Genomic DNA, 50,034 nt, shown 5'->3' with positions numbered 1-50,034 from the left:
GTGCGCAGTGGATAGCCCGGCTATCCACAAGCGCCGCAACGCCGCAGACCGCCCGCCAAGGCCGCTGCCCAAAGGGTTGGAGCGAAATCGGGCGAGTGAACGCTCCGGCTGCTTGCATGGGCATGAGCCCATGCGGCGCATCCGAAGCATCCACTCATCCCGATTGCACTCCAATGCGATCTCCAAAAAGACTTTGAACAGGCTCTAAAGCCAAACCCCCTGGCAACCGAGGCTGGCAGGGGGCGGCAACGGGTTTTCGTCAGCGGGCAGGCGGGACACTAGTGGGCGTCGGCCTGGCGTGCGGCATTCACAGCGGCGGAGGTGTCGCGGCTGGCGCCATTGAAGAAAACGTTCAGGGCCACGGCCGTGATCGAGGCCAGCAGGATACCGGATTCGATGAGTGGGTGGATGGCATGCGGCATCCATTGGCGGAAGTTGGGTGCGACCCGTGCACGCAGGCTGCATGGACGCTTGGCGCGTGCCTACTTGTCGTAACAAGAAACTGTGTTGGCGAACTGAAAGAGGCGCAAACCCTTTCGATAATCCGGAGCCATTCAGATCACAGGGGGAGTGCTTTGGGACAAGTCATCACCGTGCCGCAAGAGGCATTGCGCGAGCAGTTGCAACGAAGACTGGCGCCCAAACATCAAACAAGGCTATTCCAACTACGTGACATTCCGTCGGTCATGAAAACGCGGCAAGGCTGGCACGTGGCGGCTGCATTGATGGAGCGGTGGTTCAACGGGGCACCTTAAGAGATGCCGCTGGAGATGAAAAAAAGCCAGGATCGCTACCGTATGAGCAACCTGGATTCCGCCTATCTCGATGAATCCATTGTCACCATGAAATGGGCCATGGGGTTCTCACAAGTTCAGGTGGCAGTCAACACGCTCCGGGCGAAATGGGCCAGTCCCGCTGGAATTGAACTGCTCAAGCGTCGTGTCATAAGCCAAGGCGCCCATCGAAGCCAGCAGTGCTGGCGATTTGGAAATCTAGCGCAGCCGGCCAAGGTGCTGCATCACACCTGCCAGGTGAACTACTTGGCATTTGGCCAGATGAGTGACACCGTGAACGACTTTTACGGCGCGATGGGAGAGGCGCAACTCAACGTGGCCGCCTCCGGCATGGTTGTTCCACAGGGCCAGGGGAAGGCATTGCTGGAAATCGATGAACTGGGTTTTATCTTCGCGATTCCTACGACTTCAACGATGGAGGAGCCTTTTTCTCCCAGCCTTTGGGGTGCTGGGGCTTCCAAGGCATGGCGTGTGGAATCAGCACGCGACGGGAGGTAAAAATCAAAGACGAGGTGGTGGACGAGGCCCCCGCCACGGTACAGGGCCACAAATACTTCGTCCAGAATCAGGATTTCCGCCGTTGGAGAAAAGAGCACCATAGAGGAGGCGACTTCATGGTGCTCTCGGATGTCCTGCGAGTGCGGCTGCCGGTCCCTTTGCAACTTGCATGGTGACGAACATGCAGCCATGGCGTCGGTATTTGCGCTTGATAGGCGGGCTGGTGGTGGTCTTGTGTGTTGTGGCGGGGATATGGCGCGCGCTCGCCCCGGAGCCCGCGGGGGTGTCCATCAGTCCCCGCAATGTCTATCGGCTGGAGTACTACGATGTTTCTCCGCTGCTGCGACTTCTGCGGTATCGCGACATGAAATTCCCTTCTTTTGTCCGTCTCTACCGTATAAATCCGGAAACCCTGTTAGGTGAAAGCAGAGTGGTGGACTTGTGGCTCAACGGCGACCTGTATTGGTATTTGGATCCGCCCATCAATGCGATTCAGGTGGGGAACGACATTGTTTTCGAAAATGTTCCCCCCGAATGCACCGATTGCCCGCGATTGACCGATGCGCAAGTGATGCCCTGAAACAGGGGCGGCTGTGGCCATTGTGACCAGCGTACCTCCATCGCGGAAGTATTTGCGTTCGACAGGCGGGCTGGCGCTTGCCTTGTCTGTCGTTGTTGGGCTGTGGGCTGGGCTCACACCAAAGCTCACGGGGGTGGACATCAGCCCCCGCAAGGTCTATCGGCTGGAGTACTACGACGTATCTCCGTTGTTGCGCCTTCTGCTCTATCGCGACATGGAATCCCCTTCCTTTGTCCGCCTGTATCGCAGAGACTCTGAAGCCCTGATGGGCGAGAGCAGTGTGGTGGACTTGTGGATCAACGGCCAGTTGTACTGGTATCTGGATCCGCCCATCAGTTCGGTTCGCGTGGGGCGCGACATTGTTTTCAGGAACGTTCCTCCCGAATGCACCGACTGCCCGCGAATGACCGACGCCCAGGTGATGCCCTGACGCGGTATCGGCCTTGACTGGAGACTGAAGGTGCAAACGCGTCGGAGGTTTGTGTAGAAAGCCTCCGCGCACCAGTTTGGTCGCGTCAGCCCAGCAAATCGCTCAACGCCCGCGCGATCACCTTGGTGGCGCGGCGCAGGTCTTCCAGCTCCAGGCGCTCGTCGGCGCGCTTGGCGTGCGATTCGAGCACGGTGCGCGGCCCTGCGCCGTAAATCACGCCGGGGATGCCGCGCTCCACATACAGGCGCACATCGGTGTACAGCGGTGTGCCCACGGCGGGCAGCGCCTCGCCCATCACGGCGTGGGCGTGCTTCTGGATCGCTTCGACCAAAGGAGCGTTGCCCGCCAGCGGCGTCATGGCGTTGGCCAGCAGCAGGCGCTTGATCTCCACGCGGATGCCGTCGCGCTCGCCTGCCGCCTGCTCGATCACGCGGCGGATGGCGGCTTCCACTTCCACCGGGTTCTCCTCGGGGATCATGCGGCGGTCGAGCTTGAACACCACCTTGCCGGGCACCACATTGGTGTTGGTGCCGCCTTCGATGCGGCCCACGTTCAGGTAGGGGTGCTTGATGCCCGCGACCTGGGACGTAACCTTCTTGTATTCACCGTTCTGCGCATACAGCGCGTTCAGGATGTGCACCGCGCCCTGCAGCGCGTCCACACCCGTGTGGGGCACGGCCGCGTGGGCCATCTTGCCGTGCACGGTCACTTCCATCTGCAGGCAGCCGTTGTGGGCCGTCACCACTTCATAGCTGAAGCCGGCGGCAATCATCAGGTCGGGCTTAGTCAGGCCCTTCTGCAGCAGCCAGCCGGGGCCCAGCTCGCCGCCAAATTCTTCGTCGTAGGTGAAGTGCAGCTCCACCGCGCCCTTGGCGGGCTTCGCCACGGCTTCGAGGGCGCGCACGGCGAAGGTGAAGCTGGCGAAGTCGCTCTTGCTCACGGCGGTGGCGCGGCCGTACATCTTGCCGTCCACCACTTCGGCGCCGTAGGGGTCGTGCGTCCAGCCTTCGCCCGGCGGCACCACGTCGCCATGCGCGTTCAGCGCGATGGTCTTGCCACCGCTGCCATAGGGGCGGCGCACGATGAGGTTGGTGATGGATTCCATGCCGTAGGCCTGCACGTCGGCGGCAGGCACGGCGTGCTTTTCGGCCTCGTAGCCAAAGTCCTTCAGCAGCTCGGCCGTGCGCTCGGCATGGGGGGCGTTGTTGCCGGGCGGCGTGTCGGTGGGCACGCGCACCAGGGCCTGCAGAAAGCGCACTTCCTCGTCGAAGTGCTGGTCGATCCAGGCGTCCAGGGCGCTGTAGTCGGGGGTCGTCATGGCTGGTGCTCCTCGGCAAGCTGCTCCAGCACCAGGGCGAAGGCCTCGATGGTCAGCTGGATGTCGTGGTTGGTGCTGGATTCCAGCGGGTTGTGGCTGATTCCGGAATTCAGGCCGCGCGTGAACAGCATGGCCTGGGGCATGATTTCGTGCAGCTTCATCGCGTCGTGGCCCGCGCCGCTGGGCATGCGGAACACGGGTACGCCCAGCGCATCCACCGCGCGCTCCCAGTGGTGCTGCAGGGCCGGGGCGCTGGGGGCGGCGGCGGCGCGCATCGACTCTTCCAGCGTGTAGCGCAGGCCACGGCGCAGCGCGATGCGGGCCAGCTCGTCCAGCACGTCGCGCACCAGCGCATCGCGCTGGGCGTCGGTGGGGGCGCGCAGGTCCAGGCTGAACTGGCAGCGGCCGGGCACCACATTGATGGAGCCGCCGGGCACGTTGAGCAGGCCGATGGTGCCCACCGAGTCGCCATCCTGCGCGGCGCGCTGCTCGATGTAGAGCGCCAGCTCCGCCACGGCCACGGCGGCGTCGCGGCGGCGGTCCATGGGGGTGGTGCCGGCGTGGCTGGCGGTGCCGATCATCTCGGCGATGTAGCGCACGCCGCCGTTGATGGACGTGACCACGCCCAGTGGCAGGTCCAGCTCGTTGAGCACCGGGCCCTGCTCGATGTGCACCTCGACAAAGCCCAGGTACTGCGCCGGGTCGCGCTGCAGCTTGGCAATGTCGTCAATGCACAGGCCCGCGTGCTGCATGGCCTCGCGCATGGTCACGCCGCCCGCGTCCTTCTGGTCCAGCCAGGCGGGGTTGAAGTGGCCGATGAGCGCGCCCGAGCCCAGGAAGGTGGCCTTGTAGCGCTGGCCTTCTTCTTCGGCAAACGCCACCACTTCCACGCCAAAGGGCAGGCGGCGGCCCGCGCGGTGCAGCTCGCGCACGCAGGCCATGGGCACGAAGATGCCCAGCCGCCCGTCGTACTTGCCGCCGTTGCGCACGGTGTCGTAGTGCGAGCCGGTCATGAGATAGCGCCCATCGGGCGTAGCGGGGTGGTAGCGGCCCACCACGTTGCCCACGGCGTCGATCTCCACGCTGTCAAAGCCGCAGTCGCGCATCCAGTGGCTGATGCGCTGCGCGCAGGCGCGGTGCGCGTCGGTGAGGTAGGTGACGGTGAGCTGGCCTTTTTCGGCAAAGCCGGGGTCGGAGTGTTCGGCCAGCTTTTCGTGCCAGTCCCACACGTCGTTGCCCAGCACCGGCTCGGCGGCAAACTTGTCGGCCAGGCGGATCTCGGCAATGCGGTGAATGTTGCGCAGGGCCTCGGCCAGCTCGAACTCGGGGTGGTTGTCGAGGCGCCGGGCAAAGGTGTCGATGATGTCGCGTTTGCTCAGGCCCGTGCCGCGCGGCCCGCGCACGGCCAGGATGAACGGGAAGCCAAAGCGCTCGTTGTAGGCGGTGTTGAGCTGCTGGATGCGCTCGAACTCCTCGGGCGTGCAGTGGGTCAGGCCGGCCTTGCTCTGCTCGTTGGTGGATTCGGCCGTGAGGTTTTGCGCCACCATGGCCTTGCCCGCCAACTCGGGGTGGGCGCGGATGAGGGCCAGCTTGGCGTCCAGGTCGGCCGTGCGCACCACCTGAGCCAGCGCGTGCTTGAGCTGGGCCAGCGACCGAAAAGGCCGCTGCGCCAGCGCCTGCTCGGCAATCCAGGGCGAGTGCTCGTACAGCCCGTCGAGCAGCGCCAGCGCATCGGCGGGGCTGGCGGCGTTGAGTTGTTCCAGGGTCAGGGGCATGGTGATCAATGCTTCAAAAAAGTGAGCTGCCGGCGCTTGTTGGATAAGCGCTGGGGGGCAATTGGGTTCATAAAACGGGTGCCGGATGGTGCCGCGCCCAGTGGCGCGCGATGTCGATGCGCCGCGCCACCCACACGTGGCGGTGCTGCGCAATGTGGTCCAGAAAACGCTGCAGCGCCGTGATGCGCCCGGGGCGGCCCAGCAGGCGGCAGTGCATGCCAATGCTCATCATCTTGGGCGCGTTGCCGCCGGCCGGGTCGCCCTCGGCATACAGCGCGTCGAAGGTGTCTTTCAGGTACTGAAAGAACGGGTCGGCGTGCGAGTAGCCCTGGGGCAGGGCAAAGCGCATGTCGTTGCAGTCCAGCGTGTAGGGCACGATGAGCTGGGGCACCACGCTGCCATCGGTCTTTTGCACCTTCATCCAGAAGGGAAGGTCGTCGCCGTAGTAGTCGCTGTCGTATTCAAAACCGCCAAAGTCGGCCACCAGGCGGTGCGTGTTGGGGCTGTCGCGGCCGGTGTACCAGCCCAGGGGCCGTTCGCCGATCATGCGCTGGATGATGTCCATGGCCTCCTGCATGTGGGCGCGTTCCACGTCCTCGGGCACGTTCTGGTAGTGGATCCACTTCAGGCCGTGGCAGGCGATCTCGTGGCCCAGTTCCACAAAGGCGGCGGTCAAATCGGGGTGGCGCTGCAGCGCGGTGGACACGCCAAACACCGTGAGCGGCAGCCCGCGCTTTTCAAACTCGCGCAGGATGCGCCACACCCCCGCGCGCGAGCCGTACTCGTAGATGCCTTCCATGCTCATGTGCCGCTCGGGGTAGCTGGCGGGGTTGAACATTTCCGACAGGAACTGCTCGCTGCCCGCATCGCCGTGCAGCACGGCGTTCTCGCCGCCTTCTTCGTAGTTCAGCACGAACTGCACCGCAATGCGGGCGCCGCCGGGCCATTGCGCGTGCGGCGGGTTCCGGCCGTAGCCAATCAGGTCGCGGGGGTAGGGGGCGGTGGCGTCGTAGATCATGTCAGGTAGTTTCCTTGGTTCTCCATAGCGTTGCGCGTTAACCGCAGCCGATGAAACCGGCAGGGCCCAGGCGAGGGCAGCCGCGCAAGGGCCGCCCCGCCGCGCATGCGGCGCTTTGCTTGCGTGCGGTGGCTGCGCCCCCCTTCCGTAGCGCGCAGCGCGTAGAGAGAGGCGGAAGGCGCGAAGCGACTCAGGGGGTGTTTCATGTTGCTAGCGCGGCGGCCAGGTCGCTGGCCGGGCGCTTGCGGTCAAAGGCCAGGCTGGCCTCCACATGTTCGAGATGGCTTTGCATCAGCGCCACGGCGCGCTCTTCGTCGCGGGCGGCCAGGGCGGCCACGATGTCGGCGTGCTCTTCGTGCGAGTGCTCGGCCGCGCTGGCCGACTGGTACATCAGCGTGATGAGGGCGCAGCGCGAAATCAGGTCGCCCAGCAACTGGGCCAGCACCTCGTTGCCCATCAGCTCGGCCATGCGCACATGGAAGTCGCCCAGCAACTCGGTGCGGCTGCTGGCGTCGTCGCTGCCCACGGCGGCTTTTTCGGCGGCCACGTGGGCGCGCAGGGCCTTGATCTTGGCGGGCGTCACCTGGCGCACAAAGGCGCGGGTCATCTCGCTCTCCAGCATGCGGCGCACGGCAAACACCTGCCGGGCCTCTTCGGCCGAGGGCGTGGCCACAAACGCGCCACGTGCGGGCTCCAGCGCCACCAGCCGGTTTTGCGCCAGCTGAAACAGCGCCTGCCGCACCAGGGTGCGCGACACGCCGAAGTGGTCGGCCAGCTTCTGCTCGGCCAGTTTGGTGCCGGGCTGCAGGCGGTGCTCTACGATGGCGCGGGTCAGGGCCTCGACGATGGCGCTGGTGGATGAAGATTCCATGGCAGCATGATACGGTGGAAGGCAAAAAGTGTATACACTTTTGGTCTACACATTGCGGCGCGGGCGTTGTTGCCGGTGCAGCGAACACCCTTCAGGAGATTGCCATGGGCCTCAGTACCCACGTTCTCGACACCATGCACGGCTGCCCCGCCGCAGGCATGGAGGTCAGCCTGTATGCCACCGACGGCGACAACGCCACCCTCGTCAAGCGCCTGGTGCTCAACCACGACGGCCGCACCGACGCCCCCCTGTTCGACAACGCCAGCCTGCGCACCGGCACCTACCGCCTGCGCTTTGACGTGGCCGGCTACTTCAAGGCCCGGGGCGTGCAACTGCCCGAGCCGAACTTTTTGAACCAGGTGAGCCTGGACTTTGGCATTGCCCATGCCGACCAGCACTACCACGTGCCGCTGCTGGTCAGCCCGTGGAGCTATTCGACCTACCGTGGCTCCTGAGGAGCGCGGCCGATGAAGATGGCGCGGCCCAGGCCAGGGATGCCGAGCAAGGGCCGCCCCGCAGCGAGGGCATCGTCCCCCTTCCCGAATGGCGCAGCCATTCGAGAGAAGGGGGAAGGCGCGAAGCGCCTCAGGGGGATGTACCTACAGCTGCCCCTCGGTGAGCGTATCCAGTTGAAAGTGCCCGCTTCGATCCCACAGCCAGGTGTCGGTGTACGTCACCTTACCCATGCGCGCGGGCACCGGGAAGGGCGCTGCGGCGCGCACGGTGCGCTCGATCTCGGCCACCACCTCGGGCGCGTGCTTGGGGGCGCGCATCCAGTTCAGCCGGGTGACCTTGCCAGTGCGGTCGATGTCCACTTCCAGCACGCCAATCGCATACAGCATGGGCGGCAGCTTGCCTTTGAAGATGCGGTCCCGGTTCAGGCCATACAGATGGGTGGCGGCGTCTTCGCGGTAGGCGCGCGGGGTGCTGGCGGCGGAGGTGCGTGCCGAGCCCGCCTTGGCGGGCACCGGCCCCGTGATGCCCGTGGCGGGGTCCGCGCTGGGCGTGCGGCTGTCCTGCACGGCGGGGGGCGGCTCGGGGGCCGACTTGCACGCCGCCACCAGGGCCGCCACCGTGGCCATGAGCCCGGCAAGCAGCCAGTGGCGGCTGCGGGTATTGGAAGGGCGCTCGGTGGCAGAAGTCGGCATGATGAATTGGCGGGGCTGGTGCTGCGCTCCCAGAAGCTGGGGTCGCTAATAAACAACGGGGATGGAAAAGGCTTGTGACTGAATTGCGTTTGCTGTGGGACGCCCTGGAGCGCTCGCCCGCCTGTCTCGTGAGCGTGGAGTCTACCCAAGGCTCTGCCCCGCGTGAAGCGGGCGCGTGGATGGCCGTGTTTGCCGGGCACATCGTGGGCACCATCGGCGGCGGCCAGCTGGAGCTGCAGGCCATTGCCGAGGCCCGGCGCCGCCTGGCAGCCCCCGCACACCCGGCGCAGCCCCCGGCCACGCAGCGCTATGCCCTGGGCCCCACGCTGGGTCAGTGCTGCGGCGGCGTGGTGCACCTGCGCTTTGAGAACATCACTGCCGCCGACCGCGCCCCCGCATCGGGCCTGGCCGCCCGCCTGGCGCCGCGCCAGCACCCGGTGGCGTTGTTTGGCGGCGGGCATGTCGGCCATGCGCTGGCCCGGGTGCTGGCGCCGCTGCCGTTTGCGCTCACCTGGGTGGACAGCCGCGACGGCGTGTTTCCCGACCCCGCGCCCGAGGGCGTGGCCTGCGAGCATTCCGACCCCGTGCAGCAGGCCGTGCCCGGCCTCGCCCCGGGCAGCCGCGTGCTCATCATGAGCTTCAGCCACGCCGAAGACCTGGACGTGGTGGCCGCCTGCCTGCGCCGCCAGCGCGAGCGGGGCGACCTGCCGTTCATCGGCCTCATCGGCAGCCGCACCAAATGGGCCAGCTTCCAGCACCGCCTGCGCGACCGGGGCTTTGCGCCCGCCGAGCTTGGCCACGTCACCTGCCCCATCGGCGTGCCCGGCATCACGGGCAAGGAGCCCGAAGTGATCGCCGTGGCCGTGGCCGCGCAGCTGCTGATGACGTTGAGGGGAGGGCCAGACCCCGGGTAATTCCGGCCCCTCAGTCTCGGGCCGGGGCTGGAGCCAGGAACAAATCCTGCATACACTTTTCACTGACATTTTTCGGTTTCACGGGTCGCAGCGGTGCCCCGGCGGATCATTTTCCGCCAAGGTGCGCGACCAAAATCTCTGCTCAGAGCGCCCGCAGTGGTGAGCAGGTTTGCCACTTTTTTGCAGCGCCCCGCGCTGCCAAGGTTGAGATATGGAAAGCTACGTACTCGACTGGGCCAACCTGCTGCTGCGCTGGGTCCACGTCATCACCGCCATCGCCTGGATCGGCTCGTCGTTCTACTTCGTCTTTCTGGACAGCAGCCTCACGCCGCCTGAAGACGAAGACCTGAAAAAGCAGGGCGTGAGCGGCGAACTCTGGGCCGTGCACGGCGGCGGCTTCTATCACCCGGTCAAGTTCGCCGTCTCTCCACCGCAGCTTCCCAAGCACCTGCACTGGTTCTTCTGGGAAAGCTACAGCACCTGGATCAGCGGCTTTGCGCTGTTCACCGTGTCGTACCTCTACAGCGCCAGCACTTACCTCATCGACAAGTCGAAGATGGACTGGGCGCCCGCCACAGCCATCATCGTGGCGCTCGCCTTCTTCGTCGTGTTCTGGCTGCTGTACGACGCCATCTGCCGCATCTTCGGCCAGAAGAAGAACGGCGACGCCATTGTGGGCGCGCTGGTGTTTGTGCTGGTGTGCGTGGCCTCTTGGCTGGCCTGCCACTGGTTTGCCGGGCGCGCCGCCTTCCTGCTGGTGGGCGCCATGATCGCCACCGCCATGAGCGCCAACGTGTTCTTCTGGATCATCCCCGGCCAGCGCACCGTCATCCGCCAGATCCGCACCGGCCAGAACGTCGACCCCATCCACGGCAAACGCGGCAAGCAGCGCAGCGTGCACAACACGTATTTCACGCTGCCCGTGCTGTTTGCCATGCTCAGCAACCACTACAGCTTTACCTGGAGCCACCCGCAAAACTGGCTGGTGCTCATCCTCATGATGTTTGCGGGCGCCGCCATCCGCCAGTTCTTCGTCATGCGCCACGGCTATAAGCTGGGCCGCAACGGCAACCCGCTGCCGTATGCGCTGGTGGGCGTGGCCGTCATCGTGGGCGCCATCGTGTGGATGCGCCCTGCGCCACAGGCGGCTGCAGCGGTTGCTCCTGAAACAGGAGCTGTCAGCGCTTTACCAGCAAGCGCTGGGGGGCAAAATGACTACAAATCACTTCAGGTGGTGCTGGAGCAGCGCTGCTATCTGTGCCACGGCGCCCAGGTGCAAATGAAGAACCTGCGCGTGGACTCGCCCGAGCAGGTCAAGCAACACGCGCAAGCCATCTACCAGCAGGTGGTGGTGCAAAAGCTCATGCCCATGAACAACGCCACGGGCATGACGGACGCGGAGCGGGCGCTGGTGAAGCGGTGGTTTGAGGCGGGGGCGGGGAATTGAGGGCTGGCGAGCCGTAACCGGCTTCGGAAGCAAGTTCTCGCTGAAAATTCAGTCCAGTTTTGGCGTCCCTATGCGCGACAGATTTACAAGTGCCGATTGGAGAACTTCATGGCGAGAAAACACGATCTTGACAATCGATCTAACCAACTCAATCCCAACAATGACGCATATCACAGTTCTCGCAGCCATTCGCGGTGCGAGGATGATCTGGATGTGGAGGATTGGAAGGGGTTCGCTCCTACAGTCTCCACTCCGCGGGCGCAAAAGGTCTCGCGCTCAGCGACCTACGGTTTTGGTGCAGTGTCAGTATCCAAAAAGGCGGCCTTTGTCACTGCGACCTTCAATGCGACTGCCAGTCCGTTTTCCCTGGATGCGGTCCGTGATTGCAACTTTTTGCACGACAAATTTTCAGAAGAATTCACGCCTATCGCTCGAAACCACTTAAAGAATGTTCTTGGAAACGACGCATTAGCTCTATTTGCCGTTTTCGATCCTTCGACTGATAGATTGCCTTGGCATGTGCCTCTTCATTTGGAAGATTTAGGGAAAACAGCCAGCGCATTACGCCCAGAGACCTGTGCATATCTTGCATCTGCATTGAGGCCTTCGGCGCGAGCGTCAGATCATGAGGAGGCGATGTACCGTGCTTTCTCGAGTCGGGTCAAAACTGGCGATTTCACCAAAATGTCGATAAGGGATAAGTTGGATCCCGAGCCGTACATCAGCGCGTTGCGTGAAGCTGTCAGTGCAGAGGCCCCATCCTTGGGTGAATTTCAAGTTCCACATGACGGGCTCATTTCGCTTGCCGATAGCAATGTCATTCTTCGAAAGCTCGCAGAACTTCGGGGAGCTCGAACCTGCTGAATCCAACTGGGGCTAGATCCTCCTCCAGTTCGCGAATGGTGGGACCATTCGTTTTCGATTGTGGCAAGCGAAGCGGCGGTGGTATGACGGCTTTGGCATCAGTTGTCCTGTTAAAGCCACGTCACCCTCGGCCACCCTACGCCGCCAACACATCCTGCAGCGCCCGCGCCGCCGCCAACGCCCCCAGGCTCGATTCCGTGAACCCCCCATGCAGCACCACCCCGGTCGCTGCCTGTTTGGCTTCATGCTTGGCCACGGCGGCCAGGTTGGCGACTTCTTCGGCGTGGCGGAAGCGGCCGGGGGTGATGCGCACGGCGCCGATGGCGAGGGTGGTGCAGGGGAAGAACCGGCGCACGCCGTGCCGGTCTTCGGCCTCGATGCCGCCGGCCTGCCGTGCGGGTTCGTCGAACAGCGTGATGGCCTCGCGCGCAAACTCATCCACGATGTTCTTGCAGCGCTGCAGCCAGTTGCTGCTCTGAAAGATCAGCATGAAGTCGTCCCCGCCCACATGGCCCACAAAGTCGCGGCGCGCGTCGCAGTGCGCGGTGGCCAGGCGGGCCACCAGGCGGATCATCTGGTCGCCGCGCCAGTAGCCGTAGTGGTCGTTGAAGGGCTTGAAGTTGTTCAGGTCGGCGTAGCAGGCGACAAACTCGGTGCCGTTGTCCAGCAGGCGCTGCATGTGCAGGCTGATGGGGATGTTGCCGGGCAGAAAGGTGAGCGGGTTGGCGTGGCGCGCGGCCTCGATGCGGGTCTCCGTCACGGCGCGCACCAGCTGGTCGCCCGTGCCCAGGCCCAGGTAGCGGCCGTTGTCGGTGACGATGTAGCCGTCGTTCAGGTAGCGCTGGTCTTGCGATGTGAGGATGCCCATGAGCTGGTCCACGTCGCAGTCCAGCTCGACCACGCGCGGGGCGGGGTTGGCAAACGCCAGGCAGGGTTTGCGGCCATGCACTTCGCGGAAGTACAGCGTGGCGTAGTGGTTCATGAACTGCTGGCGGTTGATGAGCGCCACGGGCCGCGTGCCGTCCACCACGGCCAGGGCGTGCAGGTCGGTGTGCTGCTGAAACACGGCGGCCACGGCGTCGTTGCTGCTGCTGGGGGCCACGGTGGGGGCCTGCAGCACCAGCAGGCTGCGCAAGATGCCCGGCCGCGCGGCCTGGCCAAGGTGGGGCAGCACGGCCACGCGGCGGTCGTGCATCACCTCCAGTGCGGGCATGTCTACCGTGTCGCGCGGCGCGGCGGCGGGGCGGCCCAGCAACCAGCCCTGGCCAAAGGGGATGTCCAGGTCGCGCAGGGCGCGCAGGTCGTCGCGGGTTTCGATGCCTTCGGCGATCAGCGTGGTGCCAAACACGTCGGCAATGCCCTTGATGGCCTGCAGCATCTGCAGGTTCTCGGGGTGCTCGCTGATGTCGTGGATGAAGTATTTGTCGATCTTCACGAAGTCGGGCTTCACCTCGGACCACAGCCGCAGGCTGGATCTTCCGTCGCCAAAATCATCCAGCGCCAGGCGCGCGCCGCAGGCGTGCACGGCCTTGATGGCCTCGCGCAGCTGGGGCATGTCGGTCACCCGTTCGTGTTCGGTGATCTCCAGCACCAGCAGGCGCGCGCTCAGGCCCAGGCTGCGCACGGTTTCGCCCAGCGCCTTTGTGCCCAGCAGGGTCACACCGTGTACCAGGGCATCGGCGCTGATGTTGACGAACAGGCGGCCCGGGGCGTCGCTCTGGCCCCACTGCTCCAGCGCGGTGAACACGCACAGCAGCTCGAAGTCGAGCAGCAGGCGCTCGCGCCGGGCCAGTTCCAGCAGCACGTCGGGGGTGTGAAAAGGGCTGCCCTGCGGGCCGCGGATCAGGGCCTCGTGGGCGTAGATGCTGCCTTCGCGCAGGTCGGCCAGCGGCTGGAACACGCAGTGCAGGCCGCCCTCCTGCATCAGCCGGGCCAAGGGCCCCGTGCCATGGCGGGCGTCGGGCGACAGCATCGCCAGCATGGCCTCCCGTCGGCTCCCTTGGATGTAGTGCATGGCGTGTTCTCGGTCCCTGAGCAAGGCGCCAAAGATAGCCGCCGGGTGTGACATTCCGGTTACAACTTGTCATGCTTTGGGAGGGTGTGGAAAAGGGCGCTGCACAATGGGCGCCATGCCTGAACTCCACCCCAGCACCCCCACCGCGTCCCCCTCCGCCCCGCTGCCCGATGCGCGCACCGCGCCGCGCGAGTTTCTGCGGGCCTTGTTCGACACCGCCGTGCGCAGCGCGCAGCCGCTGCACGGCATGCGGCAATGGCTGCCCGCACCGCCCGAGGGCCGTACGCTGGTGCTGGGCGCGGGCAAGGCCGGGGGCGCCATGGCGCACGCGCTGGAGGCGCTGTGGCCGGTGGACGCACCCCTGTCGGGTCTGGTGGTCACGCGCTACGGGCACATCCCACCCCGGCCCGCCGGGCTGCCCCAGCGCATTGAAGTGGTGGAGGCCGCGCACCCCGTGCCCGATGCGGCGGGGCTGGCCGCCGCGCAGCGCATTCTGGATCTGACGCAGGGCCTCACGGCCGACGACCTCGTGCTGTGCCTGATCTCGGGCGGGGGCTCGTCGCTGCTCACGCTGCCGGGCGAGGGCCTCACGCTCGAAGACAAGCAGCAGATCAACCGCGCGCTGCTGGACAGCGGCGCCCACATCGGCGAGATGAACTGCGTGCGCAAGCACCTCTCGCGCATCAAGGGCGGGCGGCTGGCGGCGGCCTGTGCACCGGCACGCGTGGTCACGCTCACCATCAGCGATGTGCCGGGCGACGACCCTTCGGTGATCGCCAGCGGCCCCACGGTGCCCGATGCGACCACCTGCGCCGACGCGCTGGCCATTCTGGACCGCTATGGCATTGCCGTGCCCGATGCCGTGCGCGCCGCGCTGGAAGCCGGCACGCCCGAGACGCCCAAGCCCGGCGACGCGCGGTTTGCCGACCACGCCGTGCACCTGATCGCCACGCCCTGGCAGGCGCTGCAGGCCGCGGCCGATGCGGCGCGCAGCGCGGGGCTGGCGGTGCATGTGCTGTCCGACGAGATCGAGGGTGAATCGCGCGAGGTGGGCAAGGTGCATGCCGCGCTGGCCCGGGCGGTGGCGCGGCATGGCGAGCCCTTTGCGCGCCCCTGCGTGGTGCTGTCGGGCGGCGAGACCACCGTGACGGTGCGCCCGCGCGCACCCGGTGCGGCCCGGGGCCGCGGCGGCCGCGCGGGCGAGTTCTGCCTGGGCCTGGCCCAGGCGCTGCAGGGCCAGGCCCAGGTGTGGGCGCTGGCGGCCGACACCGATGGCATCGACGGCGTGGAAGACAACGCCGGCGCCTTCGTCACGCCCGACACGCTGGCCCGCGCCGAAGGGGCCGGCCTGCGCATCGACGACCACCTGGCGCGCAACGATGCCTGGGGTTACTTCGCGGGGCTGGGTGATCTGCTGGTGACCGGCCCCACGCACACCAATGTGAATGATTTCCGTGCGCTACTGATTTTGTAGCTATTAGCCTTTATCCAATAAGCGCTGAAGGGCATTTTCATTCAAATTTTTCGGGGGATTGTCCCGTGTGTGGGGTGCGCACGGGCGGCAGCGTGAGTGCGGCTGCGGGCGCGCCTTGCCATGCTGCTGGACGGTGCGCGGATGGTGCGCCGTCGTTGCGCGGCAGCCCTGGGCGGCAGCGCCGGTGGATCAGGGTTTTCACCCGCTTTGACCGAGGGTTCCACCCAAGCCCGGGGCGTGGGGCGCTGCGTATATTTGTTGGCAACTGTCTGGCCTGACCCGACGCCATGCCAACCGCCTGCCCTGTGTTCACGCCCTTGCGCCCCGTCCGCGCCCGCTTCCCGGAGTGTCCATGACGCCCCCCGCCACCCCTGCGCCGCACCCCGATGCGCCGGGCTGGAAGATGCCCGGTGCGCTGGTGCTGCGCCTGGTGCTGGTGGCGGTGCTGGCGGTGATGGTGTCGGGGGCGGTGTCGGCGTGGCTGGTCACGCGGGCGTCGGGGCAAGAGGCCATGCGCCGCATGGTGAGCCAGCAGACCGACGAGGTCGAGGTGGTGGCCCGCTTGCTGGCCAGCAAGATCGAGCAGAGCCAGAAGGTGCTGCGCACCGTGGCGGCGGGCATCACGCCGGGCATGCTCGACTCGCCTTCCACGCTGGAATGGCTGCTGCAGCAGGGCCTGCCGGCCGTGCAGTTCTTCGATTCGATGCAGGTGGCGCGCGACAACGGCGAGCTGCGCATGAACCTGCGCGCCGGGCGGCTGCAGAAGGCCTCGGAGCTGGACCCGGCCGAGCGCGATGCGCTGCGCCGCACGCTGGTGCATGGCAAGCCGCTGGTGTCAGAGCTGATCGGCGGGCGCACCAGCGATGCCCGCGTGATGTTCACCATGCCGCTGCACCGCGACGACGGCACCGTGCTGGGCGTGGTGGCCGGTGCGCTGCGCCTGCAGTCGCAGGGGCTGCTGCCGCCCTCCATGGCGCTGCCCGCGCGCGACGATTCGCGGCTCATCGTGTTCACGCGCGACGGCACCATTCTTTCGCACTCCGACCCCACCCGCGTCATGGGCCAGGTGCGCGACGAGCCGGGGCTGGCCCCCGTCTATGCCCAGTGGCAGACGCAGGCCCAGCCCGTGGTGGGCCGGGGCATCACCCATGCGCAGCCCGACCACGTCGTGAGCCTGGCGGGCATGCCGCTTCCGCAGTGGTTCGTGGCGCGGGTCAGCCACTCGCAGGCCCTGCTGGAGCCGCTGCAGGGCGCCCAGCGCGATGCCTGGTGGCTGGCAGCGGCCAGCATGGCACTGTGCGCGCTGCTCGTGGCGCTGCTGATGGGGTGGATGGCCCAGCCGCTGGCGCAGCTCACGCACGGCGCACGCCGCCTGCTGCAGCCCGCAGCCAGCGCGGGTGCACCGCCCCCCGCGCCCGAAGACGCTGCCTGGCCGCGCGCAGGCGGCGAAGTGGGCGCGCTGGTGCGGGCCTTTGAGGGGCTGGTGCGGCAGGCGCACCGCCAGCAGCGCCAGATGGCCACGCTGAACGGGCAGTTCGAGGCCATTCTGGACAACGCCTCGGTGGGCATCGTCATATCGCGCCAGGGCCTGCTCGATGTGGTCGGCCGGCAGGCCGGGCTGATGCTGGGCTACGGCCCCGGCGAGCTGAGGGGCCGCCCGGCCCGCATGCTCTATGCCACCGATGCCGACTACCAGCGCCTGGGCGAGCGCGTGCAGGCCGAGTTTGCCGCGCACGGCGCGTTTGACGGCGATGTGTGCTTTACCCGCAAGGACGGTACGCCCGTGTGGGCGCGCGTGCAGGGCCGGGGCGTGCAACCCGGTGAGCTGGACGGCGAGCTGGACGGCGGCACGTTGTGGATCCTGGAGGACATCACGGCCGCGCGCGAAGCCCAGGCGCAACACGCCTGGGAGCGCAGCCACGACGCGCTGACCCAGCTCTACAACCGCGCCGCGTTCGACGAGCGCCTGGGCCTGCTGATGGCCGAGCGCGCAACGCGCCCGCGCCACCCGCCCGCCGAGGGGCAGGAGCCCGATGGCGATGGCGTGGTGCTGTTCATGGACCTGGACCACTTCACCGTGGTGAACGATGTGGCAGGGCACGACGCGGGCGACGACGTGCTGCGCCATGTGGCGCGCCTGCTGGAGTCGCAGGTGCGCCAGATCGGCTGGGCCGCGCGCCTGGGCGGCGACGAGTTTGCCGTGGTGCTGCCCGGCTGCGCACTGGCGCGCGGCCAGGCGGTGGCCGAACAGCTGCGCGTGTCGGTCGCGGCATGGGAGCCGTCGTACCAGGGGCGCAGCTTCACGCTGGGCGTGAGCATCGGGCTGGTGGTGCTGGACGCCAGCCTGCAGGACGTGCCCTCGGTGCTGTATGCGGCCGACATGGCCTGCTACGACGCCAAGCGCGCGGGGCGCAACCGGGTGGAGACGCGGCACGCGAGGCAGGCGACGGCCTCGGGGCGGATGGCGCTCGGGCCGGTGTAGCGGGCTGGCGGGGGTTTGCTCCCTCTCCCCTCGCGGGAGAGGGTGGGGGAGAGGGGGAGACGTGGCAGAGCGCCGGGGGGTATCCCCCCTCTCCCCCGGCCCCTCTCCCGCGAGGGGAGAGGGGAGCGAGGAAACCGGGAATTTTGGGGTTTTTTGGGCCCCAGCGCTTACTGGTCAAGCGCTGACAGCTATCAAATCAGGAGTTTTCTTGTGGGCGAGCAGCGAGGCGCGTGCTGGTGCACGCACCGCCGCCCCTCACCCCGCCACCCGCCCCAGCGCCCGCAGCACGTTCTCCGCCGTGGCCGGCGCCGTCAGCACCACGGGCTTGCCAGCAGCGTCCGCGCTGCGGCCCGCAGCCACCGCGTTGCGCAGGGCTTCGTACACGCTGATCGCCAGCATGAACGGCGGCTCGCCCACGGCCTTGCTGCCGCCCACGTTGTCCTCGCGGTTGGCCTCGGGCCACAGCGCTATCTTGAAGTGCGCGGGGATGTCGCCCGTGGCCGGGATCTTGTAGGTGCTGGGCGCGTGGGTAGACAGGTAACCCTTGTCGTTCCACACCAGCTGCTCGGTGGTGAGCCAGCCCATGCCCTGCACGAAGCCGCCTTCGATCTGGCCGATGTCGATCGCCGGGTTGATGCTGTGGCCCACGTCGTGCAGGATGTCCACGCGCAGCACGCGGCTCTCGCCGGTGAGGGTGTCGATCACCACCTCGGAGCACGCCGCACCATAGGCGAAGTAGTAGAACGGGCGGCCCGTGAGCGTGGCCTTGTCGTAGTGGATCTTGGGCGTGCGATAGAAGCCGTCGCTCCACAGCTGGATGCGGTTGGCGTACGCCTCCTTCACCACGTCGCCCCAGGCGCGCACCTTCTTGGGCGAGATGACCTGGCCGCCCTCGAACCGGACGGCGCCCGCGCCGCAGGTGTCGAGCCCGGCCACGAACGAGGCGATGTTGTCGCGCACATTGCGCGCCGCAAACTGCGCGGCGCGGCCGTTCAGGTCGGTGCCGCTGCTGGCGGCCGTGGCGCTGGCGTTGGGCACCTTGCTGGTGTCGCTGGCCGTGACCAGCACGCGCGAGAGCGGCACGCCCAGCTCGTCGGCCACGATCTGCGCCACCTTGGTGTGCAGGCCCTGGCCCATCTCGGTGCCGCCGTGGTTCACCTGCACGCTGCCGTCGGTGTACACATGCACCAGCGCGCCCGCCTGGTTGAACAGCGTGGCCGTGAAGCTGATGCCGAACTTGACCGGCGTGATGGCCAGACCGCGCCGCAGCACGGGCTGCAGCGCGTTCCACGCCGCGATGTCGGCCTGGCGGCGGCGGTAGTCGGCGTCGCGCTCCAGCTGGGGCATCAGCGCGTGCAGGATGTTGTCCTCCACGGTCATCTGGTAGTGCGTCACGTTGCGGCCGTCGCTGTCGTCCTTGCCATACAGGTTGGCCATGCGCACGTCCTGCGCGTCGCGGCCCAGCGCGCGGGCGATGTCGCCCAGAATGGCCTCGATCACGATCACGCCCTGCGGGCCGCCAAAGCCGCGAAAGGCCGTGTGGCTCTGGGTGTTGGTCTTGCAGCGGTACGAGGCGATCTCCACGTCGCTGAGGTAGTAGGCGTTGTCGCTGTGGAACACGGCGCGGTCGGCCACGGGGCCTGACAGGTCGGCGCTGAAGCCGCAGTTGGCGGCCATCTGCAGCTTGAGGCCCGTGATGCGGCCCGTGCCGTCAAAGCCCACGTCGTATTCGTAGGCAAAGGGGTGGCGCTTGCCGGTGACCATGAAGTCTTCGTCGCGGTCCAGCCGCAGCTTGACGGGGCGGCCCAGCTTGTTGGCCGCCACGGCGGCCCACACGGCCAGGTGGCCGGCCTGGGTCTCCTTGCCGCCAAAGCCACCGCCCATGCGGCGGCACTCGACCTTGACGGCATGGTTGTCGATGCCTAAAGCATGCGCCACCCAGTGCTGCACCTCGCCCGGGTGCTGGGTGCTGGAGTAGATCCACCACTGTTTTTGCTCCAGCGGCAGGGCGTAGGCGATCTGGCCTTCCAGGTAGAAGTGCTCCTGCCCGCCCACCTCGAACGCGCCCTGGAGGCGGTGGGCCGACTGTGCGAGGCCCGCTGCCGCATCGCCCCGGCGCACGAACACCGGGGGCAGCACATAGCTTTGCGCCTTCAGCGCGTCGTGCACGCTGAGCACGGCGGGCAGGGGCGTGATGTCGGCCTTCACGGCCCGCACGGCGCGGCGCGCCTGCATCACCGAGTCGGCCACCACCAGGCCGATCACCTGGCCGATGTGCTGCACGGTGTCGACGGCGAACACGGGCTCGTCGTGTGCGAAGGCGGCCAGAAGCTTGTCGCCGGGCACGTCCTGCGCCAGCACCACGCCGCGCACGCCGGGCAGGGCCAGCGCGGCGCTGGCGTCCACGCCGTTCAGTTTGCCGTGGGCCACGGTCGACAAAATCGGCGACGCATACAGCGTGCCCTTCACCTCGGGCAGGTCGTCGATGTAGTGGGCCGCGCCCGCCACCTGGGCGCGCGCGCTTTCGTGGATGTGCGACTGGCCCATGGCGCGGTGGCTGGCGGGGGCGCTGGTCTGCAGCGGTGCCGCGGGCTCGGCCGCATGCGCGTCGGCTTGGGCCGCGACGGGAGCGTCCACCGCGTCGCGGCTGATCGGGTCGGCGGTGGGGGGCAGGGTTTCTCGCTGGTTCATGCCAGTGCCTCCAGGCGGAAGTTCTCCACGCTCACGGCCTCTTCGCCCTGGCTTTCGAGCCAGAAGCGCTGCAGCAGGCTGGCGAGCACGGTGCGGCGGTAGGCGCCGCTCGCGCGCATGTCGGAGATGGGGCTGAATTCGGCCTGCAGCGCCTGCGCGGCGCGGGCCACGGTGTCGGCCGTCCACGGCTGGCCGGTGAGGGCGGTCTCGGTCTGGCGCGCGCGCGCCGGGGTGGCGGCCACGCCCCCGGCGCCCACGCTGGCGCGGCGCACGGTGCCGGCCTCGATGTCCAGGTTGACGGCCAGGCAGACGGCCGAGATGTCGTCGTCAAAGCGCTTCGAAATCTTGTACGCGCGCAGCGCTTCGGTAACGCCGGGGCGCGGCACCACGATGCGCACCAGCAGCTCGTCGGGCGCCATCACGTTCTGGCGGTAGCCTGTGTAGAGGTCTTCCAGCGCCAGGCTGCGTTCGCCGCGCACGCTGGCCAGCACCACCTGGGCGCGCAGCGCGATCAGCAGCGGCATCGAGTCGCCGATGGGTGAGCCGTTGGCCACGTTGCCGCCCAGCGTGCCCGAGTTGCGCACCGGCAGGCCCGCAAAGCGGCTGGCAAAGCCGTGCAGCTGCGGCCACTGCGCGGTGAGCGCGGCAAAGGCGTCCGTCAGGCTGACGGCCGCGCCGATGGTGATGGCGTGCGCATCCTGCTGCACCGCCCGCAGCTCGGCCACGCGCGTCAGGTCCAGGATGCGCTCGTACTGCTTGTGCTGCTTGGTGATCCACAGGCCCACGTCGGTGCAGCCGGCCACCACCTGCGCTGTGGGGTGTGCGGCGCGCGCGGCCAGCAGGTCGTCCAGGGTGGCCGGCAGGATATAAGAAGAATTGGCCTCCAGCGCTTGCTGGTCAAGCGCCAATAGCTCTAATTTTTGTAGCACGGTGGCCTCGTCCACCGCCACGGGGGGCAGAGCGGCCATCTGCTGCGCGGCGTCCAGGATGGGGCGGTAGCCGGTGCAGCGGCACAGGTTGCCCGAGAGTTCTTCTTGCGCCAGCTCGCGCGTGATGGGCGCCAGCACCCCCTCGGTAGGCAGCGGGCCGTCGGCCGTGGGCAGCGCCGGGACCACATGGTTCTGGTACATGCCGAACAGGCTCATCACGAAGCCCGGGGTGCAGAAGCCGCATTGGGAACCGTGGCACTGCACCATCGCCTCTTGCGCGGGGTGCAAACCTGCTGCGCGAACGGGGGGCGTCGTTGCCCGGTGCTCGGAATCCTCATGGACCTGCATGTCCATTCCGGTTCCTGCGCTCCGTGCGCCTCGCCCGCCGTCCGCTCGCGACGGTTTGCATGCGCCGCCGACCGGCTGGATCATCGGGTCTTCGGCCAGGTCTTCCACCGTCCACAGGGCCATGCCGTCGATGGAGTGGGCCAGCCGGATGCAGCTGTTGACGGCGCTGTAGTGCAACTTGCCGTCGCGCGCCTCGCCCAGCACCACCGTGCAGGCGCCGCAGTCGCCTTCGCCGCAACCTTCCTTGGTGCCGGTGCAGCCCAGGTCTTCGCGCAGCACCTCCAGCAGCGTGCGGTCGGGTGGTACATTGCCCAGCGCCACGGGCTGGCCACGGCGCAGGAATTGCAAGGGGCGGATAGTCATCACAAAAGCCACTTCGATGTTCTTGGGTTCTTAGGAGGGTAGAGCGCGCAGGCGCCGCCGGCATAACCGCAAGCTTATGGCACCCATGCCCCCACCGCTATGAGAGACCACGCGCTTTTCGACAAGATAGACCTCCATCTCATCAGGGTCTTGCACACCGTGCTTACAGAACGCAGCGTATCGAGGGCCGCCGTCCGCCTGGGCATGCACCAGCCGGCGGTGTCGGCTGCGCTCAAGAGGCTGCGCGATCTGGCGGGCGACCCGCTGCTGGTGCGCTCGGGCGCCAGCATGATGCCCACCGATGCCGCGCTGCGCATGGTGGAGCCCGCCGGTGCCATCCTGCGCTCGGCCGAGGCGCTGTTCTCCGATGCGCGCGGCTTCGATCCGCGCACCTCCACCCGCACCTTCCGCGTGGCCGCCAGCGACTACCTGGACCCGCTCTTCCTGCCGCAGCTCGTGGCCCGCATCAAGGTGGAAGCGCCCCTGTGCCCCATCGAGATCCTGCCCCTGTCGGCCGACGCGCACTACCACGCGCACCTGGCGCAGGGCGACGTGGACGTGGTCATCGGCAACTGGCCCCAGCCGCCGGATGATCTGCACATGGGCCGCCTGTTCGGCGACGAAGTGGTGTGCCTGGTCAGCCGCGACCACCCCGCCGTGCGGCGCGGCTGGGACGTGGACGACTGGCTGGCGGCCGAGCACATCGCGCCCACGCCCACCCACCCCGGCGCGCGCGGCGTGATCGACGCGCACCTGGACGGCCTGGGCCTGCAGCGCAACATCACCGCGCGCTGCGCGCATTTCAGCCTGATCCCGGACATCGTGGCATCCAGCTTGCTGGTGCTGACCACCGGCCGCCAGTATTGCGAGCGCTATGTGGCCCAACTGCCCCTGGCCATCCTGCCGTGCCCCGTGCCGTTTCCGCGGCTCATGTACTACCAGCTCTGGCATGCGCGCACCCACCATTCCGCTGCCGCCGCGTGGCTGCGCGAATGCGTGAAGACCGTGGCCACGTCGCTACGAAAAGAATAGCTGCCTGTGCTTTACCAGTAAGCGCAGGAGGGTGTTTTGATTCATAAAAAAAGCCATCAAACTGAGAGACAATCACCGCATGAGTTCACCCCCCACCCCTCCCGCTCCGGGCGCCGCGCCGCCGCGGCTGCAGCTTGCGGGCATCACCAAGCGCTATCCGGCCGTGGTGGCCAACAGCGGCGTGTCGCTCACGGTGCAGCCTGGTGAAATCCATGCCGTGCTGGGCGAAAACGGCGCCGGCAAGTCCACCTTGATGAAGATCATCTACGGCTCGGTCAAGCCCGACGAAGGCAGCGTGCACTTCAACGGCCGGCCTGTGCAGGTGCGCAACCCGCAGGAGGCGCGGGCCCTGGGCATCGCCATGGTGTTCCAGCACTTCAGCCTGTTCGACACCCTCACCGTGGCCGAGAACGTGTGGCTGGGCCTGGACAAGAGCCTCACGCTGGCCGAAGTCACCCAGCGCATCAGCGCCAAAGCGGCCGAATACGGCCTCGACATCGATCCCCTGCGCCCCGTGCACACCCTGAGCGTGGGCGAGATGCAGCGCGTGGAAATCATCCGCGCGCTGCTCACCAACCCCAAGGTGCTGATCCTGGACGAGCCCACCTCGGTGCTCACGCCCCAGGCGGTCGAAAAGCTCTTCGTGGTGCTGCGCCAGCTGGCCAGCGAGGGCTGCAGCATCCTCTACATCAGCCACAAGCTGCACGAGATCCGCGCGCTGTGCACCGCCTGCACCGTGCTGCGCGGCGGCAAGGTCACGGGCGTATGCAACCCGGCCGAAGAATCCAACGCATCGCTGTCGCGCCTGATGATCGGCGCCGAACCGCCGGCGCTGGAGCACCGTGAGGTGCAGACGGGCGCCACGCTGCTGCGCGTGCATGGCCTGTCGCTGCCGCGCGCGGACCAGTTTGGCGTGGACCTGGTCGACCTGCAGTTCGAGGTGAAGGCCGGCGAGGTGGTGGGCATTGCGGGGGTGTCCGGCAATGGCCAGAAGGAACTGCTGTATGCCCTGTCGGGCGAAGATGCGCGCGCCGAGCCCGCCAGCATCCAGGTGGCGGGCCAGAACGCAGGCCGCTTGGGCCCGCGCCAGCGCCGCGCCCTGGGCCTGCACTTCGTGCCCGAAGAACGCCTGGGCCGGGGCGCCGTGCCCACCATGGGCCTGGCGCACAACCTGCTGCTCACGCGCACCGATGCCGTGGCGGGCGGCGGCTGGATCAAGGTGGGCGCGCTGCACAAGCAGGCCGCGTCCATCATCGAGCGCTTCAACGTCAAGGCCGGGGGGCCGAACTCGGCCGCCAAGTCGCTGTCGGGCGGCAATTTGCAGAAGTTCATCGTGGGGCGCGAGATCGACGCCGCGCCGAAGCTGCTCATCGTCTCGCAGCCCACCTGGGGCGTGGACGTGGGCGCGGCGGCGCAGATACGCGGGGCCATCCTGCAACTGCGCGACGCGGGCTGCGCCGTGCTGGTGGTCAGCGAAGAGCTGGACGAATTGTTTGAAATTTGCGACCGCCTGCACGTGGTGGCCAAGGGGCGGCTGTCGCCTTCGGTGCCGCGCGCGGACGCCACGGTGGAGCGCATCGGCGAATGGATGAGCGGCCTGTGGGAACAGCCGCGCACACCTGCCCACGTGGCAAAGGAGTTGGCCCATGCTTAAGCTCGAACCGCGTCCCCAGGCGTCGCGCCTGTGGACCTACGGCTCGCCGCTGCTGGCGCTGGCCGTCACGGTGCTGATCGGCGTGGCCCTGTTCGTGGCGCTGGGCAAGGACCCGGTGCGCGGCTTGCAGGTGTTCTTCTGGGAGCCCATCAAGTCGCCCTATGCCATCGGCGAACTCATGGTCAAGGCCACGCCGCTCTTGCTGATCGCGCTGGGGCTGGCCGTGTGCTTTCGCTCCAACGTCTGGAACATCGGCGCCGAGGGGCAGTTCGTCATCGGTGCCGTGGCCGCTGGCGGCATCGCCCTCATGGCCGACAAGACCACCGGCCCCTGGATCGTGCCGGCCATTCTGGTGGCCGGCGTGCTGGGCGGCATGGTGTGGGCCGGGATCACGGCCCTGCTGCGCGACAAGTTCAACGCCAACGAAATCCTGGTGAGCCTGATGCTGGTGTACGTGGGCACGCTGGTGCTGGGCTACCTGGTGTATGGGCCGTGGAAGGACCCGATGGGCTACAACTTCCCGCAGACCAAGACCTTCGAGAAGGTCACGCAGATCCCGCGCCTGATGCAGGGCTCGCGCGTGTCCATCGGCCTGCTGCTGGCGCTGGCCGGGGCGGCGGCGCTGTGGGTGTTTTTGTTCCGCACGCGGGCGGGGTTTGCCCAGCAGGTGGGCGGGCTGGCCCCGGCGGCAGCGCGGTATGCGGGCTTTTCGTCGCGCAAGGCCTTGTGGACGGCGCTCTTGATCTCGGGCGGCGCGGCAGGCCTGGCGGGTGCGCTGGAGGTGGCCGGGCCCATCGGCCAGCTCACGCCCTATGTGCCGGCGGGCTACGGCTTTGCGGCCATCATCGTCGCGTTTGTGGGGCGTCTGCACCCGGTGGGCATGATCCTCTCGGCCATCCTCATGAGCATGTTCTACATCGGCGGTGAACTCGCGCAGTCGCGCCTGGGCCTGCCCAAATCGCTGACCGGCGTGTTTCAGGGCCTGCTGCTCTTCACGCTGCTGGCCTGCGACACCTTGATTGCCTACCGCATCCGCTGGGTGGGCGCACGCAAAGGAGTGGCGTGATGGAATCGTATGCACTCCTCATCGGCGCCACGCTGAGCGCGGGCACCGTGCTGGCGATTGCCGCCCTGGGCCTGCTCATCAATGAAAAGGCCGGCATCGTCAACCTGGGGGCCGAGGGCATGATGCTCTGCGCCGCCATTGCGGGCTTTGCCACCGTGGTGCACACGGGCAACACCTGGCTGGGGTTTGTGGCGGGCATGGCGGCAGGCGCGCTGCTGGCCGCCATCTTCGGCGTGCTGGTGATCTGGCTCAACACCAACCAGTACGCCACGGGACTGGCGCTGAGCCTGTTCGGCGTGGGCTTCTCGGCCTTTGCCGGCATCAGCTACGTGCAGGCCAAGCTGCCCGAGCTGCCCAAATACGCCATTCCGGTGCTGGGCGATGTGCCGCTGCTGGGGCCTGCGCTGTTTCGCCAGCACCCGCTGGTGTACCTCACCATGCTGCTGGTGGCGGGGTTGATCTGGTTCCTGTACCGCTCGCGCGCCGGGCTGGTGCTGCGCTCGGTGGGCGAATCGCCCGAATCGGCCCACGCGCTGGGCTACCCGGTGCGCCGCATCCGCCTGGCTGCGGTGGTGGCCGGGGGCTCGCTGTGCGGGCTGGCGGGGGCCTATATCTCCACCGTGTACACCCCGCTGTGGGTGGAAGGCATGGTGGCCGGGCGCGGCTGGATCGCGCTGGCCCTCACCACCTTTGCCACCTGGCGCCCGGCACGGGTGTTGCTTGGGGCTTACCTGTTTGGCGGCGTGACCATGCTGCAGTTCCACCTGCAGGCCACGGGCGTGCAGGTGGCCAGCCAGCTGCTGTCCATGCTGCCCTACCTGGCCACCATCGTGGTGCTGGCACTGATCTCGCGCAACCCGACCTGGATCCGCGTGAACATGCCGGCATCGCTGGGCAAGCCGTTCTACCCGGGGGCCTGATCCCTGCGGCCGGGCTGGCTTGACCGGCTTTACCAGGTGGTGAAACGGCCCATAATCGCGTGTTTTCGTCCCGCAAGCCTCTCGTCTTTTTTTCTTCATCGATAAGGAACCGACATGACTGATCTGCGCAAACGCTCTCTCCTCAAGGTGGCAGCCCTCTCCGCCGTGGCCGCTGCGGCCGTGGTGGGCTGCGGCAAGAAGGAAGAGCCCGCACCGGCCCCCGCTCCTGCGCCCGCACCTGTGGCGTCGGCGCCCGCACCCAAGCCCGAGCCGCTGAAGATCGCATTTGCCTATGTGGGCCCCGTGGGCGATGGCGGCTGGACCTTTGCGCATGACAACGGCCGCAAGGCCATCGAGAAGGAGTTCGGCGACAAGGTGGTGACCAGCTTCGTCGAGAGCGTGCCCGAGTCCGCCGATGCCGAGCGCGTGCTGCGCGACATGGCCAGCCAGGGCAACAAGCTGATCTTCGGCACGACCTTCGGCTACATGGAATCCATCCAGAAGATCGCGCCCGACTTCAAGGACGTGAAGTTCGAGCACGCCACCGGCTACAAGACCGCCGACAACGTGCGCACCTACGACAGCCGCACCTATGAAGGCGCCTACATGGCCGGCGTGATCGCGGGCGCCATGACCAAGTCCAACACGCTGGGCGTGGTGGGCTCGGTGCCAATCCCTGAAGTGATCCGCAACATCAACAGCTTCACGATGGGTGCCCAGTCGGTCAACCCCAAGATCAAGACCAAGGTGGTGTGGGTGAACGAATGGTTCAGCCCACCCAAGGAAACCGAAGCCGCCACCAGCCTCATCAATGGCGGTGCTGACGTGTTGTTCCAGAACACCGATTCGCCGGCCGTGCTGAAGACGGCACAAGAGAAGGGCAAGCGCGCCTTCGGCTGGGATTCGGACATGACCGCCTACGGCCCCAAGGCCCACCTGGCCTCGGCCATCATCAACTGGGGCCCCTACTACATCAAGGCCACCAAGGACGCGCTGGATGGCACCTGGAGCACCGGCCAGAGCTGGTGGGGTGTGAAGGAAGGCGCGATCGACATCGTCTCGATCGCCGAAGACGTGCCGGCCGAGATCAAGACCAAGGTCGAAGAGATCAAGAAGGGCCTGGCCGATGGCACCTACAACATCTGGAAGGGTCCGATCGTGGGCCAGGACGGCAAGGAAGTGCTGGCCAAGGATGTGGTGGCCGATGACAAGTTCCTGGGCGGCGTGAACTTCTACGTCAAGGGCGTGGAAGGCAAGATCCCGGGCGGCGAGAAGAAGTAATTCGCCAAGCGGCTGCAGGCCCGGCTTGCGGCCTGCGTGTGGGAGGGCTGCCTGCGGGCAGCCCTTTGTTTTTGGTGTGACAGGAGAATCCGATGGTGGAGCGCAGTCTGTGGCACCCGGTGGCGCTGGCGGGCGAGGTGGCGCAGGCCCCGGTGGCCGTGCAGGTGCTGGAGCAGCCCGTGGTGCTGTGGCGCGATGCCGAGGGCGCCGTGCGCGCCTTTGCCGACCAGTGCCCGCACCGCGGCGCGCGGCTGTCGCTGGGCCGCGTCACGGCGGCGGGGCGGCTGGAATGCCCGTACCACGGCTGGCAGTTTGCAGCCAGTGGCCAGTGCACCCACGTGCCTGCCTTGCCAGCATTTGTGCCGCCGAGCGGCCATTGCGCGCGGGCGTTCGAGGCCTGCGAGGCCAACGGCCTGCTGTGGGTGCGGCTGGCCCCCGGCGACACACCGCCGCCTGCGTTTGCGGCCGAAGACGATGCGCGCCTGCGCAAGCTCCACTGCGGCCCCTACGACGTGGCCGCCAGCGCGCCGCGCATCATCGAGAATTTTCTCGACATGTCGCACTTCGGATTCGTGCACGAAGGCTGGCTGGGCAGCCGCGATGCCACTGCCATCGACGACTACCGCGTGGAGCCCACGCCCACCGGGCTGCGGGCCACGGGCTGCAAGGCCTGGCAGCCACAGTCCAGCCTGCACGCCACCGCACCCGCGCAGGTCGAATACACCTACGAGGTCACCGCGCCCTATGCCGCCGTGCTGACCAAGGTGCCCGAGACCGGCACCACGGCGGTGGACGGCTGGCGCGAATCGATTGCGCTGTTCATCTGCCCCATGACGCCCGTGCACAGCCGGGTGTGGTTCCGCCTGGCCGTGGCCGATTTCGAATCGCCCGACGAGAAACTGCAGGCCTTTCAGCACACCATCTTCACGCAGGACCAGCCGGTGCTGGAGTCGCAAATGCCGCAGCGCCTGCCGCTCGACCTGCGCGCAGAGTTGCATACCGCTGCCGACAAGGCATCATCCGCCTACCGCCGCTTTCTGCGCCAGCGCGGCATCACCTTCGGAGTCTGCTGATGTTCAAAGTCCCGCCCATTTCTGCCGAGCGCCTGCCCGGCCTGCTGCGCGCCATGCCCAAGGCCGAGCTGCACATCCACATCGAAGGCTCGCTGGAGCCCGAGCTGATCTTCGCGCTGGCACAGCGCAATGGCCTGAGCCTGCCGTATGCCGATGTGGAGGCGCTGCGCAGCGCCTACGCATTCACCAACCTGCAGAGCTTTCTGGACATCTACTATGCCGGTGCCAGCGTGCTGCTGCACGAGCAGGACTTCTACGACATGGCCCAGGCCTACCTGCGCCGCGCGGCAGAGGACAACGTGCTGCATGCCGAGATCTTCTTCGACCCGCAGACCCACACCGAGCGCGGCGTGGCCATCGAGACCGTGATCAACGGCCTGCACCGCGCCTGCGCGGATGCGCGCCACGAGCTGGGCATCAGCGCCACGCTGATCCTGTGCTTTCTGCGGCACCTGAGCGAGGAGTCGGCCTTCGAGACGCTGGAGCAGGCCATGCCCCTGCTCGACAAGATCGTGGGCGTAGGCCTGGACAGCAGCGAGGTCGGCCACCCGCCCGAGAAGTTCGCCCGCGTGTTCGCACGCTGCCGCGAGTTGGGCCTGCACCTCGTGGCGCACGCGGGCGAGGAGGGGCCGCCGGCCTATATCTGGAGCGCGCTCGACGTGCTCAAGGTCGAGCGCATCGACCACGGCGTGCAGGCGGTGCACGACGCGGCGCTGATGCAGCGGCTGGCCCAGGACCGCATTGCGCTCACCGTGTGCCCGCTGTCCAACCAGAAGCTGTGCGTGTTCCCCAACCTGGCGGACCACAACCTGGGCCAGCTGCTCGATGCCGGGCTGGCGGCCACCGTCAATTCGGACGACCCGGCGTACTTCGGCGGCTACATCAACGAGAACTTCACGCAGGTGTTTGCCGCAACCGGCCTCACGCCCAAGCATGCCTACCAGCTGGCCTTCAACAGCTTCGAGGCCAGCTTCGCGGGCAATGCCGACAAGCGGGTGTGGGAGCACAAACTGAAGGACTTTTTTGAGCGGTGCGTGGAGCACGACTACTGATCCCGCCAAATCGCGCCAGACCCTGATCCCCCCATACTGACTATGGGCCGCGCTGTATGCGCAGGGCGCTGGCTCCCGCTAAGCTCGCCCCCATGCCTGTATACCGATCAGCCCTGCTGCGCTTTGCCGACGACGGCCGCGCCCTGTACGACGAAGACGGCCTGCTGGCCATAGGCCCTGATGCCCTGGGCCGCCAGCGCGTGCTGGCCGCGGGCGCCTGGCAAGCGCTTGCGCCCCAGTTTGCGGGGGAGCCCGTGGTGCACCTGCCCGGTCGCATCATCGCGCCGGGTTTTGTGGACATGCACATCCACTTTCCGCAGACCGACGTGATCGGCTCGCCCGCCGACGGCCTGCTGCCCTGGCTCGAAAACTACACCTTCCCGCACGAGTCGCGTTTTGCGGACCCGGCCTACGGCGCTCAGGTTGCCAGCTTCTTTATCGACGAGCTGCTGCGCAACGGCGTGACCACGGCGCTGATCTTCGCCACGTCGCACCCCGCGTCGGTGGACGCGCTGATGGCCGAAGCGCAACGGCGCCAGATGCGCCTCATCACCGGCAAGGTGCTGCAAGACCGCCACTCGCCCGACGGCGTGCGCGACGAGACCGTGCAGAGCCTGGTCGACACCGAGGCGCTCATCCAGCGCTGGCATGGCGTGGACCGCCTGGGCTATGCCATCACGCCGCGCTTTGCGCCCACCAGCACGCCCGAGCAGCTGCGCGGCGCGGGCGAACTGGCGGCGCGCTACCCCGCCGTGTGGATCCAGTCGCATGTGGCGGAAAACCTCGACGAGATCCGCTGGGCGCGCGAGCTGTTTCCGGCCTCGCGCAGCTACCTGGGCGTGTACGACGACTTCGGCCTGATGCGCGAGCGGGCGGTGTACGCGCACTGCATCCACTTCGACGACGAAGACCGCGCGCTGATGAAGCGCACGGGCGCCACGGCGGCCGTCAGCCCCACCAGCAACCTGTTTTTGGGCAGCGGCTTTTTTGACTACGCCGGGGCCGACCGCGTGGGTTTTGGCTACGGCCTGGCCAGCGACGTGGGGGGCGGCACCAGCTTCAGCCCGTTCAAGACCATGATGGCCGCGTACTACGTGGGCCGCGAGGGACAGACCAAGCAGGGCCTGAGCCTGTCGCCCCAGCAGCTGTGGTGGCAGCACACGGCGGGCGCTGCCCGGGCGCTGGGCCTGGCTGGCGTGGTGGGTAACCTGCAGCCCGGCTGCGAGGCCGATTTTGTGGTGCTGAACCCTCAGGCCACGCCGCTGCTGGCGCGCAAGACGGGCCAGGCGCGCAACCTGGAAGAGCTTTTGTTTGCGCTGATCGTGCTGGGTGACGACCGGGTGGTGCAAGAAACCGTGATTTCTCAAGCAAAATACGCCCTTGGCGCTTGATCATCAAGCGCCAGCAGCTATCAAAACTATAGTGAAAGGCGCAGCATGAGCATCAAGAGCGACCGATGGATCCGCCGCATGGCCGACGAGCACGGCATGATCGAGCCCTTCGAGCCCGGCCAGGTGCGCGAGGTCGAGGGCCGCAAGATCATCAGTTACGGCACCAGCAGCTACGGGTACGACATCCGCTGTGCGCCTGAATTCAAGGTGTTCACCAACATCCACAGCACCGTGGTGGACCCCAAGAACTTCGACGAAAAGAGCTTTGTCGATTTCGAAGGCGACAGCTGCATCATCCCGCCCAACAGCTTTGCGCTGGCGCGCACCGTCGAATATTTCCGCATTCCGCGCAACGTGCTCACCATCTGCCTGGGGAAAAGCACCTATGCGCGCTGCGGCATCATCGTCAACGTCACCCCCTTCGAGCCCGAGTGGGAAGGCTACGTGACGCTGGAGTTTTCCAACACCACGCCGCTGCCCGCGCGCATCTACGCCGGCGAGGGCTGCGCCCAGGTGCTGTTCTTCGAAAGCGACAAGGACGATGTCTGCGAAGTCAGCTACCGCGACCGGGGCGGCAAGTACCAGGGCCAGGTGGGCGTGACGCTGCCCAAGGCCTGACAGGGGGCGCCCCGTCCGCACCGCCGATGTGCGCACTCAGCGGACAGGCCATCCCGCGCGGCGCTGCGCCAGCGTCCTACACCCCCATGGCCCGTTGGCCGAAATGCAACGGGGGGTAAGGTTCTTAGCATCGATGTCATGTTCCCGGCGCATGCTGGGTCGCATCGGAAAGGAGCCTTGCCATGTTGACTTTTTCATCCCCCTCGGCCGCACCGGCAGCGGTGCAGCCATCGGCAGCGGGCTGGATCGGCGCGCTGGCAGCACCCCTGGCTGCATGGTTCTCGGGGACTGCCCGGCCCGCGCGGCCGCAAGAGCGACCGGGTCTGGAGCCATCGGCCGACCGGCCTTCCGCCATCAAGCCCGTTGACGTCGCCGCTGCAGACCCTTGCGGCAGTGGCGCGTATCCGGGCGGCGCTGCGCCCTCTACCCCCGCGCCAGAAGCCGCGCCCGCAGCCGTCGCCACCTATTGGCCCTGCGAGCGGCTCAACGCCTTCATGCTCAAGATGGCGGCCCACGGGCGTTGCGTGAACGCCGCCATGATGCTGGGGCACCGCCCCTACGCCCGGCTGCAGCTGGCCGCCGCGCGGCAACTGCCCGACGACGGCCTGCATGCCTTGGCGGACGAGCTGCAAGCGTATTTCGATGCCCGGCCCGAGGTGGCTGCCGACGTGCTCAAGGATTCCGGCACGCTGCACTGAGCCTGCGGACCGGCAGGCGGCGGGCTCAGTCCGCCACGGCGACGCAGTTGCGGCCGTTGCGCTTGGCGTCGTACAGCGCGGCGTCGCTGCGGCGAATCAGGTCTGCGGCCTTTTCCTGCGCGTCGCGCAGGGCGGTGGCCCCGGCGCTGACGGTGATGGCGCCGACCACGGGGTCGTGCTGCGCCGCCATGGCGTCCACCAGCGCTTGTGCGGTGGCGCGGGCTCCCTCCAGGTCGGTGTCCGGCAGCAGCACCACAAATTCCTCGCCCCCCAGCCGGGCCACCACGTCGCAGGCGCGCAGGCGCTCCACCAGGGTGCGGGCCAGGCGGCGCAACACCTCGTCGCCCGCGTCGTGGCCGTGCGTGTCGTTCACACGCTTGAAATGGTCCACGTCGACCGCCACCAGGCTCAAGGGCCGCCCGCTACGGCGCGCGACAGCCATGGCAAATTCCATTTGCGCTTCAAACCCGCGCCGGTTGAGCAGCCCGGTCAGCGCGTCCGTGCGGGCCTGCAGGTCCAGCGCGCGGTTGGCGGCTTCCAGTTCCAGCGTACGCTGCCGCACGGTTTCTTCCATCGCCTCGCGTGCCGAGAGCAGGCGGTGCGTCATGCGGTTCAGCGCGCCCGACAGCTTCTGCACCTCGCGGTTGCTGCGCACGGACGGCAGGCGCGCGCCGGGTTGGCCGGCTTCCACGGCGCTGGCCGCGTCGGCCAGGTCGTCCAGGTCTTCGCTCAGGCGGCGCGCCGCCATCCATGCCAGCAACGAGGCGAACAGGGCGGCCACCACCCCCATGCCCAGCGCCATGCGCACGGTGTTGCGCGCCTCGGCAAATGCCAGCTCCACCGGCTGACGCGCCACGATGCGCCAGCCCAGGTCGCTGGCCGCATTGCGCGGCTGCAACTGGGTGGCCGCCGTGAGATAGCGGCGCCCGTCCCGCCAGGGCACCACGGCCGTGTCCACGTGGCCGCCATCGCGGTTGTTGTTGATGTTCACGCCCTCGGGCAGCTGCTGGCCCGCAGTCTGCAACGCGTGGGCCTGGGCGGCAGGCGCCAGAATCATGCGGCCCTCGCGGTCGAAGATGAAAAGCTCCAGCGCGTTGTTTTCCGACCGGGGCGGAGTCAGACTTTCCAGCACTTCGCGGGTCCACTCCCAGCTGCCGTGGATGCCCAGCACGCCCACGGTCTGCGCCCCGATGCGGATGGGCGCGGCAAAGTCCACAAAGCGGTAAGGCTCGCCGGAGGCCAGCGGCGGCAACAGGGCTTCGAGCAGCTTGGCCGGGTGCACGTCGCCCACGTGGCCCTGCTCCAGCCCCGCCTGGAACCAGGGGCGCTGGGCCACGCTCTGGCCTTCGAGCATGCCGTTCGTGGCCGACCGCACCACGCCGTTGGCATCCGCCACCCCGATCCACAGGTTGTTGGGGTGCATGGCCTGCGCGCGTGCCAGCATGTGCCGCGCCTCGGGCGTGTCGAGCCCGTGGGACCAGACCTGGGCCGAGCTGGCCAGCACTTCCGCCTCCAGGCTGCGCTCCATCAGGCCATTGGCCAGCAGCGTGCCGGCGTTCTCGGCCACGATCTGCAGCGCCACACCTGCATCGCGCTGCAGCCTTTGCTTGAGCAGCTCGCCAAACGCCAGCGAAAGCAGCACGGACACCAGCACCACCAGCGATCCGAAAACCAGCGCGAGCTGCACGCGCAGGCTCTGGTCCGAAAAGCGGGCTTGCCACATCATGGCGCGGCCGGGTCTTTTTCGGCCGGGGTGGGCGCCCCCGTCCGCAGCGCGAGCCGTGCGGCAGCCAGGTCCCAGCCCGCCCAGCCGCAGCCCTTGAACAGCACCGGCCCCGGCCGCGCCGTGAACGGGCCGCGCACCACGTCGCGCAGCGTGGGAACCGCCGCCAGGCTGATGCCCGCACGCAGCAGGTCGCCCGCCTCGTGGGCGGCCTCCTCGGTGTCCACGGCCAGCTGCCCGTGCAGCGCCAGATGGGTGCACAGCGCGGCCGACAGTTCGGCCTGTTCGGGGGTGTAGGCGCCCACGGCGGCGATGAAGGCATCCTCGCGCGGCAGGGCCGTGAGCACCACCTGCTGCGCGGGGGTGCAGGTGGCGACCAGCGGGCAGTGGGGCAAGGCGGCGTCGGCGTCGTCCACCACGCGCGCCGTGGCGCCCAGCGCCCGCACCTGCCGGGCCATGGCGTCGGCGCTGGCTGCGCTGCGCGAAACGATCCACACCTCCTGCACGCCCAACCCCTCGATGAAGGCCTGTGCGTGCGCGGTGCCCTGCACGCCGGCGCCCACCACCAACAGCGGGCCTTCTGCCCGGGGCGCAAGGCGCTGCGCCGCCAGCAACGACACGGCAGCGGTGCGGCGCGCGGTGACGGTGGGGCCGTCCAGCACCAGGCGGCGCTCGCCGGTGGCGACATCGAACACCACCACATCGCCCTGGATGGACGCGCGGCCCGTGCCCGCGTTGGCGGGGGTCAGCGTGATCAGCTTGGTCATCGCCACCTGCTGGTCGGACGCGGGCATCACGAACAGATGCGCGCCCCCGGCCAGGCCCACCACGCTGCGCGGCGGCACCACCACGGTGCTGTCCTGCAGCAGGGCGGCAATTTCGTCGGCCAGCGCACGCCAGGGCAGGCAGGCGGCGGTGGCGTCGGCATCCAGCGAGCCGGAGAGAGGGGAAGACATGCCAGGAACTCTACACAGCGCCCGCCAAGGCCAGAAGCGGGCAAATCCTGAGAACCATGGGACGATCCAAGGCTGGGGCCGGGAAACGCATGGATTCCGCCGGTTGAAACGTCAGTGCAGGGCGCCGGCGCCCAGGGGCCAGTCGTGCGGGTTCAGTGCCGCAGCCCACAGCGCGGCGTGCACACCCCTCACCATGTCGCGCAGCGGCAGGCCCGGGGTGCCCTGCCGGGGCAGCCAGGGCACGTGCATGAAGCCGCCCCGCGCCCCGGCGGGCCCGGCACCGCCCGCCAGCAGGTGCAACAGGCCGTACATCACGTGGTTGCATACGAAGGTGCCGGCCGTCTGCGACACCTCGCCCGGCACGCCGGCCTGCTGCACGGCGCGCGCCATGGCCTTGATCGGCAGGGTGGCGAAATACGCCGCCGGGCCGTCCGGCACCACCGGCGTGTCGATGGGCTGGTGGCCCTGGTTGTCGGCAATGCGCGCATCGTTGATGTTGATGCCCACGCGCTCCAGCGACAGCGCGCCGCGCCCGCCCGCCTGGCCCAGGCACAGCGTGATCGCGGGCTGGTGCCGCGCGAGCAGCGCCTGCAGGTGCACGAGCGACGCGCCGAACACCGTGGGCAGTTGGGCCGCCACCACCCCATGCCCGGCGACGTTCTGGCCGTGCAGCGCCTGCGCAATGAGCCAGCTGGGGTTTTCGGTGTCGCCGCCGAAGGGGTCGAAGCCGGTAAGCAGGATCACGGGGCCGTGCAGTGGGTCAGGGAGCATGGGGAACAAGCAGCCGTGGGCAGGCGCCGATGGTAACGGCCCACCGCCACCGGACGCCACCGGGCGCCGCCCGCGCGTAACATGCGGCCCAGGCAGGCCCCGCACACCGGGGCGCGTGGGAGATGCGGCATGAAATGGGAAGGCAATCGCCAGTCGGACAACGTGGAAGACCGCCGTGGCGGCGGCGCAGGAGGCGGGGCGCCGATCTTCGGGGGCCGCAGCATCGGCATCGGCACCATCGTCGTCGCCCTGGTGGGGGGCTGGGTGCTGGGCATCAACCCGCTGACCCTCCTGGGCCTGCTCAGTGGGGGCGGCCCGCCCGCCCAGGTGCAGACCCAGGGCCCCGCGCAGCGCCCACCGGCCGATGACACCCTGGCCCGGTTCGTGTCCACCGTGCTGGCCGACACCGAGGACGTGTGGGGCGGGCTGTTCCGCCAGGGCGGTGGCCGCTACCAGGAGCCGCGGCTGGTGCTGTTTCGCGGCGCCACGCCCACCGCCTGCGGCACGGGGCAGGCGGCGATGGGGCCGTTCTACTGCCCAGCCGACCAGAAGGTGTACATCGACCTGGGCTTCTACGAAACCCTCAAGAACCGCCTCGGCGCGCCCGGCGACTTTGCCCAGGCCTATGTGATTGCCCACGAGGTGGGTCACCATGTGCAGAACCAGCTGGGCATCAGCGGCAAGGTGGACCAGATGCGCGGCCGCGTGAGCAAGGCCGAGTACAACGCGCTGTCGGTGCGGCTGGAGCTGCAGGCCGACTGCTTTGCCGGCGTGTGGGCCCACCATGCGCAGAACGCGCGCCAGATCCTGGAGCAGGGCGATGTGGAAGAGGCCATGAACGCGGCAGCCAAGATCGGTGACGACGCGCTGCAGCGCGCCCAGGGCGGCGCTGTGGTGCCCGAGAGCTTCACCCATGGGACCAGCGCGCAGCGCCAGCGCTGGTTTCGCAACGGCCTGCAGAACGGCAGCGTGAAGGGCTGCGACACGTTCTCGGCCGCCAGCCTGTAGCGGGCTGCCGTCCACAACCTGCGGGCCTGTCATGCGGTCTCCCGCCCTCGCCGAACCCTCCGCAGCGCCTGGCGCCAGCCCGGGCGGCGTGGCGGCCGCGTGGTCGGCCGCGGCGGTCACCGTGCCGCATGCGGTGGGGCTGGGCCTGCTGGCTTTTGCACCGCTGGCGGCCGAGCATTCGCTGGCCGCGCTTGCGCTGTGGTCTGCGGCGCTGCCGGGCCTGCTGCTCACCCTGGTGCTGCCGCGCCCGGGCGTGGTGTATGCGCCGACCACCGTGGTGGCCTTGCTGTTTGCCGCCGTGCTGGCCACCGCCCACGGCGCCGCACCCGCGCTGGGGCTGAGCGCCCGGCAGGTGCTGGCCGTGAGCGGGGCCACGGTGGCGCTGGCCTTTGTCTTCCAGTGGTTGCTGGGGGTGTTGCGGCTGGCCTCGGTGGCGCGGTTTCTGCCCATTTCGGTCACGCACGGCTTTGCGGCGGGCGTGGGCCTGTCGATGGTGCTGGGGCAGGTGCACAACGGGTTTGGTGCCGGCGCGGACATGGCCTGGGATGTGCGCACCGCCTGGCATGCGCTGGCCGCCGTGGGCGTGGTGGCGCTGGCCTGGGCGCTGCGCCGCCGCTGGCCGCACATGCCGGGCCTGCTCACGGCCGTGGTGCTGGTGGCGCTGGCGGTGGCCGTGGCGGGTCTGTGGGGCCAGGGCCTGGACGCGGTGTTTGCGCGCGCCGCGCCGCCCAGCGCGTTCGCGTGGCCCCTGTGGCCCGACTGGACGGGCATCCCCTGGCTGGCGCTGGCGCGCGAACAGGGACCGGCGCTGGTGGTGCTGGCGCTGCTGATGGCGCTGGTCAACAGCCTCGAAATACTCGTCTTCAACCAGGAACTGGAGCTGGACCACGGCCTGCGCGGCAACGCCAACCTGGCGCTCAGGCGCGAGAGCCTGCTGGGCGCGCTGTGCGGGCTGGTGGGCATGATCCCCGCGTCCACCAGCGCATCGCGCTCGCGCATCGTGCTGGCGCAGGCCGGGGCTGAGCGCAGCGCACTGGCCCGCAGCCCGCGCTGGCACGCCGGCATCATGCTGGGCGTGGCCGTGACGGGCGCCTGGTGGCTGCACTGGGTGCCCATGGCCTGCCTGGCGGGCGGGCTGGTGCTGGCCGGGTTGCTGCAGGTGCCGGGCCTGATGTGGTCGTGGCGCTATGCGCGCCGTTCGCGGGTGACCTGGGCGCAGAGCTGGCTGGTGGCGCTGGTGTTTGCGGTGATGGGGGGCGTGGGCGCGCTGGTGGCCGGGCTGGTGGTGGCCACCTTTGTGCTGCTGCACGACTCGGCCGCCAAGGTGCTGCGCCATGTGCGGCTGGAGGGCGAGCTGCGATCGCGCCGCTTGCGCCGCGCGGGCTCGGACGTGTGGCTCGCGCCGCGCATGAACCAGGTGGCGGTGTTCGAGCTGCAGGGCGTGATGTCGTTCGGCGTGGCCGCCCACCTGGCCGAGCAGGTGCGGCTGATGCTGCAGCCTCGCCACCGCTGGGTGATCCTGGATGCCAGCCGCGTGCCCGCGTGGGACAGCACGGCCCTGGCCCAGCTGCGCGCGCTGTTGCGCGACCTGGGCCAGCAAGGCGTGGCGGCCGCCGTGGCGGCGCTGGACCGGACGGCCGCCGAGCACGCGGGCGAGCAGGTGCGCAGTTTTGCCGACCTGGACCGGGCGCTGGAATGGGCCGAGGCCGGCATCCTGTCGCAGCGCCCGCTGCAGGACCGCCCCGCGCGCCCCGAGACCGACCTGCTGGGCGAGATCGGCGAGGGCGTGCCGCGCGAGGCGGCCGAGGCGCTGCTGGCGGTGCTGCAGCACACGACCGTGCCTGCGCAAGGGGTGGTGTTCAACGCGGGCGACACCGACCACGACCTGCTGGTGGTGCAGTCGGGCCACATCATGCTGGTCACGCAGTGGCCGCCCGACCAGGGCCTGCGCCTGGCCACCGTGGGCCCCGGCATGGCGTTTGGCGAGATGGCTTTTCTGAACGGCGCCGCACGCACCGCCAGCGCCGGGGTGGAGCGCGGCACGGCGCACCTCGTGCGGCTCACGCGCGCCGACTTCGACGCGTGGGCGGCCCGGCACCCGGCGGCTGCGCTCACGGTGATGAATAACCTCGCCCAGATCGGGGCGAGGCGCCTGGCCGCCACCACGCGGCAGCTGCGGGCGGTGCTGGAATGAAATTCAATGCTTAAAATCCGCCTCAGCGCTTTATGAGTAACGGTTTGTAGCTATGAAAATTGTAGTAATGGACCACACAGGCGTGTGGCTGCAGGGCCTGCGGTAGCACATCCGTTGCCGCAAAAATCGGGTTTTGGGCCACCGGTGCGACAATAGGGGGCTCAGGCAACGCTGAACCAGCCCATTGCGCACGGCGCATTTCCATGCCGGGACCGGTTTGTGGCGTTGCAAATCCTTGGCGATCCCACCGCATAACACCGGTCATCGCTGCGGTTTGCGCCTTGCAGCCTGCCCGCCCGCCGGGCCTGCCACATTGCTCAGACATACCCGGCGTCGCCTAGAAACACGCTTTCAATGACAACTTCCTTTTCGAATCTTTCGCTGGCCGAGCCGCTGGCGCGTGCCGTGGCCGAGATGGGCTACGAGTCCATGACGCCCATCCAGGCGCAGGCCATTCCGGTGGTGCTGACCGGCCAGGACGTGATGGGCGCCGCGCAGACCGGCACCGGCAAGACGGCCGCGTTCTCGCTGCCGCTGCTGCAGCGCCTGCTCAAGCACGAGAACAGCTCCACCTCGCCCGCCCGCCACCCGGTGCGCGCCCTGGTGCTGCTGCCCACGCGTGAGCTGGCCGACCAGGTGGCCCAGCAGATCGCGCTGTATGCCAAGCACACCAAGCTGCGCAGCACCGTGGTGTTCGGCGGCATGGACATGAAACCCCAGACCCTGGAGCTGAAAAAGGGCGTCGAGGTGCTGGTGGCCACGCCCGGCCGCCTGCTCGACCACATCGAGGCCAAGAACGCGGTGCTCAACCAGGTCGAATATGTGGTGCTCGACGAGGCCGACCGCATGCTGGACATCGGCTTTTTGCCCGACCTGCAGCGCATCCTGAGCTATCTGCCCAAGACCCGCACCACGCTGCTGTTCAGCGCCACCTTCTCGCCCGAGATCAAGCGCCTGGCCAGCAGCTACCTGCAAAACCCCATCACCATCGAGGTGGCCCGCCCCAACGAGACGGCGTCCACCGTGGAACAGCGCTTCTACAGCGCGGGCGACGATGACAAGCGCCGCGCCATCCACCAGGTGCTCAAGAGCCGCAGCATCAAGCAGGCCTTCATCTTCGTGAACAGCAAGCTGGGCTGCGCGCGCCTGGCCCGCAGCCTGGAGCGTGAGGGCCTCAAGACCGCCGCGCTGCACGGCGACAAGAGCCAGGACGAGCGCCTGAAGGCCCTGGAGGCGTTCAAAAAGGGCGAAGTCGACCTGCTGGTGTGCACCGACGTGGCTGCGCGCGGCCTCGACATCAAGGACGTGCCGGCGGTGTTCAACTTCGACGTGCCTTTCAACGCCGAGGACTACGTGCACCGCATCGGCCGCACGGGGCGCGCGGGCGCGTCGGGCCTGGCCGTGACGCTGGTGTCCGGCAGCGACACCCGCCTGGTGGCCGACATCGAAAAGCTCATCAAGAAGAAGATCGAGCTCGAAGCCATCGAGTACGACGAGGACCAGCCCCGGGGCCGCATCAACGACGGCCGCCGCGCCTGGCGTGAAGCGGGCGAGACGGGCGACGGGCGCGATGCCATCGGCGGCCCGCGCCGAGACCGCGAACGTGACCGCGACCATCGGGGAGGCCGCGAGTCCCGCGAGCCGCGTGACCAGCACCGGGGCTTCCGTCCCGCCCCGATCTCGCGCGACCCGTTTTTCGAGAAGCCCTACGAGGCCAGCGCGCCCGCGGACGCCGCCCCCGCCTGGGAGGCCACCAAGGCCGCGCCGCGCAGCAGCATCTCGGCCAACATCAAGCCCAAGCGCAAGGTGGCCGCGTTGTTCAAGGCGGTGGTGCAGCCTGAGAGTTCAGCCCAGTCCTGATTCAAATCTTGGGTCAAAACAAGGCCCAGCGCTTACTGGTTAAGCGCTGATAGCTATCAAAAAGGTAGCGTAACGCTGGCGGCCACGCGGCCCGCCTCCGTCCGTGCCAGCCGCTTCAGCCGCCTCAGCCCGGCTGCTGTGCCTGCTCGCAGTGCACCTGCAGCAACTCGCGCTCGGCCAGGGTGGTGCCAAAGCGCACGGCACTCAGGCAACCGCCCCACACGCAACCGGTGTCCAGCCCCAGCAGGTCGGGGCGGTTGAGCCCCCCCAGCGTGGACCAGTGGCCAAAGGCGATCACCGTGCCTGCCGTGCGCCGCCCCGGCACGTCGAACCACGGCATCAGGCCCGGGGGCGCGGCTTCGGCGCTTTCGGTGCTCTCGAAATCCATCACCCCGTCGGCGGTGCAAAGGCGCAGCCGCGTGAAGGCGTTCACGATCACGCGCAGCCGGTCGGTGCCGGTGAGGGCATCGCTCCATCGGTCGGGCGTGTTGCCGTACATGGTGTGCAGAAAGCCCGCGAGGCCGGGGCCGCGCAGCACCGCTTGCACCTCGTCGGCCAGGGCCAGCGCGTCGGCCGCCGTCCACGCGGGCAGCACACCGGCATGCACGATCAGCAAGGCCTGCCCGGCCAGGTCGTGCGAACGGGCCAGGGGCTGCTGGCGCAACCAGGCGAGCAGGGCCTCGCGGTCTGGCGCGTCGAGCACGCCGGCCAGCGTGTCGCGCCGCGAAGGCTTGCGGGCGCCCGCCGCAGCAGCCAGCAGGTGCAGGTCGTGGTTGCCCAGCACGCAGCGGATGGCGTCGCCATGGCGCATGCAGCGGCGCAGCACGGCGGCCGAATCGGGGCCCCGGTTGACCAGGTCGCCCAGCAGATACACCGTGTCGCGGCTCGCAGAAAAGCCGATTTCGTCCAGAAGCCGTACCAGCGCGCTGTCGCAGCCCTGGATATCGCCAATACAGTAAAGAGCCATGGATGTGATAAGGAGAGGGGGAATGCCGCACCGATTTTCGGTGCATTGTGGGTGCCCGGCGGGTTAAGGATGTCCTGCATAACCCTCGCGAGTGCGTGGTAGTGCTGATCGGGATGGGCCGCAAGGCGTCTTTTTGCAGCCAATAGCGCGGCTATTGGCAAGAAAAGCAACGTAGCGGACCGCCCGAGACGCGATATCACGGACCGCAGGGAGTTATGCAGGACATCCTTAAATCTGCAATTCACTGCAGATGCCCTGCGCCCCGGCGGTACGGGTTTCGGTGTGCGTCAGCGAAAATATTCCGAGTCATCCTGACGCTGCAGCGCTTGCACACCCATTCAGGCCGGCCCGATGCGAATGGTTTTTATCGGCCGCATATTGGAGCAGAACCCGCGGGCTCTTGCCCCTGCGCTGGGTTTGCCCGGCGGCGCTGCGCGGTAGGTAATGACCGCAGTGTGTGAAGATTTTTTTTCAATTGCCGCCCACGGCAGTGCAATATTCCTATAATCCGCCCGTCGTCCACCTTCTTTTAAATGCAATCCACCATGACCAGCTACAAAGAACTGTTGAAGCAGCGCGAAGCCCTCGAGCAACAAATCAACGAGGCACGTCGCCGTGAATTGTCGGACGCCGTGGCCCAGGTTCGCGCTCTGGTGGCAGAGCATGGTTTGACGGCACAAGATGTTTTCCCTGCCGGCAAGTCCGCAGGCAAAACCGGCCGCAGTTCCACCGCTGGCACCAAGGTTGCTCCCAAATACCGCGACCCCGCCACCGGTCAGACCTGGACAGGCCGTGGCAAGGCCCCCAAATGGATTCAAAACCAGGACCGCGAGAAGTTTGCGATTTAAGCGGCAAGGCGGCAAGGCGGTAAAGCAGCATTTGCGCCCACGCCGCGCAGAGCCAGAAGGTCCGCCAATTCGGCTTTCACTCCGTTGCCCAGAAAGCCCGCATCTGCGGGCATTTTTTACGGGCGGCCGATTATGCAGGCGGCCGGTTTGCGGCATCCGTGCTGCCGCAAGGACTGACGCGGCAGCCTTCAAGTTGATTCCGCATTCGCCGCGCCCTGCGGCGACATGCTGCGCAATACCCGTGCGGTGAATTCGTCGGCCGGAAAAAACGATTCCACCGCCAATTCCTGTAGCGTGACATCCACCGGCGTGCCGAATATGGTGGTGGTGCTGATCAGAGAGAGCATGCCATGCACGCTCTCAAAGCAAAAGGGCATTACCACGCCCAGCAATTCCCCCTCAAGCACCAGGGGGCTCGCGTCGACCGGAGCGGGATATTGCTGCAGTTCGGCCTGCAACGCGATCAGGGCGGGGTCGGCCGTGGCCTGTATTTGCTGGCGCAGGCGCTCGAACAAATGCGCGCGCCACTGGGCCAGGTTGGCAATGCGCGGCGCCAGCCCCTCGGGGTGCAGGCTCAGGCGAAACACGTTGATGGGCGGCGCCAGCAGCGCCGGGCTCACGTGGGCCGCCAGCAGCGCCTGGGCGGCCTGGTTGGCGGCCACCACGTTCCAGCAGCGGTCCAGCGCGATGGCGGGGCAGGGCTCGTGGCCCTTCAGCACCCATTCCACCGCCTGGCGCGCGGCGGCCAGCGCCGGGTCGTCCAGCGCGCGCTCGCGGTACATGGGCGCGTAGCCGGCCGCCGTCAGCAGGGCATTGCGCTCGCGCAGCGGGATGGCCAGGCGATCGCACAGGCGCAGCACCATGTCGCGGCTGGGGTTGGTGCGGCCCGTTTCCATGAAGCTCACATGCCGGGTCGAGATGTCGGCTTCGTCGGCCAGCTCCAGCTGGCTCAGGTGCCGCTGCTGGCGCCAGTTGCGCAGGTGGTCGCCGAACGATGCAGGCCCGGCGGGCGCCGAGCGGCGGGGCAGTGGATGCCGGGCCGCGCGTCGGGACGGGGCGGAGGAGGAGTTGGGCTGCGGGGAGGTCATGGCCGCAATCCTAGGCGCAAGGCGCGTGCGGGCCATTACCTCCCACGTCATCGACGCCGTGCGCAGCGCAGGCAACCATGCAGTCCGTATCCAGCGATTTCTTCCTTTTCATCAACGTTTTTTTCATCCCAAGGAGCCTGCCATGTTGAGCTTTCTCTCGTCCCCTGCCGTCCTGCGCGCTGTTGTCTGGTTCGATGCCTCTACGGGCGTGCTGCTGGGCGCGGCGCACCTGCTGCTCACCGCGCAGCTGGCCGACTGGCTGGGCCTGCCCGCGAACCTGCTGGTGGGCACCGGCGTGGCACTGCTGTGCTATGCCGCGCTGGCCGTGCGCATTGCCAGCGCGCGCAGCATGCCCCGCAGTCTGCTCGGGCTGCTGATCGCCTGCAACCTGGGCTGGGCGCTGGCCAGCCTGGTGCTGCTGGTGGCGGGCCCGGTGGCGCCCACGCTGCTGGGCCAGGCCTATTTGCTGGTGCATGTGGTGTCGGTGGCGCTGCTGGCCGAGCTGCAGTGGATGGGCGCGCGTCGCCTGCCCGGGCTGGCGGCGGCATAGCCTGCGCTCCGTTTGCTTTGCTTTTGATAGCTGCAAGCGCTTGATGGATAAGCGCTTGCGGCCATTTTCAGTGTTATTTTGTGAGAGGCTGAGGTGCACACCCTCAGCCTGCGTGCCTTTGAAGCCCCCACGATTGCGCCCCTCAGCGAGGCTGCCAGAATAGGCCTTGTTGCCTATCACAGGAGTTCGCCATGGCTGTTTCCGCCGCGTTGTCGCCAAAGCCCGCCCGCCACGCCTTTGCCAACACCCAGAAGACGTTCAGCACCGCGTCCGGCAAGGAGGGGCGGTTCTACTCGCTGCCGGCCCTCGCCCGGCAGTTCCCTGAAGTCAAGCGCCTGCCGGTGTCGATCCGCATCGTGCTCGAGTCGGTGCTGCGCAACTGCGACGGCCGCAAGGTGACGCCCGAACATGTGGAGCAGCTGGCCCGCTGGGCGCCCAACGGTGTGCGCACCGACGAGATTCCGTTCGTGGTCTCGCGCGTGGTGCTGCAGGATTTCACCGGCGTGCCGCTGCTGGCCGACCTGGCCGCCATGCGCAGCACGGCCGCGCGCCTGGGCAAGAGCCCCAAGAAGATCGAGCCCCTGGTGCCGGTGGACCTGGTGGTGGACCACTCGATCATGATCGACCACTACGGCAAGAAGAATTCGCTCGACCTGAACATGAAGCTCGAATTCCAGCGCAACCGCGAGCGCTATGAGTTCATGAAGTGGGGCATGCAGGCGTTCGACACGTTCGGCGTGGTGCCGCCGGGCTTCGGCATCGTGCACCAGGTGAATCTGGAATACCTGGCGCGCGGCGTGCACAAGAACAAGGAGAACCTCTACTACCCCGACACCCTGGTGGGCACCGACAGCCACACCACCATGATCAACGGCATCGGCGTGGTGGGCTGGGGCGTGGGCGGCATCGAGGCCGAGGCCGCCATGCTGGGCCAGCCGGTGTACTTCCTCACGCCAGACGTGGTGGGGTTTGAGCTCAAGGGCCAGCTGCGCGAGGGCGTGACGGCCACCGACCTGGTGCTCACCGTGACCGAGATCCTGCGCCGCCACAAGGTGGTGGGCAAGTTCGTCGAGTTCTTCGGCGAGGGCACGCGCACCCTGTCGCTGCCCGACCGCGCCACCATCGGCAACATGGCGCCCGAATACGGCGCCACCATGGGTTTCTTCCCCGTGGATGAAAAGACGCTGGACTATTTCAAGGGCACCGGGCGCACCAAGGCCGAGATCGAAGCGTTTGAAGCGTATTTCAAGGCGCAGGGCCTGTTCGGCGTGCCGCTGGCGGGCGAGATCGACTACACCCAGGTCGTCACGCTGGACCTCGGCACGGTCACCCCCAGCCTGGCCGGGCCCAAGCGCCCGCAGGACCGCATCGAGCTGGGCAACGTCTGCGCCCAGTTTGCCGATCTGTTCAGCAAGCCGAGTGCGCAGAACGGCTTCAACCGCCCGGCCGAGCTGCTGCACACGCGCCACCAGGTGCGCACCCGCGAGCTGCCCCCCGCCGCCGCCGCGCCCGAGGAAACGCCCGCCCCCACCGGCGCGCCGCGCTTTCTGGTCGAGATGGAGCAGAACAAGCCCACGCTGGCTGCCGCGCATGCCGAGGTGCCCGCCCAGCAGGCCAGCCGCGGGGGCGATGTGTCGGTGGGCAACGGCGACGTGCTGATCGCCGCCATCACCAGCTGCACCAACACCAGCAACCCCAGCGTGCTGCTGGCCGCAGGCCTCTTGGCCAAAAAGGCCGTGGAGGCAGGCCTCAAGGTCAAGCCGCACATCAAGACCTCGCTCGCGCCCGGCTCGCGCATCGTCACCGAATACCTCACGCAGACCGGCCTGCTGCCCTATCTGGAAAAGCTGGGCTTCGCCATTGCGGGCTACGGCTGCACCACCTGCATCGGCAACGCGGGCGACCTCACGCCCGAGCTGAACGAAGCCATCACCGGCAACGATCTGGTGTGCGCGGCCGTGCTGTCGGGCAACCGCAATTTCGAGGCCCGCATCCACCCCAACATCAAGGCCAACTTTCTGGCCAGCCCGCCGCTGGTGGTGGCCTACGCCATCGCCGGGACGGTGCTCAAGGACCTGATGACCGAGCCCGTGGGCAAGGGCCGGGGCGGCAAGGACATCTACCTGGGCGACATCTGGCCCAGCAGCGACGAGGTGCACGCGCTGCTGCAGTTCGCGATGAACGGCAAGGCGTTCCGCGAGAACTACGCCAAGGTGGCCTCCGACCCCGGAAAACTCTGGGAAAAGATCTCGGGCGTGAGCGGCAATGTCTACACCTGGCCCGCCAGCACCTACATCGCCGAACCCCCGTTTTTTCAGCAGTTTGCTATTGAAAAGGAAGCTACAAACTCAATACCAGAAAGCGCTGAAGGCCAAAAACAGGCCATACTTCCGTCCGTACTGGGCGCCCGCATCATGGCGCTGTTCGGCGACTCCATCACCACCGACCACATCTCGCCCGCAGGCTCGATCAAGGAAAGCTCGCCCGCCGGCCAGTGGCTGCTGCAGCACGGCGTGATGAAGCAGGACTTCAACAGCTACGGCGCGCGCCGGGGCAACCACGACGTGATGATGCGCGGCACCTTTGCCAATGTGCGCATCAAGAACCTGATGATCCCGCCGCAGCCCGATGGCTCGCGCGAGGAAGGCGGCGTCACGGTGTTCCAGAGCGAAGGCGCGCTGCACGGCGAGAAGATGTTCATCTTCGACGCCGCCATGCAGTACATGGCCCAGGGCACGCCCACGGTGATCTTCGCAGGCGAGGAATACGGCACGGGCTCCAGCCGCGACTGGGCGGCCAAGGGCACCCAGCTGCTCGGCATCAAGGCCGTGGTGGCGCGCAGTTTCGAGCGCATCCACCGCTCCAACCTGGTGGGCATGGGCGTGCTGCCGCTGCAGTTCAAGCCCGGCGAATCGTGGGAGACGCTGGGGCTGTCCGGCGACGAGGTGATCGACGTGGTGCCCGACCCCGCTCTCACCCCGCAAAGCGATGCCAGGCTGGTGATCCGCCGCGCCGACGGCACGCAAGAGGAGGTGACGGTGACCCTGCGCATCGACACCCCCATCGAGGTGGACTATTACCAGGCCGGCGGGATCCTGCCGTTCGTCTTGCGCCAGCTGCTGCAGGGCTGAGATCGTAAACACGTTCTGAGGCAGCTGCGGAAGGCTCGACGGGGCGCCAGCCCCGTCTTTCATGGTCTGCCCAGGCGTTGCGGTGGGGGCGCCAGGGCAGGGTTTGCCTGCGTGAAAAACAGCGTGAACAACCGCCTGTCTCGTCGATACACTTGCAGCGTGACCCCCGCACAGTCCACCCCCCCTCCGCTTGCGCGCTCCGAGCTGCAGGGCGCGCCGGCCTTCACCGTCGTGCTGGTTGTGACCTTGCTGGCCCTGGTGATCGTGCCCGTGGTGCAGATCCTCGGCCAGGGTGAAGGTGCGCAGCACGGTTTCGAGCCCTTCACCGAGCTGATGGCCGTGCTGCTAGGGCTGCTGGTCGTGTCGGTGTCCCTGCATACGCTGGACCTGCGCGAGCAGGCACGCGCCAACGTGCTGGTGGTCGGCTTCGGTCTGGCCGCCGCGTGCAATTTCCTGCACGGCGTGCTGGCGCATTCCACGCCGGTGCACATGCCCCCCGGCACCGCCCACATCTCGCTGTGGCTCAGCACCGTGGCGCGCGTGGCCGAGGTGGGCACGCTGCTGCTGACCGCGCTGCAGGTCACGGCGCGGGGGCCGGCGCGCCTCTGGCTTGCGGGGGCGGCGTGCGCCACCGTGCTCACGGTGGTTTCGGCGCTGGGGCCGTTGCCCGCATGGTTTGCGCAGGCGGCCGGCGGGGGGCTGCGCCAGGGACTGGCCCTGGCATTGGCGGCCGTGCTGGCCGCGTCGGCGGTGCTGCTGCTGCGCAATGCGGCCCCCCATGCGCAGCCGCGCGAGCGTGCCTTCGGCTGGGCGGCTGCCGTGTTCAGCGCTGGCGAGCTGACGGTGGCCCTGCTGAGCGGTCATTCGCCCATCGGCGGGCCGCTGGCGCATGTGCTGCGCGTGGTGGCCTACGCGCTGCTCTTCCAGGCGGTGTTCCATGCGGGCATCCGGCTGCCCTTTGCCCGCCTGCAGGAGGCCGAGGCGCGCGTGCGCGCGAGCGAGGGGCGCATGCTGCTGCTGGGCCGCAACCTGCCGCACAGCGTGCTCTTCCAGGCGGTGCGCGAGCTGGACGGCCGCGCGCGCTTCGTCCACATGGGCGAGGCCATCGAGCGGCTCAACGGCGTGCGCGTGGAAGATGTGCTGGCCGACCCGGACGTGCTGTACCGCCAGGTCCTGGAAGACGATCTGTTGCCGCTGCGCCGCGCGGAGCTGCAGTCCTTCCTGACCATGTCCAGCATGGAGATCGCCATCCGCGTGCGCCGCACCGATGGCGAGGTGCGCTGGATGCACCTCAGCTCGTCGCCCCGGCTGCTGGACGACGGCCGGGTGCTGTGGGACGGCGTGCAGACCGACATCACGGCCCACCACCAGGCCGAAGAGGCGGCCCATGCGCAGGAGGCGCTGATGGCCAACCTGCTGCGGCATGTGCCCGGCGGCGTGGCGCGCGTGGGCCGCGACATGCGCGTGCTGTACGTGAACGCCCAGCAGGCCGAATGGCTGGGCTGTTCGGCCGAGCAGGCCCAGGGCCAGCGGGTGCAGGACCTGATCTCGCCAGAGCTGCTGGCGCGCATGCAGCCGCACTTCGACAAGGCGTTTGCCGGCGAGACCACGGTGTTCGAAAGCCGCATCGACACGCCGGAGCTGACCATGTACCGGCACACCACCATCGCCCCCGAAAAGGTCACCGACCAGGGCGTGCCCGCCGTGGTGCTGTTTGCCTATGACCTGACCGACCTCAAGCGGGTGGAGGCCGAGCTGGAGGAGCAGAAGGCCCACCTCGTGCGCGTGGTCAATGCCATGCCGGACATGGTGTTCCTCAAGGATGTGAACGGCGTGTACCTGTCGGCGAACCCGGTGTTCGAGCGTTTTGCAGGGCGTCCCGAGCAGCAGATCGTGGGCCGCACCGACTACGAACTGACCTCTGCCGCAGAGGCCGACCAGTTCCGCAAGTACGACCAGCGCGCCATGCAGGCCTGGCAGCCCCTGGTGTATGAGGAAACGCTCACCTTTGCCGAAGACGGCTACCGGGGCCACTTCGAAACCATCAAGACCCCCATCCGCGACGTGCACGGCCGCGTGACCGGCGTGCTGGGCGTGTGCCGCGACATCACCGACCGCAAGCGCGCAGAGCAAGAGATCGAACGCCTGGCCTTCTACGACGCCCTGACCGGCCTGCCCAACCGCCGCCTGCTGCT

General features: G+C 67.9%; 38 protein-coding genes and 2 pseudogenes. 26 read left to right on the top strand and 14 right to left on the bottom strand.

Annotation, left to right across the window (positions count from 1 at the left end; all coding sequences use genetic code 11):
• Positions 1–278 precede the first annotated feature (278 nt).
• Positions 279–446: pseudogene (locus ACOQFS_RS03145) on the bottom strand (purine permease); the annotation flags it as partial.
• Between ACOQFS_RS03145 and ACOQFS_RS03140 the strand changes: the two are divergent.
• The 3 genes and pseudogenes from ACOQFS_RS03140 to ACOQFS_RS03130 all read left to right on the top strand — a co-directional run bounded on the left by ACOQFS_RS03140 (position 414) and on the right by ACOQFS_RS03130 (position 2,302).
• A pseudogene (locus tag ACOQFS_RS03140) lies at positions 414–1,468 on the top strand (DUF6402 family protein). The pseudogenes ACOQFS_RS03145 and ACOQFS_RS03140 sit on opposite strands and share 33 nt — an antisense overlap.
• Entirely contained in the window at positions 1,462–1,872 is a 411-nt protein-coding gene (locus tag ACOQFS_RS03135; RefSeq protein WP_421561516.1) for a hypothetical protein, read from the top strand. The pseudogene ACOQFS_RS03140 and the gene ACOQFS_RS03135 overlap by 7 nt, the downstream one beginning before the upstream one ends.
• Before the next feature lie 82 nt (positions 1,873–1,954).
• Positions 1,955–2,302, top strand: coding sequence for a hypothetical protein (locus tag ACOQFS_RS03130; protein ID WP_421561515.1), 348 nt, complete (start codon positions 1,955–1,957; stop codon positions 2,300–2,302).
• 85 nt (positions 2,303–2,387) lie between these two features.
• Here the strand turns inward: ACOQFS_RS03130 and ACOQFS_RS03125 are convergent, their stop codons facing one another.
• The 4 genes from ACOQFS_RS03125 to ACOQFS_RS03110 all read right to left on the bottom strand — a co-directional run bounded on the left by ACOQFS_RS03125 (position 2,388) and on the right by ACOQFS_RS03110 (position 7,284).
• Positions 2,388–3,620 (bottom strand): M20 family metallopeptidase, encoded by a 1,233-nt coding sequence (locus tag ACOQFS_RS03125; protein ID WP_421561514.1) that lies wholly within the window; start codon positions 3,618–3,620, stop codon positions 2,388–2,390.
• Positions 3,617–5,395 (bottom strand): 2-oxo-4-hydroxy-4-carboxy-5-ureidoimidazoline decarboxylase, encoded by a 1,779-nt coding sequence (gene uraD, locus ACOQFS_RS03120; RefSeq protein ID WP_421561513.1) that lies wholly within the window; start codon positions 5,393–5,395, stop codon positions 3,617–3,619. Before uraD ends, ACOQFS_RS03125 begins: the two co-directional genes overlap by 4 nt.
• A 67-nt stretch (positions 5,396–5,462) precedes the next feature.
• Positions 5,463–6,413, bottom strand: a complete 951-nt coding sequence (puuE, locus tag ACOQFS_RS03115; RefSeq protein WP_421561512.1) for an allantoinase PuuE — start codon at positions 6,411–6,413, stop codon at positions 5,463–5,465.
• A gap of 202 nt (positions 6,414–6,615) precedes the next feature.
• The gene (locus ACOQFS_RS03110) at positions 6,616–7,284 is read right to left on the bottom strand and encodes a GntR family transcriptional regulator (protein WP_421561511.1); all 669 of its coding nucleotides are present in this window, start codon (positions 7,282–7,284) and stop codon (positions 6,616–6,618) included.
• A gap of 104 nt (positions 7,285–7,388) precedes the next feature.
• Here ACOQFS_RS03110 and uraH point away from each other — a divergent pair, with 104 nt between their 5' ends.
• Complete coding sequence (uraH, locus tag ACOQFS_RS03105; RefSeq protein ID WP_421561510.1) at positions 7,389–7,739, top strand: hydroxyisourate hydrolase; 351 nt, start codon at positions 7,389–7,391, stop codon at positions 7,737–7,739.
• A gap of 144 nt (positions 7,740–7,883) precedes the next feature.
• On the opposite strand, the gene ACOQFS_RS03100 is transcribed toward uraH, so the two are convergent.
• Positions 7,884–8,366, bottom strand: coding sequence for a hypothetical protein (locus tag ACOQFS_RS03100; protein WP_421561517.1), 483 nt, complete (start codon positions 8,364–8,366; stop codon positions 7,884–7,886).
• Between the two features lie 140 nt (positions 8,367–8,506).
• Here ACOQFS_RS03100 and xdhC point away from each other — a divergent pair, with 140 nt between their 5' ends.
• The 3 genes from xdhC (at position 8,507) to ACOQFS_RS03085 (ending at position 11,657) form a co-directional block, all read left to right on the top strand.
• Positions 8,507–9,346, top strand: a complete 840-nt coding sequence (xdhC, locus tag ACOQFS_RS03095; protein ID WP_421561509.1) for a xanthine dehydrogenase accessory protein XdhC — start codon at positions 8,507–8,509, stop codon at positions 9,344–9,346.
• A gap of 211 nt (positions 9,347–9,557) precedes the next feature.
• A complete protein-coding gene (locus ACOQFS_RS03090) occupies positions 9,558–10,793 on the top strand; it encodes a urate hydroxylase PuuD (protein ID WP_421561508.1) in 1,236 nt (411 codons plus the stop codon).
• Positions 10,794–10,901: 108 nt separating this feature from the next.
• Positions 10,902–11,657: a hypothetical protein gene (locus ACOQFS_RS03085; RefSeq protein WP_421561507.1), complete on the top strand. Its 756-nt coding sequence runs from the start codon at positions 10,902–10,904 to the stop codon at positions 11,655–11,657.
• Between the two features lie 136 nt (positions 11,658–11,793).
• Here the strand turns inward: ACOQFS_RS03085 and ACOQFS_RS03080 are convergent, their stop codons facing one another.
• Entirely contained in the window at positions 11,794–13,671 is a 1,878-nt protein-coding gene (locus tag ACOQFS_RS03080) for an EAL domain-containing protein (RefSeq protein ID WP_421561506.1), read from the bottom strand.
• A 115-nt stretch (positions 13,672–13,786) separates the two neighbouring features.
• On the opposite strand from ACOQFS_RS03080, the gene ACOQFS_RS03075 reads away from it, so the two are divergent.
• Together ACOQFS_RS03075 and ACOQFS_RS03070 are read left to right on the top strand one after the other, a co-directional pair.
• The gene (locus ACOQFS_RS03075; protein ID WP_421561505.1) at positions 13,787–15,145 is read left to right on the top strand and encodes a glycerate kinase type-2 family protein; all 1,359 of its coding nucleotides are present in this window, start codon (positions 13,787–13,789) and stop codon (positions 15,143–15,145) included.
• Between the two features lie 352 nt (positions 15,146–15,497).
• Complete coding sequence (locus ACOQFS_RS03070) at positions 15,498–17,627, top strand: sensor domain-containing diguanylate cyclase (RefSeq protein ID WP_421561504.1); 2,130 nt, start codon at positions 15,498–15,500, stop codon at positions 17,625–17,627.
• Positions 17,628–17,882: 255 nt separating this feature from the next.
• Here the strand turns inward: ACOQFS_RS03070 and xdhB are convergent, their stop codons facing one another.
• Both xdhB and xdhA read right to left on the bottom strand, forming a co-directional pair.
• Positions 17,883–20,318 (bottom strand): xanthine dehydrogenase molybdopterin binding subunit, encoded by a 2,436-nt coding sequence (gene xdhB / locus ACOQFS_RS03065; protein ID WP_421561503.1) that lies wholly within the window; start codon positions 20,316–20,318, stop codon positions 17,883–17,885.
• Positions 20,315–21,958 (bottom strand): xanthine dehydrogenase small subunit, encoded by a 1,644-nt coding sequence (xdhA, locus tag ACOQFS_RS03060; RefSeq protein WP_421561502.1) that lies wholly within the window; start codon positions 21,956–21,958, stop codon positions 20,315–20,317. The genes xdhB and xdhA overlap by 4 nt, the downstream gene beginning before the upstream one ends.
• Before the next feature lie 99 nt (positions 21,959–22,057).
• Here xdhA and ACOQFS_RS03055 point away from each other — a divergent pair, with 99 nt between their 5' ends.
• The 10 genes from ACOQFS_RS03055 to ACOQFS_RS03010 all read left to right on the top strand — a co-directional run bounded on the left by ACOQFS_RS03055 (position 22,058) and on the right by ACOQFS_RS03010 (position 32,743).
• Complete coding sequence (locus ACOQFS_RS03055; RefSeq protein ID WP_421561501.1) at positions 22,058–22,990, top strand: LysR family transcriptional regulator; 933 nt, start codon at positions 22,058–22,060, stop codon at positions 22,988–22,990.
• A gap of 79 nt (positions 22,991–23,069) precedes the next feature.
• Positions 23,070–24,644: an ABC transporter ATP-binding protein gene (locus ACOQFS_RS03050; protein ID WP_421561500.1), complete on the top strand. Its 1,575-nt coding sequence runs from the start codon at positions 23,070–23,072 to the stop codon at positions 24,642–24,644.
• Complete coding sequence (locus ACOQFS_RS03045) at positions 24,637–25,710, top strand: ABC transporter permease (protein ID WP_421561499.1); 1,074 nt, start codon at positions 24,637–24,639, stop codon at positions 25,708–25,710. Before ACOQFS_RS03050 ends, ACOQFS_RS03045 begins: the two co-directional genes overlap by 8 nt.
• Positions 25,710–26,630 carry an ABC transporter permease gene (locus tag ACOQFS_RS03040; protein WP_421561498.1) on the top strand — a complete coding sequence of 307 codons (921 nt, stop codon included), beginning with the start codon at positions 25,710–25,712 and terminating at the stop codon, positions 26,628–26,630. The genes ACOQFS_RS03045 and ACOQFS_RS03040 overlap by 1 nt, the downstream gene beginning before the upstream one ends.
• 114 nt (positions 26,631–26,744) lie before the next feature.
• Positions 26,745–27,911 carry a BMP family ABC transporter substrate-binding protein gene (locus tag ACOQFS_RS03035; RefSeq protein WP_421561497.1) on the top strand — a complete coding sequence of 389 codons (1,167 nt, stop codon included), beginning with the start codon at positions 26,745–26,747 and terminating at the stop codon, positions 27,909–27,911.
• A gap of 92 nt (positions 27,912–28,003) precedes the next feature.
• The gene (locus ACOQFS_RS03030) at positions 28,004–28,984 is read left to right on the top strand and encodes a Rieske 2Fe-2S domain-containing protein (RefSeq protein ID WP_421561496.1); all 981 of its coding nucleotides are present in this window, start codon (positions 28,004–28,006) and stop codon (positions 28,982–28,984) included.
• Positions 28,984–30,036: an adenosine deaminase gene (locus ACOQFS_RS03025; protein WP_421561495.1), complete on the top strand. Its 1,053-nt coding sequence runs from the start codon at positions 28,984–28,986 to the stop codon at positions 30,034–30,036. Before ACOQFS_RS03030 ends, ACOQFS_RS03025 begins: the two co-directional genes overlap by 1 nt.
• 92 nt (positions 30,037–30,128) lie before the next feature.
• Positions 30,129–31,427, top strand: a complete 1,299-nt coding sequence (gene guaD, locus ACOQFS_RS03020) for a guanine deaminase (RefSeq protein ID WP_421561494.1) — start codon at positions 30,129–30,131, stop codon at positions 31,425–31,427.
• A gap of 45 nt (positions 31,428–31,472) precedes the next feature.
• Positions 31,473–32,045: a dCTP deaminase gene (gene dcd / locus ACOQFS_RS03015; RefSeq protein WP_421561493.1), complete on the top strand. Its 573-nt coding sequence runs from the start codon at positions 31,473–31,475 to the stop codon at positions 32,043–32,045.
• A 182-nt stretch (positions 32,046–32,227) separates the two neighbouring features.
• Complete coding sequence (locus ACOQFS_RS03010; protein WP_421561492.1) at positions 32,228–32,743, top strand: hypothetical protein; 516 nt, start codon at positions 32,228–32,230, stop codon at positions 32,741–32,743.
• 25 nt (positions 32,744–32,768) lie between these two features.
• On the opposite strand, the gene ACOQFS_RS03005 is transcribed toward ACOQFS_RS03010, so the two are convergent.
• From ACOQFS_RS03005 to pcp, 3 genes are all read right to left on the bottom strand, one after another.
• Positions 32,769–34,469 carry a sensor domain-containing diguanylate cyclase gene (locus ACOQFS_RS03005; RefSeq protein ID WP_421561491.1) on the bottom strand — a complete coding sequence of 567 codons (1,701 nt, stop codon included), beginning with the start codon at positions 34,467–34,469 and terminating at the stop codon, positions 32,769–32,771.
• The gene (locus ACOQFS_RS03000) at positions 34,466–35,422 is read right to left on the bottom strand and encodes a delta(1)-pyrroline-2-carboxylate reductase family protein (protein WP_421561490.1); all 957 of its coding nucleotides are present in this window, start codon (positions 35,420–35,422) and stop codon (positions 34,466–34,468) included. The genes ACOQFS_RS03005 and ACOQFS_RS03000 overlap by 4 nt, the downstream gene beginning before the upstream one ends.
• A gap of 111 nt (positions 35,423–35,533) precedes the next feature.
• On the bottom strand, positions 35,534–36,193 hold the full coding sequence (gene pcp / locus ACOQFS_RS02995; protein WP_421561489.1) for a pyroglutamyl-peptidase I: 660 nt from the start codon (positions 36,191–36,193) through the stop codon (positions 35,534–35,536).
• Positions 36,194–36,322: 129 nt separating this feature from the next.
• Here pcp and ACOQFS_RS02990 point away from each other — a divergent pair, with 129 nt between their 5' ends.
• The 3 genes from ACOQFS_RS02990 (at position 36,323) to ACOQFS_RS02980 (ending at position 41,255) form a co-directional block, all read left to right on the top strand.
• Positions 36,323–37,201, top strand: coding sequence for a neutral zinc metallopeptidase (locus ACOQFS_RS02990; RefSeq protein WP_421561488.1), 879 nt, complete (start codon positions 36,323–36,325; stop codon positions 37,199–37,201).
• Between the two features lie 31 nt (positions 37,202–37,232).
• Positions 37,233–39,395 carry a SulP family inorganic anion transporter gene (locus ACOQFS_RS02985; RefSeq protein ID WP_421561487.1) on the top strand — a complete coding sequence of 721 codons (2,163 nt, stop codon included), beginning with the start codon at positions 37,233–37,235 and terminating at the stop codon, positions 39,393–39,395.
• A 354-nt stretch (positions 39,396–39,749) separates the two neighbouring features.
• Positions 39,750–41,255, top strand: coding sequence for a DEAD/DEAH box helicase (locus ACOQFS_RS02980; RefSeq protein ID WP_421561486.1), 1,506 nt, complete (start codon positions 39,750–39,752; stop codon positions 41,253–41,255).
• A 124-nt stretch (positions 41,256–41,379) separates the two neighbouring features.
• Here ACOQFS_RS02980 and ACOQFS_RS02975 read toward each other — a convergent pair whose 3' ends face one another.
• Positions 41,380–42,222 carry a symmetrical bis(5'-nucleosyl)-tetraphosphatase gene (locus tag ACOQFS_RS02975; protein WP_421561485.1) on the bottom strand — a complete coding sequence of 281 codons (843 nt, stop codon included), beginning with the start codon at positions 42,220–42,222 and terminating at the stop codon, positions 41,380–41,382.
• Positions 42,223–42,767: 545 nt separating this feature from the next.
• Here ACOQFS_RS02975 and ACOQFS_RS02970 point away from each other — a divergent pair.
• Positions 42,768–43,070: an H-NS histone family protein gene (locus ACOQFS_RS02970; RefSeq protein ID WP_421561484.1), complete on the top strand. Its 303-nt coding sequence runs from the start codon at positions 42,768–42,770 to the stop codon at positions 43,068–43,070.
• A 188-nt stretch (positions 43,071–43,258) separates the two neighbouring features.
• Here ACOQFS_RS02970 and ACOQFS_RS02965 read toward each other — a convergent pair whose 3' ends face one another.
• A complete protein-coding gene (locus ACOQFS_RS02965; protein WP_421561483.1) occupies positions 43,259–44,158 on the bottom strand; it encodes a helix-turn-helix domain-containing protein in 900 nt (299 codons plus the stop codon).
• Positions 44,159–44,300: 142 nt separating this feature from the next.
• On the opposite strand from ACOQFS_RS02965, the gene ACOQFS_RS02960 reads away from it, so the two are divergent.
• From ACOQFS_RS02960 to ACOQFS_RS02950, 3 genes are all read left to right on the top strand, one after another.
• The gene (locus tag ACOQFS_RS02960) at positions 44,301–44,708 is read left to right on the top strand and encodes a hypothetical protein (RefSeq protein WP_421561482.1); all 408 of its coding nucleotides are present in this window, start codon (positions 44,301–44,303) and stop codon (positions 44,706–44,708) included.
• 191 nt (positions 44,709–44,899) lie between these two features.
• Positions 44,900–47,839 (top strand): aconitate hydratase, encoded by a 2,940-nt coding sequence (locus ACOQFS_RS02955; RefSeq protein WP_421561481.1) that lies wholly within the window; start codon positions 44,900–44,902, stop codon positions 47,837–47,839.
• A 159-nt stretch (positions 47,840–47,998) separates the two neighbouring features.
• Positions 47,999–50,034, top strand: a 2,036-nt coding sequence (locus ACOQFS_RS02950) for a PAS domain S-box protein (protein WP_421561480.1), incomplete at its 3' end; no start/stop codon positions are given.

Source organism: Paracidovorax sp. MALMAid1276 (assembly GCF_049198005.1).
Lineage (GTDB): Bacteria > Pseudomonadota > Gammaproteobacteria > Burkholderiales > Burkholderiaceae_C > Acidovorax.
This window is presented reverse-complemented; position numbering and strand designations above follow the sequence as displayed.

What these genes read in the sequence shown, in the direction of transcription:
- ACOQFS_RS03135 (WP_421561516.1), top strand. Translation starts at nt 1,462, where the DNA reads ATGGTGACGAACATGCAGCCATGGCGTCGGTATTTGCGCTTGATAGGC.
- ACOQFS_RS03125 (WP_421561514.1), bottom strand. Translation starts at nt 3,620, where the DNA reads ATGACGACCCCCGACTACAGCGCCCTGGACGCCTGGATCGACCAGCAC.
- uraD (WP_421561513.1), bottom strand. Translation starts at nt 5,395, where the DNA reads ATGCCCCTGACCCTGGAACAACTCAACGCCGCCAGCCCCGCCGATGCG.
- puuE (WP_421561512.1), bottom strand. Translation starts at nt 6,413, where the DNA reads ATGATCTACGACGCCACCGCCCCCTACCCCCGCGACCTGATTGGCTAC.
- ACOQFS_RS03110 (WP_421561511.1), bottom strand. Translation starts at nt 7,284, where the DNA reads ATGGAATCTTCATCCACCAGCGCCATCGTCGAGGCCCTGACCCGCGCC.
- uraH (WP_421561510.1), top strand. Translation starts at nt 7,389, where the DNA reads ATGGGCCTCAGTACCCACGTTCTCGACACCATGCACGGCTGCCCCGCC.
- ACOQFS_RS03100 (WP_421561517.1), bottom strand. Translation starts at nt 8,366, where the DNA reads ATGGCCACGGTGGCGGCCCTGGTGGCGGCGTGCAAGTCGGCCCCCGAG.
- ACOQFS_RS03090 (WP_421561508.1), top strand. Translation starts at nt 9,558, where the DNA reads ATGGAAAGCTACGTACTCGACTGGGCCAACCTGCTGCTGCGCTGGGTC.
- ACOQFS_RS03085 (WP_421561507.1), top strand. Translation starts at nt 10,902, where the DNA reads ATGGCGAGAAAACACGATCTTGACAATCGATCTAACCAACTCAATCCC.
- ACOQFS_RS03080 (WP_421561506.1), bottom strand. Translation starts at nt 13,671, where the DNA reads ATGCACTACATCCAAGGGAGCCGACGGGAGGCCATGCTGGCGATGCTG.
- ACOQFS_RS03075 (WP_421561505.1), top strand. Translation starts at nt 13,787, where the DNA reads ATGCCTGAACTCCACCCCAGCACCCCCACCGCGTCCCCCTCCGCCCCG.
- ACOQFS_RS03070 (WP_421561504.1), top strand. Translation starts at nt 15,498, where the DNA reads ATGACGCCCCCCGCCACCCCTGCGCCGCACCCCGATGCGCCGGGCTGG.
- xdhB (WP_421561503.1), bottom strand. Translation starts at nt 20,318, where the DNA reads ATGAACCAGCGAGAAACCCTGCCCCCCACCGCCGACCCGATCAGCCGC.
- xdhA (WP_421561502.1), bottom strand. Translation starts at nt 21,958, where the DNA reads ATGACTATCCGCCCCTTGCAATTCCTGCGCCGTGGCCAGCCCGTGGCG.
- ACOQFS_RS03055 (WP_421561501.1), top strand. Translation starts at nt 22,058, where the DNA reads ATGAGAGACCACGCGCTTTTCGACAAGATAGACCTCCATCTCATCAGG.
- ACOQFS_RS03050 (WP_421561500.1), top strand. Translation starts at nt 23,070, where the DNA reads ATGAGTTCACCCCCCACCCCTCCCGCTCCGGGCGCCGCGCCGCCGCGG.
- ACOQFS_RS03045 (WP_421561499.1), top strand. Translation starts at nt 24,637, where the DNA reads ATGCTTAAGCTCGAACCGCGTCCCCAGGCGTCGCGCCTGTGGACCTAC.
- ACOQFS_RS03040 (WP_421561498.1), top strand. Translation starts at nt 25,710, where the DNA reads ATGGAATCGTATGCACTCCTCATCGGCGCCACGCTGAGCGCGGGCACC.
- ACOQFS_RS03035 (WP_421561497.1), top strand. Translation starts at nt 26,745, where the DNA reads ATGACTGATCTGCGCAAACGCTCTCTCCTCAAGGTGGCAGCCCTCTCC.
- ACOQFS_RS03030 (WP_421561496.1), top strand. Translation starts at nt 28,004, where the DNA reads ATGGTGGAGCGCAGTCTGTGGCACCCGGTGGCGCTGGCGGGCGAGGTG.
- ACOQFS_RS03025 (WP_421561495.1), top strand. Translation starts at nt 28,984, where the DNA reads ATGTTCAAAGTCCCGCCCATTTCTGCCGAGCGCCTGCCCGGCCTGCTG.
- guaD (WP_421561494.1), top strand. Translation starts at nt 30,129, where the DNA reads ATGCCTGTATACCGATCAGCCCTGCTGCGCTTTGCCGACGACGGCCGC.
- dcd (WP_421561493.1), top strand. Translation starts at nt 31,473, where the DNA reads ATGAGCATCAAGAGCGACCGATGGATCCGCCGCATGGCCGACGAGCAC.
- ACOQFS_RS03010 (WP_421561492.1), top strand. Translation starts at nt 32,228, where the DNA reads ATGTTGACTTTTTCATCCCCCTCGGCCGCACCGGCAGCGGTGCAGCCA.
- ACOQFS_RS03005 (WP_421561491.1), bottom strand. Translation starts at nt 34,469, where the DNA reads ATGATGTGGCAAGCCCGCTTTTCGGACCAGAGCCTGCGCGTGCAGCTC.
- ACOQFS_RS03000 (WP_421561490.1), bottom strand. Translation starts at nt 35,422, where the DNA reads ATGTCTTCCCCTCTCTCCGGCTCGCTGGATGCCGACGCCACCGCCGCC.
- pcp (WP_421561489.1), bottom strand. Translation starts at nt 36,193, where the DNA reads ATGCTCCCTGACCCACTGCACGGCCCCGTGATCCTGCTTACCGGCTTC.
- ACOQFS_RS02990 (WP_421561488.1), top strand. Translation starts at nt 36,323, where the DNA reads ATGAAATGGGAAGGCAATCGCCAGTCGGACAACGTGGAAGACCGCCGT.
- ACOQFS_RS02985 (WP_421561487.1), top strand. Translation starts at nt 37,233, where the DNA reads ATGCGGTCTCCCGCCCTCGCCGAACCCTCCGCAGCGCCTGGCGCCAGC.
- ACOQFS_RS02980 (WP_421561486.1), top strand. Translation starts at nt 39,750, where the DNA reads ATGACAACTTCCTTTTCGAATCTTTCGCTGGCCGAGCCGCTGGCGCGT.
- ACOQFS_RS02975 (WP_421561485.1), bottom strand. Translation starts at nt 42,222, where the DNA reads ATGGCTCTTTACTGTATTGGCGATATCCAGGGCTGCGACAGCGCGCTG.
- ACOQFS_RS02970 (WP_421561484.1), top strand. Translation starts at nt 42,768, where the DNA reads ATGACCAGCTACAAAGAACTGTTGAAGCAGCGCGAAGCCCTCGAGCAA.
- ACOQFS_RS02965 (WP_421561483.1), bottom strand. Translation starts at nt 44,158, where the DNA reads ATGACCTCCCCGCAGCCCAACTCCTCCTCCGCCCCGTCCCGACGCGCG.
- ACOQFS_RS02960 (WP_421561482.1), top strand. Translation starts at nt 44,301, where the DNA reads ATGTTGAGCTTTCTCTCGTCCCCTGCCGTCCTGCGCGCTGTTGTCTGG.
- ACOQFS_RS02955 (WP_421561481.1), top strand. Translation starts at nt 44,900, where the DNA reads ATGGCTGTTTCCGCCGCGTTGTCGCCAAAGCCCGCCCGCCACGCCTTT.